Here is a 57,671-nt window from a genome sequence, read left to right on the forward strand (position 1 = left end):
ATGCCATCTGCTGATTCTATTTGGCAAGATCTTCAACGATCCTTTAAAGAAGAGCTGAATCCGGCCAGTTATAGCGCTTGGATCGAGACTGCCAATGTCTTGTCGTTTGAAAAAAATCAGCTGCTGATCGAAGTACCCAGCGATCTTCATAAATCTTATTGGGAAAAAAATCTAGCTGCCAAAATTGTTGAAATGGGATTTATGAAAACTGGTGAAGAATTGATTCCTAGTTTTGTGACTGTCGAAGAAGCAGAAGCTTTAAAAACAGCCCCATCTACTATTAAAACAACTGCAGAAGAAAACGAGCAGCCGCCGAAATCGATTTTAAATGAAAAATACACATTTGATACCTTTGTCATCGGGAAAGGCAATCAAATGGCCCATGCTGCTGCTTTAGTTGTTGCTGAAGATCCTGGGTCTATTTATAATCCGCTGTTCTTCTATGGTGGCGTTGGTTTAGGGAAAACCCACTTGATGCATGCGATCGGTCATCAAATGTTGCTGAAACGTCCCAATGCCAAAATCAAGTATGTTAGTAGTGAAAATTTCACCAATGATTTCATTACTTCTATTCAAAAGAACAAAATGGAAGATTTTCGAAACGAATACCGCAATGTTGATCTTTTGTTGGTGGATGATATTCAATTCTTAGTCAATAAAGAAGGAACCCAAGAAGAATTCTTTAATACCTTCGAGGAGCTGTATCGCAATAATAAACAGATCGTCTTGACAAGTGATCGTTTGCCAAATGAGATCCCAACTTTGCCGGAACGTTTGGTTTCTCGTTTTGCTTGGGGCTTGTCCGTTGACATCACCCCGCCGGATCTAGAGACGCGGACCGCGATTTTACGGAAAAAAGCCGAAGCCGAACGCTTGGAGATCCCCGACGATACCTTAAGTTATATTGCTGGACAGATCGATTCGAATATCCGGGAACTTGAAGGAGCACTCGTCCGGGTACAAGCTTTTGCTACGATGCAAAACTCAGACATTACAACCAGCTTGGCAGCTGAAGCCATCAAAGCCTTGAAATCAAGCCATGGCTCGACCCAAGTTTCGATTTTGCAGATCCAAGAAGAAGTCGCAAAATACTATCATATTCATGTCAATGATCTAAAAGGGAAAAAACGGGTCAAAGGCATCGTCGTGCCACGGCAGATCGCGATGTATCTCTCTCGAGAATTGACCGATAGTTCTTTACCAAAAATCGGCGGCGAATTTGGCGGCAAAGACCATACCACGGTCATTCATGCCCATGAAAAAATTCAGCATTTAGTCGAAACAGATCCTACGATCAAAAATGAGATCGCTGAAATCAAACAAATCCTCTTCAGCTGATCTGTGGATAATAAATAAAAAACCAAAAAAGTTGTCCACAAGTTATTCACAGGCGTTTTCGTTAGTCTAATCACTCTTTTCTCGAGTTATCCACATTACTAACAAGCCTATTACTACTATTACTTTTATTTAATAACTATAAATTAAAGGAGTATCGCTATGAAGCTAACTTTAAACCGAACAGAGTTCATGCAAGAATTACAAACTGTCCAACGGGCAATTTCAACCAAAACCACCATCCCGATCTTAACTGGGGTAAAATTGTCCCTTTCAGAAAAAGGATTGACCATGACTGGGAGCAATGCCGATATTTCCATTGAAACTTTTTTAAGTGTGGAAAACGAAAAAGCGCAAATGCAAATCGAAAAAACAGGAGCGATCGTTTTACAAGCACGTTTCTTTAGTGAAATCGTTCGTCGTTTGCCTGAAAGTACCTTAACGTTAGAAGTTTTAGACAATAATCAAGTAGCGATCACTTCTGGAAAAGCCAACTTTACCGTCAACGGCTTAGATGCCGATAGTTATCCACATTTACCAGTTGTCGAAAGTCAAGATTCGATCGAGATTCCAGCGCACGTATTGAATAAGGTCGTTAGTGAAACAGTCTTTGCGGTTTCGCAACACGAAAGCCGTCCGATCTTGACTGGGGTCCACTTTGTCTTAGAAAATCAAAAATTATTAGCTGTTGCGACGGACTCACACCGTCTGAGCCAACGGGTGATTCCCTTGGAAAGCGGGGAAACAGCCTTCAATATCGTGATTCCCGGCAAAAGCTTAACGGAACTTTCTCGTTCCTTAACGGATGAGGAAGAAGCGATCCAAATCAGCATTATGGATAACCAAGTGTTGTTCCAAACGAAAACTATGAAATTCTATTCTCGTTTATTGGAAGGAACTTACCCAGATACCAATCGTCTGATCCCTTCAAGCTTCAATACTGAAATTGAATTTTCTGTGCCAGAATTGTTACAAGCTATCGAACGGGCGTCATTGCTTTCTCATGAAGGCCGTAACAACATCGTTCGTTTGGCGATCTCCGAGGAAGCCGTTGTCTTATATGGAAACTCACCAGAAATCGGGAAAGTGGAAGAAGACCTTTCTTTTGAAAAAGTGACCGGCGACCCATTAGAGATCTCTTTTAATCCTGACTATATGAAAGCTGCACTACGAGCATTTGGTGACACTAGCATCGTGATCCGCTTTATCTCAGCGATCCGGCCCTTTACGTTGGAGCCAACAGAGAGCAAAGGCAGCTTTATTCAGCTGATCACACCGGTACGCACCAACTAGTTTTTCATGTCTTTTGAAAAAAGTTGAAACAATCATCTGAAAATGAATAAATGAGTTAAAAGGGCTTAAAATCGTTTTTAAGCCCTTTTTTCTATTTTGGCTTCTTTTTTGTCTAAAAGCAGTAAGTCTTCTGAGAATGAAAAATATGCCGATGAATTTGTTTTCTTGGCAAAAAAAGAGTATAATAGAGCTAAACGCTCTTTGATAGAATTGAGGGGAATTATGAAAATGCAAATACCGTTAGAAACGGAATATATGACACTTGGACAAATGCTCAAAGAAGTCAGTGTGATCAGCAGCGGCGGCCAAGCGAAATGGTACCTTGCAGAGCACACCGTTTTTGTCGACGGCGAGCCGGAAAATCGACGAGGGCGCAAATTGTATGCGGGAATGCGTATTGAGCTACCTGATGAAGGTACTTTTTTTATGGTGAAGAAGGAAGACGCTGATGCGGCTGAATGAGTTGCATTTAAGCAATTATCGGAACTATGATTCGCTGACACTGACTTTTGAGAAAGGTCTGGTCATTTTTTTAGGCGAAAACGCGCAAGGAAAAACCAATATTTTAGAAAGCATCTATGTATTGGCGATGACCAAAAGCCACCGCACCTCCAGCGAGCAAGAACTTATCCGCTGGGACACAGAAGGTGCGCGGATCTCTGGCAGTGTCAGTCGGGGACGCTCAACGATCCCGTTAGAACTGTTTTTGTCAAAAAAAGGACGAAAAACGAAAGTAAACCACATTGAGCAAAAAAAGCTCAGTAGTTACATAGGGCAGTTGAATGTCATTTTATTTGCTCCAGAAGACCTCTCCCTTGTAAAAGGAAGTCCCCAAGTCCGCCGCAAATTTCTCGATATGGAAATTGGGCAGATCGATCCAATCTATCTCTATGATCTCGTTCAATACCAATCCGTTTTGAAACAGCGCAATCAATACTTAAAACAGCTGAATGAAAAAAAACAGACCGATGAGATCTATTTAGATGTTTTGACGGAACAGCTGGTGGCTTTCGGCAGTAAAATCATTTTAGCCAGACAACGGTTTGTTCAGCGCTTGGCGTATTGGGCAAATCAGCTGCACCAAAAGATCAGCCAAGGAAAAGAAACCTTGCAGATCGACTACTTATCGAATGTGCCTGGTGAGGCGAGTACGCTGGAGGAGATCCAACAGCAATTTGTCAAAGCCTTGGCACAAGTCAAAGACCGTGAACGATTTCGGCAAGTCACGCTGGCAGGTCCCCATCGAGACGATCTGGATTTTTTGATCAATGAGAAAAATGTTCAGACCTTTGGCTCGCAAGGACAGCAGCGAACGACGGCCTTAAGTGTTAAATTGGCAGAAATTGATTTGATGAAAGAAGAAACGGGAGAATATCCCGTCCTTTTATTAGATGACGTCATGAGTGAGCTGGATGATTCCCGACAACTGCATTTATTGGAAACCATTGAAGGAAAAGTTCAGACCTTTCTGACAACGACGACATTAGAACATGTGAAAGACAAAATGTCTGTGGAAGCAGAGATTTTTTATGTAGAGCAAGGACATATTAAAGGAGAATAGACTGAATGACAGAAGAAGAAAAAAGCTTAGTTGAACGTGCGAAAGCCTATGATGCCAGTCAGATCCAAGTGCTGGAAGGGCTAGAAGCCGTCCGCAAACGACCTGGGATGTACATTGGTTCTACCAGTTCAGAAGGTTTGCACCACTTAGTATGGGAAATCGTCGATAACTCGATCGATGAAGCACTAGCAGGCTTTGCCTCAAGTATTCAAGTGATCATTGAACCAGATAATAGTATTACGGTCGTCGATGACGGTCGGGGGATCCCCGTTGATATCCAAGCCAAGACAGGTCGTCCAGCGGTAGAAACCGTCTTTACGATCCTGCATGCCGGCGGGAAATTCGGCGGCGGCGGCTACAAAGTATCTGGTGGACTGCACGGGGTAGGTTCCTCCGTCGTTAATGCGCTATCCACGACTTTAGATGTAAAAGTCTACAAGGAAGGTAAAGTGTATTATCAAGAATACCATCGTGGGGCAGTCGTTGATGACTTAAAAGTGATCGATGAAACCGACCGCCACGGAACGACCGTCCACTTTGTTCCAGATCCAGAGATCTTTACGGAAACAACTGTATTCAATTTTGACAAATTAGCGACGCGGGTTCGGGAATTAGCCTTCTTGAACCGAGGTTTAAAAATCTCGATCGAAGACAAACGGGAAGAAAAACCCGTCTTGAAAGAATATCATTACGACGGCGGGATCAAGAGCTATGTGGAGCATTTGAATGCGAGTAAAACAGTGATTTTCCCAGATCCGATCTATTTAGAAGGAGAGCAACAAGGAATCACGGTTGAAGTTTCCATGCAATATACCGATAGCTACCACAGCAATCTGCTAAGTTTTGCCAATAATATCCATACCTATGAAGGCGGAACCCATGAATTCGGGTTTAAGACTGCCTTGACCCGGGTGATCAATGATTACGCCCGCAAGTCAAAATTGATGAAAGAAAACGACGAAAACCTAACCGGAGAAGATGTTCGGGAAGGGTTGACGGCGGTTATCTCCATCAAGCATCCAGATCCTCAGTTTGAGGGACAAACGAAAACCAAATTAGGAAACTCCGAAGTGCGGACAGTCACCGATCGTCTCTTTTCGGAACATTTCACGAAATTCTTGATGGAAAACCCGAATGTGGGTCGTCAAGTCGTGGAAAAAGGACTTTTGGCATCAAAAGCCCGTCAAGCAGCCAAACGTGCCCGGGAAATGACTCGCCGAAAAGGTGCGTTAGAAATCAGTAACTTACCTGGGAAATTAGCCGACTGTTCCAGTAATGATCCAGAAAAATGCGAATTGTTTATCGTCGAAGGAGATTCTGCCGGCGGTTCAGCAAAACAAGGCCGCAGTCGCGAATTCCAAGCGATCTTACCGATCCGCGGGAAGATTTTAAATGTCGAAAAAGCCAGCATGGACAAAATCTTAGCAAACGAAGAGATCCGTTCATTGTTTACAGCCATGGGAACTGGGTTTGGTGCTGATTTTGATGTAGCAAAAGCCCGTTACCACAAGCTAGTTATCATGACCGATGCCGATGTCGATGGTGCCCATATCCGGACCCTACTTTTGACGCTGTTCTATCGTTATATGCGTCCAATCGTTGAAGCTGGTTATGTCTATATCGCACAACCGCCATTGTACGGTGTCAAACAAGGGAAAAATATCCACTATATCCAACCCGGCAAGAATGCCGAACAAGATTTGAAAAATACGATTGAATCACTACCTGCGACACCAAAACCAACGGTTCAACGCTACAAAGGTCTAGGGGAAATGGATGACCACCAGTTATGGGAAACCACGATGGATCCTGAAAACCGGATGATGCTGCGGGTCAGCGTAGATGATGCCATAGAAGCCGATCAAATTTTTGAAATGCTGATGGGGGATCGCGTCGAACCAAGACGGGCCTTTATCGAAGAAAACGCGCACTACGTGAAAAATCTTGACATCTAGCCAATCGTAGAGGAGGAAACAGCTTGAGTGAAGAAGCAAAACAAAATATTCATGACGTCAATCTGACCAGTGAAATGCGCGAGTCCTTTATCGATTATGCAATGAGTGTAATTGTTGCTAGGGCTTTACCAGATGTGCGGGATGGCTTAAAGCCGGTTCACCGCCGAATTTTATATGGAATGAATGAATTAGGGGTCACACCAGACAAGCCCCATAAAAAATCAGCCCGGATCGTCGGCGATGTCATGGGGAAATACCATCCCCATGGTGACAGTGCGATCTATGAATCAATGGTGCGGATGGCACAGCCCTTTAGCTATCGCTACATGCTAGTCGATGGCCACGGAAACTTTGGTTCAGTCGATGGTGACGGTGCCGCTGCGATGCGGTATACCGAAGCCCGCATGAGTAAACTGGCGATGGAGATGCTGCGGGACATCAACAAAGATACCGTTGACTTCCAAAGCAATTATGATGATACAGAACGAGAACCAGCGGTATTACCAGCACGCTTCCCGAACCTTTTGGTCAACGGGACGACGGGGATCGCTGTTGGGATGGCGACCAATATCCCGCCTCATAACTTGAATGAAGTTATTGCAGCCATCGATCTATTGATGGAAAATCCAGAAGTCACAACGAGTGAATTGATGGAAGTCCTACCAGGACCAGATTTCCCAACTGGTGGGATCGTGATGGGGAAATCCGGTATTCGCCGTGCTTATGAAACAGGGAAAGGTTCGATCACTGTTCGCGGGAAAGTCGAAGTGACTGAAATGCCCAACGGCAAAGAACGGATCTTAGTGACTGAATTGCCATATATGGTCAATAAAGCCAAATTGATCGAACGGATCTCTGAGTTGCACCGTGACAAACGGATCGAAGGAATCACCGATCTGCGAGATGAATCATCTCGTGAAGGCATGCGGATCGTGATCGACGTTCGTCGCGACGTCAGTGCATCGGTGATCTTAAACAATCTCTACAAAATGACTGCACTGCAATCTTCTTTTGGCTTTAATATGTTAGCCATTGAAAAAGGCGTGCCGAAGATTTTGAGCTTGAAACGAATTTTAGAAAACTATATCGAGCACCAACAAGAAGTGGTGACTCGACGAACACAGTTTGATAAAAACAAAGCAGAAGCTCGTGCCCACATCTTGGAAGGGTTACGGATCGCATTGGATCATATCGATGAGATCATTGCTTTGATCCGGGCATCAAATTCTGATGATGAAGCAAAAAATAGCATGATGGAGCGCTTCAAATTGTCCGATCGCCAAGCGCAAGCGATTTTAGATATGCGTTTGCGTCGCTTGACCGGTTTGGAACGCGACAAGATCGAAAACGAGTACCAAGGCTTGTTAGAATTTATCGCTGATTTGACAGACATTCTAGCAAATCCACAACGGGTCCTAGAGATCATCCAAACGGAGTTGCAGGAATTAGGGCAACGCTTTGGCGATGATCGCCGGACTGAGTTATTGGTTGGGGAAGTCTTAAGTCTTGAAGATGAAGATTTGATCGAAGAAGAAGAAATCGTCATTACCTTGACGAACAATGGGTACATCAAACGAGTAGCTAAATCTGAATTCCGTGCTCAACGCCGCGGCGGACGTGGCGTTCAAGGAATGGGGATCCACGATGAAGACTTCGTGAAGACGTTGGTTTCTTGTTCGACTCATGACACATTACTGTTCTTCACCAATAAAGGGAAAGTTTACAAAGCCAAAGGCTATGAAATTCCTGAGTATGGTCGGGCAGCCAAAGGGATCCCTGTGATCAATCTGCTCGGGATCGATTCTAGCGAACGGATCGAAGCGATCATTTCGGCTTCTGGTGGGCCTCAAGAAGGACGCTACTTGTTCTTCACGACGCGTCTAGGTGTGGTTAAACGGACCTCAGTGACGGCCTTTTCAAATATCCGTGCCAATGGTTTGATTGCGATCGGTCTTCGGGAAAATGATGAGTTGGTCAACGTGATCGAAACCCATGGCGAAGATGTCGTGATCATTGGAACCCACGATGGCTACTCTGTGACCTTCAAAGAAGCCCTTGTGCGGGATATGGGCCGGACAGCTGCTGGTGTGCGAGGCATTCGTCTCAGAGACGGAGACTATGTCGTAGGTGCCGCGGTGATCACAGAAGACAGTGAAGTCTTGGTCATCACTGAGAACGGTTATGGCAAACGCACCAAAGGCTCTGAATACCCAATCAAAGGTCGTGGCGGAAAAGGGATCAAAACAGCCAACATTACGGCGAAAAACGGTCCATTAGCCGGCTTGACGACGGTCAGCGGTGAGGAAGACATCATGGTGATCACCGATAAAGGCGTCTTGATTCGTTTCAATGTAGCGACTGTTTCCCAAACTGGTCGGGCAACCTTAGGGGTTCGTTTGATGAAAATGGAAAACAATGCCAAAGTAGTGACGATGGCAACGGTTGAACCGGAAGTCGAAGAAGAACTAGCGACTGCCGAAGAAACAGCGGTACAAGACGTGCCAGTTGTGGAAGACACCACGGAAGACACCACGGATACACAAGAATAAGCAATACGTTTTCTAGGAAGACAGCAACCTGCGAACCTGCAGCTTGCTGTCTTTTTACTCTTTTTCAAAAAATCGGTAGCAGCTGACGTATTTATCAGTGTAAGCGATTGTTTGCGGTGATGGATAGATTGCAGGGACGCAAAAAACAGCTTGCAGTAGGGACGAAAAAAGTGTATAATAATTATTTGTGAGTAGTCTAATTAGACCACTCTCTCTGCTCCTAGAAAACTAGGGGCCAAAGTCCACAGGGAGGTGAAAAATCAATGGAAAACACGAAATATGAGATCTTATATATCATTCGTCCAAACATTGATGAAGAAGCAAAAGCCGCATTGATCGCTCGTTTTGACTCAATCTTAACTGATAACGGCGCTGAAGTTATCGAATCAAAAGATTGGCAAAAACGCCGTCTAGCGTATGAAATGGATGGATTCCGTGAGGGTATCTATCACATCGTTAAAGTTTCTTCTTCAACAACTGCAAGTGCAATCAACGAGTTTGACCGTCTTGCGAAAATCAATGATGACATTATCCGTCACATGATTGTCAAAGAAGAAGCATAATATTGTTTCACATGAAACAAAAGCGATGAGGAGATGATGAACTTTGATTAATAATGTTGTACTAGTAGGAAGACTAACCAAAGATCCTGATTTACGTTACACTTCTAATGGCACTGGTGTCGCAACCTTTACCTTGGCGGTAAACCGCAATTTTACCAACCAAAGTGGAGAGCGCGAAGCTGATTTCATCAACTGTGTTATTTGGAGAAAACCAGCGGAAACATTAGCAAACTATGCACGCAAAGGAACTTTATTAGGGGTTACTGGACGTATTCAAACCCGTTCATACGACAACCAACAAGGCCAACGTGTTTATGTAACAGAAGTCGTTGCTGACAACTTCCAATTATTAGAGTCGCGGAATGCTTCCGAGCAAAGACGCACAACTGATAGCGGATCTGGCAGTAACAATACGTATAACTCAAACAGTTCTTCTGGATTTGGTAACAATAACTCAAATCAAACTCAATCCTCTCAACCATCAGGAATGCCTAATTTTGATCGAGACAACTCCGATCCATTCGGAAACTCATCAATCGACATTTCAGACGATGATTTACCATTCTAAGAAATTGATAGGAGGGAAATAGGATGGCACAACAAAGAAGAGGCGGACGCAAACGTCGTAAAGTAGACTACATTGCTGCAAACCATATTGAACATATCGATTATAAAGATATTGAATTACTAAAACGTTTCATTTCAGAACGCGGTAAAATCTTACCACGTCGTGTAACTGGTACTGGTGCGAAAAACCAACGCAAACTTACCATTGCAATCAAACGTGCGCGTATCATGGGATTACTTCCATTCGTAGGCGAAGAATAAATCGAATGATTTTCATTGACAAGTTTCTTTTGAAGCTTGTCAATTTTTTTATCCATCGAAGAGAAACTTGTTATTTTATATGTAGATAGAATAACGAATGACAAAATTTTTTTCCTGGTTGTTTCACCAAAAAAGTTTCACGTGGAACTTTTTTGCATCAATCGCCTATTTGATTGTTTTATGGTAAAATAAGGAACAAAGCTTCAAAAAAATGGGATGATACATTGAGGGGTAAAAAAGATGGCAGCAATTGGGTTGATTTCAATTGATAATTACGATGATTTGATTGAGAAAAAAGACGACAAACAAGTTTCTTATTTGAACTCGCTGATCACGACATTGATTTCTGATTGGGCAAGTGAGAATCATGTTTTTTACAAACGAATCAATTCCGAGCGGTTTCTTTTCGTCGCGAAGTATTCAGATATTGAGCGGATGAAGGAAGAAAAATTCCAATTTTTAACTAGAGTACGGCAAGTTGCGGAAAAAAATGATCTGGCATTAACGATCAGTATGGGAATCTCCTATGGGGAAGAGTCTTTTGAAGAGATCGGGGAAGTGGCACAAAACAATCTCGACATTGCGTTAGTTCGCGGCGGCGATCAAGTCGTTTTAAAAGAAGCCAAAGAAGAAGCGAAACCGCAATTCTTTGGTGGCAATACAGACGGCACACCAAAGAGAACGCGTGTTCGTTCTCGTGCCATGAGTACGGCGTTGAGAAAGATTTTTGCTGAAAACCAGCGGATCTTTATCATGGGTCATCGTTACCCGGACATGGATGCTTTAGGTTCGGCTTTTGGGGTGGCTTACATGGCGATGATGAGCGACAAAGAATGCTACATCATTTTAAATCCGAAAGAGATCACCGCCGACATTCAGCGGGCATTGGAAGAATTGAAAAAATACCCCGAGCTGGAACGATTTGTGATCACTGGGGAAGAAGCAGTTAATTTATCAAATGAAGAAAGTGTCTTAGTGATGGTAGATTACCATAAGCCATCGATGTCGATCTCGCAAGCGGTCTATGATGAATTTGACAAAATCGCAGTGATCGATCACCATCGTCGCGGGGATGAGTTTCCCGATAAGCCTTTATTGACGTATATTGAATCTTCCGCATCTTCGGCATCAGAACTAGTAGCAGAATTGATCCAGTATCGTGCTTCTCGCAGATCGCAAGTCCCGAAATTTATTACGACTTCTTTATTAGCAGGCATCTACGTGGATACGAAGAACTTCACGGTGCGAACCACTGGTCGGACCTTTGATATTGCTGGCTATTTGAAAAATCAAGGCGCAGATACCTCATTGGTTCAATACATGTTGAGTACGGATCTCGATTCCTATTTGATGATCAGTGAACTGGTTTCTCGCAGCCAGCATTTCCGAGAAGATATCGTGATTGCTGCAGCGGATGAAGATCGGGTCTACGATAGTGTCACCGTTGCGAAAGCGGCCGATACTCTGCTATCGATCAATGGGATCCATGCGGCGTTTGTCATTACGAAACAGCCTGGAGATTTGATCGGTATCAGTGCTAGAAGCACCGGTAAAGTCAATGTACAAACCTTGATGGAGGCATTAGGCGGCGGCGGACATTTTACCAACGCAGCCACGCAAATAAAAAACAGCAGCATTAGTGATGTAGAAAACCAGCTGCGAGCGGAATTAACGAAAAATGAACAATAACAAGGAGTGACCAAGATGAAAGTTATTTTCTTACAAGATGTCAAAGGTAAAGGCAAAAAAGGTGATATCAAGGAAGTCCCTAATGGCTACGCACAAAACTTCCTGATCAAAAACAACTTAGCCAAACCTGCCAACAATGAAAGCATGGCAGAACTAAAAGGCAAACAAAAAGCCAAAGAAAAACAAGATGCCGAGGTCTTAGCAGAAGCGAAAGAGCTAAAAGCGCTTCTTGAAAAAGAAGAAACCGTTGTGAAGATCAATGCCAAAGCAGGGGAAGATGGCCGCTTGTTTGGTTCGATCCCATCAAAACAAATTGCCGATGCCTTGAACAAGCAATACAAAATCAAGATCGACAAACGCAAAATCGAATTGGATCAGCCGATTCGTGCATTAGGCTTCACGCAAGTACCTGTAAAATTGCACCCACAAGTAACAGCAACGATCAATGTTCATACCATTCAAGAATAAGCATTACTCCCAACAGTCATATGTTGGGTTTTTTTCGGCAAACGTCCAAGCAATCTTGTACTTTGGATGGGAATCTTGTAGAATGAATGGACGAAGGAGCGAATGGCATGAATGAAGTTTGGCAAAATCAAGTTCCCCCACAAGATATTGAAGCGGAACAAGCGGTCCTAGGGGCAGTCTTTTTAGATGCCGATGCGATCATCGATGCAATGGAAGTAATCGCCCCAGAAGATTTTTATCGCCGCAGCCATCAAATAATTTTTCAAGCAATGATCCAGTTGAACGACCGTAGTGAATCGATCGACTTGATCACGTTGAAAGCAGAAATTGAAAAAAGCAATAGTCTTGAAGATGTTGGCGGTCTGACGTATCTGACTGAATTGAGTCAAGCTTCACCATCAGCAGCAAGTATTGCTTATTATGCGAAGATCGTTGACGACAAAGCTACGTTACGCAATCTGATCCAAACAGCGAGCCGTATCGTAACCAAAGGCTTTGAACAAGATGAAGATGTGCAGTCGATCATTGATCAAGCAGAAAAAAGTATTTTAGAAGTATCCGAAAAGCGCAATAGCAATGGCTTCCAATCGATAGCGGAAGTCTTGAATCGGACGATCGAAACGATCGATCAGCTGGCGCAAAACAACGAAGAAATCACCGGATTACCTACGGGTTATGCAGCTTTAGACAAAATGACGGCGGGACTGCAAAAAGAAGAGCTGATTATTCTGGCTGCCCGTCCCGCGGTAGGGAAAACCGCATTTGCCTTGAATATCGCACAAAATGTCGGAACGAAAACCGATCGTTCCGTGGCGATCTTTAGTCTGGAAATGGGGGCTGAATCATTGGTCAACCGGATGCTTTGTGCGGAAGGCTCGATTGAGGCCAGTCACTTGCGGACGGGGCAGCTCTCAGAAGAAGAGTGGCGGAATTTGATCGTTGCTATGGGCAGTCTTTCTAACGCCAATATCTATATCGATGATACCCCCGGGATCAAGATCTCTGAGATCCGGGCACGTTGTCGGAAACTCGCGCAAGAAAAAGGCAATCTCGGCTTGATTTTGATCGACTATTTGCAGTTGATTGAAGGAACGGGTCGCGAAAACCGCCAACAAGAAGTCTCTGAGATCTCTCGCCAATTAAAGAAACTGGCGAAGGAATTGAAAGTGCCGGTGATTGCACTGTCTCAGCTTTCTCGGGGTGTGGAACAACGACAAGACAAGCGTCCTGTTTTAAGTGATATCCGAGAATCAGGGTCGATCGAGCAGGATGCCGATATCGTTGCTTTCTTGTACCGAGATGACTACTACCGCAGCGAAGGCGACGATGACGATGAACCAGAAGAACAACAAAACAACAATGTGATCGAAGTCATTATCGAGAAAAACCGGAGTGGTGCCCGAGGGACCGTCGAACTTCTATTCATCAAAGAATACAATAAGTTCTCCTCGGTCTCGCCGCGAGAAGAGTTCGGGTAAGACACCAATTATTTGAAAAACAATGGCTCCTGCTGCCGTCTGCATTGCGCTGATGGCAGTAGGGCTTTTTTTATGTGCCGACTTTATTCGTTTTTACGTGTATAAATAATTATTCCAAAGAAAATAGTTCGTTTTTTACCCCTGAAAAATGAGAATTTAAAACGATTATTCGATTTTAGATTGAAAGAGCTTGCGAATCTTGTTACAATACTTAAGGAATGCACTAATTAAAGAAAGAGGTCATTATATGTCATCTGTAGTAGTAGTAGGTACACAATGGGGCGATGAAGGTAAAGGAAAGATTACGGACTTTTTGAGTGAAAACGCGGAAGTCATTGCACGTTATCAAGGTGGAGACAATGCCGGCCATACGATTAAATTTGACGGTGTGACCTATAAACTGCATTTGATTCCTTCAGGGATCTTTTATGCAGATAAAATCAGTGTCATTGGAAACGGGGTCGTTGTGAACCCGAAATCATTAGTTAAAGAATTAGCATACTTGAAAGAAAACAATATAATAACAGAAAACTTAAAGATTTCTGATCGTGCACATGTTATTTTACCTTATCATATCCATTTGGATCAGCTGCAAGAAGATGCCAAAGGTGACAACAAGATCGGTACGACGATCAAAGGGATCGGACCAGCCTATATGGATAAAGCTGCCAGAGTCGGCATTCGGATCGCTGATCTTTTAGACAAGGAAATTTTTGAAGAACGTCTGCGTATCAACTTAGAAGAAAAAAATCGTCAATTCGTGAAAATGTTCGATGCAGAACCAATTGCCTTTGAAGACATTTTTGAAGAGTATTACGAATATGGCCAACAAATCAAAAAATATGTGACGGATACTTCGGTGATCCTTAACGATGCCTTAGATGAAGGCAAACGAGTTTTATTTGAAGGGGCACAAGGCGTGATGCTGGATATCGACCAAGGAACCTATCCTTTCGTAACATCATCCAACCCTGTTGCTGGGGGAGTCACTATTGGTAGTGGTGTGGGTCCTTCAAAAATCAACAAAGTCGTTGGTGTCTGCAAAGCTTACACCTCTCGGGTAGGCGATGGTCCTTTCCCAACGGAACTGTTTGATGAAACAGGTGAACAAATTCGTAAGATCGGTCGTGAATACGGAACAACGACAGGACGTCCTCGCCGTGTGGGCTGGTTTGATACCGTCGTGATGCGCCATTCAAAACGGGTCTCAGGGATTACGAACCTATCCCTTAACTCGATCGATGTCTTGAGCGGTTTAGAAACCGTGAAAATCTGTACCGCTTATGAACTAGACGGCGAATTGATCTATCATTACCCAGCAAGCTTGAAAGAGTTGAACCGCTGCAAACCGGTCTACGAAGAACTTCCTGGCTGGTCTGAAGACATTACTGGCTGTAAAACATTGGCAGATCTGCCAGAAAATGCACGCAATTACGTTCACCGCATCTCTGAATTAGTCGGTGTCCGCATTTCGACCTTCTCGGTAGGACCAGACCGCAGCCAAACCAACATCTTAGAAAGTGTTTGGGCGCAAATCTAACCTGACGCAAAAGCATCAGAACAAGACAAAGAACTCCTACGTCAAAAGCAGTCAACGATAAGTTTGGCTGCTTTTGATGAGAATTTCTTCTGTCTTGTTCTTTTTTTGCTATAATAGGGGGTAACGAGAGGGGTGAAACCATGTTTCAAATCATGACAGATTCCTGCTGTGATTTACCAGCAGCAAGATTAGCGGAGCTAGATGTCGCCTATATTCCAATGCTGATTGAATTAGACGGCAAAGAATATATCGATGATATGGGCAAAGAATTTGATACGGAATGGTTTTTAGGAAAACTAAAAGAGCATGCGCAACCGACGACTTCTCAAATCAATGTCGGACGTTATATGGAATATTTTCGGCCATATGTCGAAGCGGGCACACCGGTCCTTTATTTAGGTTTTTCTTCAGGAATGAGCGGCTCATTCCAAAGTGCCGTCCAAGCCGTAGCCTTACTAAAAGAAGAATACAAAGAAGTCGCGATCACCTTGATCGATACGCGCTCTGCGAGTTTAGGGGAAGGCTTCTTAGTGGCTGAAGCAGCCCAACAAAAAGCCCAAGGACGTTCGTTGCTGGAAGTCAGCCAATGGGTAGAAGAAAACAAACTACGTTTAGATTCATGGGTCACCGTTGATGATTTAAAACAGTTGGAACGCGGCGGCAGAATCTCTAAAACGGCGGCAGCAATCGGCGGATTGCTGAACGTGAAACCAATCATTACCGTCGATACCGCGGGAAAATTACGCAGCGTTGATCGAGTACGGGGACGCAACAAAGCAATCCAAAAAATCGTGGATCAAACCATTGCCAATCTTCACGAATCAAAAACCAATACGGTTTATTTTGCCAATGCCGGCGATGCCGAAGCAGCGGAGAAAGTCATCAAACGTTTGACCGAAAAAGTTCCTGACATTATTATTCATCATTATCCATTAGGTCCAACGATCTCCAGTCATACCGGCTATGGCTGCTTGGCGCTGTTTTCATTCGGCAAAGCCCGGTTAGAACAAGCGTAACCTGCCCAACATGCCCGAAGTATTAGACAAAATAAAAATAACGCTCCAGTTGCAGCCTTGGTGGCGGGCAAATGGAGCGTTATTTTTTTAAAAAGCAGCTTATTGATTCAATTCTGCTACGCGTTTTTGGACATCTTTGTTTTCTAAGAATTCATCGTAGGTCGTTTCGGCACGATCCACCACGCCTTTGCTAGAGACCGCAATGATTCGGTTCGCAAGGGTTTGAATAAATTGGTGGTCATGAGAAGCAAACAACAATGAGCCGGTGAAGGCCATCAAACCATCGTTTAATGCGGTGATTGATTCTAAGTCCAAGTGATTGGTTGGATCATCCAACACCAATACGTTGGCTTTTGAAAGCATCATTTTCGACAACATACAGCGAACTTTTTCGCCCCCGGAAAGAACGTTGACGGGTTTTAATACTTCATCACCAGAGAATAACATGCGACCTAGGAAGCTGCGCAAGAAGGTATTGTCGTCTTCTTCCTTGCTTGCGTATTGACGCAGCCAATCAACGATCAGGGTATCCGTATCGAATTCGCTGGTCGTATCTTTTGGCAAGTAGGCATGCTGCGTGGTGACGCCCCAACGAACACTACCTGTATCAGGAGTGATTTCCCCCATGATGACTTTGAATAGCGTCGTGGTGGTGATATCGCTATTGGCAACAAAAGCGACTTTGTCGTCTTTATTCAAGGTGAAAGAGATATTGTCTAAAATCTTTTTGCCGTCGATCGTCACACTGACATTGTCGACTTGCAGCAAGTCATTCCCGATTTCACGTTCTGGTTTAAAACCGACAAACGGGTAGCGGCGAGACGAAGGTTGAATATCATCAAGAGTGATTTTATCCAACATTTTTTTCCGAGATGTTGCTTGTTTGGATTTTGATGCATTGGCACTAAAGCGTGCGATAAAGTCTTGCAGTTCTTTGATCTGCTCTTCTTTTTTGGCATTTGATTGGGATTGTAATTTCGCAGCTAATTGGCTTGATTCCAACCAGAAATCATAGTTGCCGACAAACAATTTGATTTTGCCGAAGTCTAAATCGGCCATATGGGTACAAACTTTATTTAAGAAGTGGCGGTCATGGGAAACAACGATAACGGTGTTGTCAAAGTTGATCAGAAACTCTTCTAACCAGTTGATAGATTGGATATCCAATCCGTTGGTAGGCTCATCTAGGAGCAAGACGTCTGGCTTACCGAAAAGGGCTTGTGCCAGTAAGACTTTCACCCGTTGACCAGCAGTTAGATCTTTCATCAAGACATGATGCAATTCATCGGGAATGTTCAAGCCTTGCAAAAGAACGGCTGCTTCTGGCTCTGCTTCCCAACCATCAAGTTCCGCAAATTCGCCTTCTAGTTCGGCGGCACGAATCCCATCTTCATCAGAAAAGTCTTCCTTCATGTAGATCGCGTCTTTTTCTTTCATCACTTCGTAGAGACGTTTATGGCCCATGATAACCGTTTCGATCACTGGAAACTCTTCGTAATCATAGTGGTTCTGTTTCAAGACAGCCATCCGTTCATCAGGACCTAAAGAAACATTCCCGGTCGAAGGTTGGATCTCACCAGATAAAATTTTTAAAAAAGTTGATTTACCAGCACCATTTGCACCAATCAAACCATAACAATTACCAGGCGTAAACTTAATATTAACATCATCAAACAGTTTGCGGTCTGAAAAATGCAAACTTACATCACTTACTGTAATCAATTCTTTTCCTCACTTTATATAAATTGACATGGAGTCTCCTAGCATTATAGCGATGAATGTTGAAACTTTCAAGTAAAGCCGAGGATTTCGTCAGGAAAGGTATAGGCCTGGTGAAAGAAAAATTATGGTTGCTGTTGCCTTCCTAGTAGAACCTGACGGCTTCCTATGCTAGAGTATTGGTAGAATAGTTAGACAAAGGAGCAGACGAATGGTGGATTGGTTGGTTGGATTGTCGCCATGGCAGCAAGCGCTGGTGGGGACGATCTTTACGTATGGTATGACGGCGTTTGGGGCAGCGCTAGTCTTTTTCTTCAAAGAAATCAATAAAAATGTCCTGAATACGATGCTGGGGTTTGCCTCTGGCGTGATGATCGCTGCTAGTTTCTGGTCGTTATTAGATCCTGCGATCGCACGAGCCGAAGAAAATGGCGACATTCCGTGGCTCGTGGTCAGCATCGGGTTTGGTTTGGGCGGTTTGTTTCTATATGCAGCAGATAAGACGCTCCCGCATATGCATTTTGGTCCAAATCATGAAACAGAAGGTTTGCCCAGTCATTTGAAGCGAACGATCTTGCTGGTTTTTTCCATCACGCTGCATAATATCCCAGAAGGCTTGGCGGTAGGGGTAGCGTTTGGGGCGGCGGCTAGTGCCGATGATCCGCGAGCAGCAATCTTAGCGGCGCTTTCGGTAGCGATCGGGATCGGGATTCAGAATTTTCCAGAAGGCGCAGCCGTTTCGATCCCCTTGCGTCAAGAAGGGTTAAGCCGAACCAAAGCCTTTATGTATGGGCAAGCGTCCGGGATCGTAGAACCGATCGCCGGTGTGATCGGGGCTTTGTTGGTAACGAGTATGTCCGCTGTCTTGCCGTATGCGTTGGCTTTTGCAGCGGGTGCTATGATCTATGTAGTGGTGGAAGAATTGATTCCAGAAGCGCAGCAAACCTTGACGAGTCGCCGCCATTTTGCGGTCTTTGGCGTCATGTTAGGCTTTATCTTAATGATGGTTCTAGATGTCGCATTAGGCTGATGGACAGAAAAAACCACCTGACTGTTGGAAAGTCAGGTGGTTTTGGTTTTCCTGCAATTAACGATAATATTTTCTTGGCTTTTGGCGAATCGAGGTTAACCAGCGAACGATCAAAACGGCCAGCAACAAAGGAATCCCGAAACGGAAGATCAATCCGATCAACCCACCAACAATGCCTAATACGACGGATAAAACAAGAGATGCTGCGATTAAAACTGCCACGACAGTAACGATTCTTCCTAATAAACTTTCTGTATTCATAGTGACTCCTCCTAGACTTTTTTTCTTATCCTTAGCATAGCAAGAAAGAAAAAGAAACACATCCAACTTAAGGCGGAATAATTGCTCCGCCGTGCGCCATAGGTTTGTGATAAACTAAACATGAATCATTCATGAAAGGAGTCAAAAAGAATGAACGTAGAAATCCTCACGAGCCAAGTCATCACGGAAGGAGGGTGCAATGCCTGTTTGCCTTATGAACTCAATACCTTCACGCTGCAGCTGCCAGATGGTCGTTGTTTTTCACTAGAAAACTTGGATGCTGCTTCCTTGGTGATGCCCATTGCCCAGATCAATCAGTGGCAGACTCGCTTATTATTAGAAGAAGACGAAGGACTGATCTATCAAAAAGGAACGCAAGAAGTAATTTTCGTAGAGGGCAGCCGTCAGGATACGTTTTCCAGCAAAGGACAGACGATTGCTTGTCCGAAAAAGAGTTGCGAAGCTGACGTTTTTGCCACAACCAATCGAGTGCTGACAGAATTGTTCGGCATCGAACCGCTTTCCTTCGTTCTGCGGGCTGCACAAGCATAAGAGGACACAAAAAGCCGCTTGCGCATGTAGCGACCTCCTGGAGTTAGCTTTTTAGTCTAACTATTGGGGGCATTACAGCAAGTGGCTGTTTTTGCGTATCGTTACTTACGGATCTGGCCTTCGCCATAAACAATGTATTTGGTAGAAGTCAGTGCTTCTAACCCCATTGGCCCACGAGCATGGAGTTTTTGCGTCGAGATGCCGATCTCGGCACCAAAGCCAAACATAAAGCCATCGGTGAAACGGGTCGAGGCATTGACGTAAACCGCCGCCGCATCAACTTCTTTCAAGAAGCGTTGGGAAGCGAAATAATCATCAGTGATGATCGCTTCAGAGTGCTTCGTATTGTAGTGATTGATGTGGGCAATGGCTTCTTCTAGCGAAGCCACCACTTTGATCGCTAAGATATAGTCTAAAAACTCGGTTGCCCAGTCCTCTTCAGTGGCAAGCTGCGCGTTGTTCAAAAACGCCAACGCTTTTTCATCTCCTCGCAATTCGACTTGATCGGCAAATTGCTGTTCTACCATAGGCAAAAATTCTGCCGCCACTGCTTCATGGACGAGGATTGTTTCGATGGCATTGCAGACAGAAGGGCGTTGCGTCTTTGCATTCGTGACGATCGCCAGAGCCATCGGCAGCTGGGCTGCTTGGTCGATGTAGATATGGTTGTTGCCGGTGCCGGTTTCGATCACTGGTACTGTGGCGGTCTCTTTGACACGTCGAATCAAGCCGGCGCCCCCACGGGGGATCAAAACATCCAAGTAATCCGTCAGCCGCATTAGTTCAGCCGCTGTTTCGTGGCTCGTGTCTTCGATAAACTGGATCGCATGGCGGGAGTGTCCATTGGCAGCTAATGCCTCTTGTAAAATAGTCACGAGGACTTGATTGGAGTGGAAGGCTTCTTTTCCGCCACGCAAAATCACGGCATTTCCTGATTTGAAACACAGACTAGCCGCGTCAGTAGTGACATTAGGGCGGGCTTCGTAGATGATGCCGATGACCCCTAAAGGCACCCGCTGTTGACCAATCAAAAGATCGTCAGCATTGCGCCACATTTTATCCACGGCACCGATTGGATCGGGCAATTGGGCGACTTCTCGGATGCCGTTAGCCATCTCGGTGATCCGTTGTTCTGTCAGCAACAGACGATCTAGCATCGTTTGGCTGGTTCCTTTGGCTTTTGCGGCGGTTAGATCTTGTTGATTAGCAGCTAAAATCTTCTCGGTAGCTTTTTCTAAAGCATCGGCCATCGCTGCCAGTAGGTGGTTTTTTTCACTGGCACTCAGTAAGCTTAATGCCTGGGCGCTTGCTTGTGCTTGTTGACCGATCGTTTGTAAATTGCTCATTGCTCATCCTCCGTTCGTTGATAAAAGTGGGTGCCGACAGGTTCCCCTGCGAGCAAGTCAAAAATAATTTTCGGCTGCTTGCCGTTAGCCAGCAGCATGTGACTGTTCAAGTCTAAGATACGTTGAGCGGCTTTTAATTTGCTGGTCATACCGCCGGTTCCATAAGGACTGCCTTTTCCCGTAGCTTGTTCTAAAAGTTCCGGGGTGATTTCATTGATCTCGGAATACAAAACAGCCTCAGGATCATTCAGCGGATTGGCGGAATAAAAGCCGTCGATATCAGAAAGCATGATCAAAAGCTCGGCTTTCGTCAACTGAGCGACGATCGCTGACAGCTGGTCATTGTCGCCGAATTTGGTGAGATGATCCAATTCATCCACTGCCACCGTGTCGTTTTCATTAATGATCGGGATGATCCCCATCGCAAGTAACTGTTCTAAGGTGTTGCTAACGTTTTGACGGCTTTGGGGAAATTCGATGATGTCTCTGGTCAGCAGGATCTGTGCAGTCTGCTGGCTATAGCTTTGAAAACGCTGGTTGTAGATCGTCATCAGTTCCGATTGGCCAACGGCGGCCACAGCTTGCTGCTGCGGGATCTCCACGGGTCGTTCTTTCAAATTCAACTTGTTCATGCCAACACCGATCGCACCAGAGGAAACTAAGATGATTTCTTTGCCTTGGTTTTGTAAAGCTGCTAAGACAAAGGCTAATTCATCGATGCCAGCTAGATTGATGGCACCATTGGGATAAATCAACGAGCTGGTGCCGATTTTTACAACGATTCGGTTTTTGTTTGAAAGATCTGCGCGCATATGCCACCGCCTATTTTTTGATATTTTTTCTATTGTACTCGCAAATGGGCGTTTCGTCATGCTCTTTTTTCTTTTTGAGCTATTTTTAAACGAAGAAATTGTAAAGACTTTTCGATAATTGTGTTTTCCATGAAGAAAATAGTTCTTCCTATGCTAAAATAGCTATATGTTTTATTATTGGAGGAACCCATGAAATTACGAGGATTTGAAATTATTACATCATATAAAGAAAAAAGCATCACCTTGCCTCAACGTGCCACCCATCATGCGGCTGGTTACGACTTTGAAGCAGCGGAAGAAATCGTGGTGCCAAGCATTTGGAAAGCGGGCGTGATCGACGGGGTCAAAGCGCTTTTTGCGAAAGAGACCGCAAAACAGTTGAAGCCAACCTTGGTTCCCACGGGGATCAAAGCCTATATGGGGGAAGACGAGTATTTGCAGCTGACAAATCGTTCCAGCAATCCTTTGAAACGTTTCTTAGTCTTGACGAATGGTGTCGGCGTCATCGACAGCGATTACTATGACAATCCAGATAATGAAGGGCATATCATGTTTCAGTTTACCAATTTCGGCCCCACAGATGTCGTCATTAAAAAAGGCGAGCGGATCGGTCAAGGAATTTTCTTGCCGTTCTTAAAAGCTGATCAAGATACAACCACTGCCAGCCGAACCGGCGGCTTTGGCTCCTCGAATCAGTAAATCCTGCCTGGGGGTCTGTTTGATAGAAGTAGTGGAGGAGATCAATGGCAAAAAAAGCAAAAAGTCAATTTGTCTGTCAAAACTGCGGGTATAGTTCCCCTAAGTATTTAGGAAAATGCCCCAATTGCGGCAGCTGGAATTCAATGGTAGAAGAAGTGATCCAAGAAACCGCTGATCGTCGTGTACGAACAACATTGACCGGTCAAAAGATGCAGCCGACGAAAATCGCCGATGTCGTACCGAAAAAAGAACCGCGGGTCCAAACGAAACTCGCTGAATTGAATCGCGTCTTAGGCGGCGGCGTGGTCCCAGGTTCCTTGATTTTGATCGGTGGGGATCCCGGGATCGGAAAATCGACGCTGCTCTTGCAAGTTTCCCAGCAATTAGCAGCGATCGGCGGGACGGTCTTGTATGTGTCAGGAGAAGAAAGTGCCGAACAAATCAAAATGCGGGCGCAGCGCTTAGGCGCCATCGACACGGAATTTTATCTCTATGGGGAAACGGACATGTCAGAGATCAGTAAAGCGATCGAAAACATCCGTCCAGATTATGTGATCATCGATTCGATCCAAACCATGACCCAACCGGATATCACCAGCGTGGCAGGCAGTGTCAGCCAAGTGCGAGAAACGACCGCAGAATTGCTGAAAATCGCTAAAACCAATGGCATCGCTATCTTTATCGTTGGCCACGTGACGAAGGAAGGCTCGATCGCAGGACCGCGGATGCTGGAGCATATGGTAGATACCGTCTTGTATTTCGAAGGCGAAAAGCACCACAGCTTTCGGATTTTGCGGGCCGTCAAAAACCGCTTTGGGTCCACCAATGAGATCGGGATTTTTGAAATGGAAGAAGGCGGGTTGAAAGAAGTCGCCAATCCGTCACAAGTCTTTTTGGAAGAACGCTTAGAAGGCGCAACCGGATCGGCGATCGTAGTGGCAATGGAAGGCAGTCGGCCAATCTTGGTGGAGATCCAAGCACTGGTCACGCCAACGATGTTCGGCAATGCCAAACGCACGACGACGGGGCTAGACTTCAACCGCGTCTCGCTGATCATGGCGGTTTTAGAAAAACGGGCAGGCTTGCTGCTGCAAAATCAAGATGCCTACTTAAAAGCAGCCGGCGGGGTCAAATTAAATGAACCCGCGATCGATCTAGCGATCGCTGTTAGTATCGCATCTAGCTATAAAGAAAAAGGCACCAGCCCGACGGAGTGTTTTATCGGTGAAATCGGCTTGACGGGTGAGATTCGCCGAGTCAATGCGATCGAGCAACGGGTCAAAGAGGTGCAAAAACTGGGCTTTACAAAAGTTTATTTGCCGAAAAATAATCTGACTGGTTGGCAGCCGCCAAAAGGCATCGAAGTCGAAGGCGTGTCTACCTTAGCCGAAACCTTACGGAAAGTCTTCCGTTAAAGTGGAGTCAACGCAAGAGCAAGGGGCAATCTCCCTTCCTCTTGCCCTGACGCTGCTGGTTCATTCATTTGAACTAAACAACCGATCGACAACCGCTGACTGGCGGAAAGAGCCTGTTTGGCAGCACGGATTTTTGAACAAAAGAAACCTACTGGAGTATGGAGGAACATGTATGCAGAAACGAGTCATTACCGCACTAATGGTACTTGCCGGAGCAAGTCTGGGGATCTCACTGATGCCTATCGCATGGCAAGCCATTGGGCAAACCCAAAATGAATGGCTGAATAATAACATCACTAATAGTTTGCTTGGAGCCCTTATTTTCTTTTTATTATCTTTACTATTAGCGAAATATATTGCAGCCGGTATTCGCAAAATTGAAGAAAAACTAAGTGAATTGAGCTTAACCTATCTCTTGTTTGGCGCAATTGGTTCGATCATCGGTCTGATGATCGGTGTGATCGTGTCGATTCCTTTTTACAATTGGGATATTCCTTTTATCAACGGGATCGCCCCAATCTTAGTGATGGTCCTGTTAGGGTATCTCGGTTTTCAGATCGGGACGACACGGATCGATGAATGGAAAAAAGTCTTTGCCCCGAAAAACAAAAAGGCAGAGCCGCAAGAGCAAGATGAACAGCAGATGCTAGAAAGAAAAATCGCGGACCATTTCCACAAATACAAAATTTTGGATACCAGCGTGATCATTGATGGTCGGATCTATGACATTGCCAAAACCGGCTTTTTAGAAGGCGTCTTGCTGATTCCGAATTTTGTCTTGTACGAATTGCAATACATCGCAGATTCTGGCGATAGTTTGAAACGGGTTCGGGGCCGCCGCGGCTTGGATATTTTGAATGCTTTGCAAAAAGAAGAAGGCATCGCAGTTGAGATGTATGAAGGCGATTTTGAAGACATTTCCGAAGTTGATAGCAAGCTGATCAAGTTAGCGAAGATGCTGGATGGTGTCGTCGTGACCAATGATTACAATTTAAACAAAGTTTCTGAATTTCAAAATGTGCCTGTCTTGAATATCAATGCGTTGGCCAATGCGGTCAAACCAGTGGTGATTCCAGGAGAAAGCATGCACGTCTTAGTGGTGAAAGCTGGCACGGAGCGCCAGCAAGGGGTCGCTTATCTAGATGACGGGACGATGGTCGTGGTGGAAGATGGCCAGCATTACATGAATGAACACATCGAAGTGATCGTCACCAGCGCCTTGCAAACGGCAGCTGGGCGGATGATTTTTGCCAAACCAGCCCATTCTGGTCGCGGCATCGACAACAAAGAAGGATCGAAATCAGAGAAATAATCCTAGGCAGCTGGCGTAAAATATGCCAGCTGCCTTTACTAATTGGGTTATTGATTGTACAATTCAACTTGAGGGTTCTGTTTTTTACGCGGGTCTTTCCCACTAAACTGAACAATAAGCCCCAAGCAGCTTGGCTGGCTTGGAAATCAGATGAAGGAAGAGGAAAACAATGACAAAAGTACGTGTACGTTACGCGCCAAGTCCAACAGGACATTTACACATCGGGAATGCTCGGACGGCTTTATTCAATTATTTGTTTGCTCGTCATAATGACGGTGAATTTATTATCCGAATCGAAGACACCGATCAAAAAAGAAACATTGAAGATGGTGAAAAAAGCCAGCTTGAAAACTTGCAATGGTTAGGAATGGATTGGGACGAATCACCTGAAAATCCAGGAGAATACGGTCCGTATCGTCAATCAGAACGCGGCGATATCTACCAACCACTGATCGATCAATTGCTTGCAAGCAATCGTGCGTATAAGTGTTATTGTACGGAAGAAGAATTGGAAGCCGAACGTGAAGGCCAAAGAACTCGTGGCGAAATGCCTCATTATGCAGGGAAATGTGCCAACTTAACACCGGAAGAGCAAGCCGAAAAAGAAGCACAAGGCTTGAAACCAGTGATTCGTTTCCGTGTCTCTCGCAATACTGAATACAAATTCCACGACATGGTCAAAGGCGAGATCGTTTTTGAATCAGATAATGTCGGTGGCGATTTTGTCATCCAAAAACGTGATGGCATGCCGACCTACAACTTTGCAGTAGCAGTGGATGACCATCATATGAAAATCACCCATGTGCTGCGTGGAGATGACCACATCGCCAACACACCAAAACAGTTGATGATCTATGAAGCATTTGGCTGGCAAGCACCAGAATTCGGGCATATGACGTTGATCATCAATAGCGAAACCGGGAAAAAATTAAGCAAACGGGACGAATCGATTCTGCAATTCATCGAGCAATACCGTGAATTGGGCTATTTGCCAGATGCTATGTTCAACTTTATTGCACTTTTAGGCTGGTCACCAGTAGGGGAAGAAGAAATCTTCTCTCAAGAAGAATTGATCAAAATCTTTGATCCTGAACGGTTGAGCAAATCACCAGCTGCCTTCGATGCCAAGAAATTGGAATGGGTCAATAACCAATACATGAAACAAATGGATTTGGATGAATTGACGGCAATGTGCGTTCCTTACTTGGTAAAAGCTGGCCGCATCGAAGAAACATTGACCGAAGAAAAAGCTGCTTGGTTGAAAAAAATCGTGTCCTTGTATCAACCACAAATGAGTTTTGCGGCACAAATCGTCGATCTTTCGGAATTGTTCTTCGAAGAACACCCTGAATTAGATGATGCAGCCAAAGAAGTCTTGGCAGGAGAAACTGTACCGACGGTTTTGACAGCCTTTAAAGAAAAATTACAGGCGATGCCAGTCGTTGAGGCTGCGGCAGTCAAAGCAGCCATCAAAGAGATCCAAAAAGAAACAGGCATCAAAGGCAAGAATTTATTCATGCCGATCCGCGTGGCGGTCTCAGGCCAAACCCACGGACCAGAACTACCAGATACCGTTGAATTATTAGGGAAAGAAAAAGCCCTTGATCATTTGAATAACGTGTTATAAACACAGCGAATAGACGAAGTACTAGCCGATTTTTTTCAGAGAGGCCACGGAAGGTGAGAGTGGTCAAAAAAGGCTAGGAAATGCACCTAGGAGTGGCTTTGGCGCAAGTCAAAGACGAAGCAGCGGACGTTACCCGCTTGAAGGCAGTACCGAACTGCGAACAAAAGTGGGACCACGCAAAAAAGCGTCTTTTGAATAAGGAAACTTATTTGAAAGACGCTTTTTTCGTATCAAGAAGTTTGGATAAAGCAGGTGAGAAGATGACTTGGTTCAAAAAAGCAATTGCGGCAACAAAAAAACATGATCCATCGGTACGATCAACGTTGGAGATCATCATCACATACCCAGGATTTCATGCCTTGTTTTGGCATCGTTGGTCGCATTTTTTGTTTCAGCATCGCTGGTATTTTTTGGCAAAACTGACAGCCCAGTTTTGGCGTTTCTTGACTGGGATCGAGATTCATCCTGGTGCGCAGATCGGCCAAGGGGTCTTTATCGATCATGGGATGGGGGTCGTGATTGGGGAAACGGCGATCATTGAAGATGATGTCGTCTTGTTTCACGGAGTCACCCTGGGGGGAACCGGCAAAGAGCGAGGCAAGCGTCATCCCACGGTCAAAACCGGTGCGTTTCTCTCAGCCCATGCGCAGATCTTAGGTCCTGTCACAATCGGTGAATATGCAAAGATCGGCGCCAATGCAGTGGTTTTGAAGGATATCCCCGCAGAAGCAACTGCTGTTGGAATCCCAGCAAAGATCGTTCGAATCAAAGGAAAGAAGGTTACCCACGATGATTAAAATCTATAATACGCTGACACGGGAAAAAGAAGTGTTTCAGCCATTGGAAGAAAAGAAAGTAAAAATGTATGTTTGCGGACCCACCGTCTATAACTATATCCATATCGGGAATGGCCGTAGTACTGTGTCGTTTGATACCGTACGCCGTTATTTTGAATACCGCGGCTATACAGTGGACTATTTGATGAATTTTACCGATGTCGATGATAAAATCATTCGTGCGGCAAAAGAATTAGGCACGACGGCCCCAGAAGTGGCAGAGCGTTTTATCAACGCCTTCAATGAAGATACCGCAGCGCTGAACGTCAAACCTGCTACGATGAATCCTCGTGTGATGGATCATATCGAAGACATCATTGCCTTTATTGCTGCTCTTGTAGAAAAAGGCTATGCCTATCCAGTCAATGGCGATGTTTATTACCGTACCCGTAAATTTGCTCACTATGGGCAATTAAGCGACCAATCCATCGATGAGCTGGAAGTCGGCGCAAGCCAGCGGACCGGTGAAGAACAAAAAATCAAGGAAGATCCGTTGGATTTTGCTTTGTGGAAAGCGGCAAAAGGCGATGAGATCGCTTGGGAATCTCCTTGGGGAGCCGGCCGTCCCGGCTGGCATATCGAATGCTCGGTGATGGCGACCAAACACCTAGGCGAGACCATCGATATTCATGGAGGCGGACAAGACTTGACCTTCCCGCATCATGAAAATGAGATCGCCCAAAGCGAGGCAAAAACCGGCAAGACCTTCGCCAACTATTGGATGCATAACGGCTATGTGACAATCGGTGAAGACGAAGAAAAAATGAGTAAGTCACTAGGCAACTTCGTCACGGTGCATGAGATGGTCAAAAAAGTTGATCCACAGGTGCTGCGTTTCTTTTTGGCAACGACTCAGTACCGCCGACCAATCAAATACAGCGAGACTACCTTGCATGAAGCACAAACCAATCTGCAAAAATTGCGGACGACCTATGAAAATGCCAAATTCCGCTTGAATAGCAGTCACAATCAAGCCAGCGATGAGGAAGTCAATGCACCGGTTCTGGAAGAATTTGAAGAACGTTTCATCAAAGAAATGGACGATGATTTCAACGCGGCTAATGGGATCACAGTGGTCTATGAATTGGCGAAGTGGCTGAACTTAGCTAGCGAAGACCCAGAAACAGACTTGGCTTTATTAGCCGCTGGATTAGCCAAATTCAGCGAATGGCTGACGATTTTCGGGATTTATTTTGTATCAGAAGAATTGCTGGATGAAGAAATCGAACAGCTGATCAATGAACGGATTGCCGCCCGCAAAGCCAAAGATTTTGCCCGCAGCGACCAAATCCGTGATGAGTTGAAAGAACAAGGGATCATCTTAGAAGATACCCCGCAAGGAACCCGATGGAGACGAGAAGCATGAGAGATTATAAACAATTGAATGGTTTGGCATTGGCCTATGTGGGGGATGCGGTCTATGAAGTCTATATTCGCGATTATTTAGTCGCCCAAGGCCAAACTCGACCGAACCAACTGCACCATATGGCGACCCACTATGTGTCAGCCAAAGCCCAAGCGGCGTTGATCCAAAAGATGTTGGATGAAGAGATCCTGACCGAAGAAGAACATGATTTTTACCGCCGCGGCCGTAATAGTAAAAGCCATACGGGTGCCAAAAATGCCGATGTCACGACGTATCGTATCGCTACTGGCTTTGAATCGCTGATCGGGTATTTGCACCTCACGCAGCAAAAAGAACGCTTAGACGAGCTAATAGACTGGTGTATAAAGAAAGTAGGAGAAGAAGATGCGAGAAAAACCGCAAAGAAAGCGTCCAAATAAAAAAACAGCTGGCCGATCAGAAGCCAGACAAGAAAATAGACCGGATCGCCGCAAAGAAGCCGCTGGAGAAGCCATCGAAGATAATTTTGTCTTTGGCTATCATGCGGTTGCTGAAGCCTTGAAAGAAGGGCGAGGCAACAAGCTGTTTCTTTCCGAAGAAGCACGGGGAGAAAAAATCGATCGTTTGAAAGAAATGGCGCGGGAACAGGCAGTTCCGGTCAAATGGGTGCCAAAACAAAAGCTGGATACGATGAGTGACCAAGGGGTCCATCAAGGCATGATCTTGGCGATCACCCCTTACCAGTATTTGACCTTGGATGAATTGTTGGCCCAAACGAAAGAACAGCCGCTGTATCTGATTTTGGATAATCTAGAAGATCCCCATAATTTCGGCTCCATCATGCGAACCGCTGATGCCAGCGGCGTAGACGGGATCATCATTCCGAAACACCGTGCGGTGGGGATCACGCCGATCGTGGTGAAAACATCGACTGGTGCAGTGGAACATATTCCTGTGGCCCGCGTGACTAATTTGACCCAAGCAGTCCAGCAGCTGAAAAAAGCTGGTTTTTGGATCTTTGGTACTGATATGAGCGGCAGTGATTACCGCACATGGAATGCTCAAGGGGCGGTCGGTTTGATCATCGGTAACGAAGGTCGCGGCATGGGAGAAGGCTTGAAAAAAGAAGTGGATCAAATGCTGACGATCCCAATGACCGGTCACGTGCAGAGCTTGAATGCCAGTGTGGCGGCGGGCTTGTTAATGTATCAGGCCTTTACTAGCCGAAATGGGGCGTCCCAATGAAAACCCCTTTGCTGATCGTGGATGGCTACAATATGATTGGCGCTTGGCCGGAGCTGGTTCTTTTGAAAAATCAGGACCGTTTAGAAGATGCCCGAGAAGCCTTACTGAACCGGCTGTCAAATTATGCAAAATATGAAGGGTTGAAAATCATCGTTGTTTTTGATGCCCAACTGGTGCCTGGTGTGACACAAAGTTACACCAAATATCAGCTGGAAGTTATTTTTACCGAAGAAGGAGAGACCGCCGACAGCTACATCGAACGAATCGCTGGTGAATTAAACAATCGATTGACGCAAGTCACCGTCGCTACCAGCGATTTAGCCGAACAGTGGGTGATCTTCTCTCAAGGTGCCTTGCGGACTTCGGCACGGGAATTGTACAAAAGCGTGGAAAAAACGGAAAAAGACATCCACGAGCATCAAACCGACTTGCGGTTTGAAAATTTCCGGCGCAATTCCCCCTGGTCACCGGAACAATTAGCCGAACTTGAAAAGAAATTGCGGGACCTTAGTTAGGGACAAAGTTGGTCTGGTAAATTAGAAGATGACCGAGCCATTTATGATACGCTCCTTTTGTAGCAAATGAAGCAAAACAAAAGGAGTGATCTCGATGCGCACAAAGGAAAGACAAGTATCGCACCGTTCAGATAGATTTGAAGAGTTGTTCAGAAAATATCGACCGATCGTTGAGATTTTGCATAAAAAATATTATCTGCGGGATTATGACTTAGATGATTGGCTGCAAGAAGGTCGGATCGTTTTTAATAAGTGTCTAAAGACTTACGATCAGGACAAGGGAACGACGCTGGGTATCTTGTTTAAGCGTTCGTTTGAAAACCGTATCTGCAGCTTATTGCGGGCGCAGCATGCCCAAAAACGCAAAGCTCAAGTCGATGCCTGCTCGCTGGAAGAAAAGCTTTCACAAGAAGGCAATCGGTTTTTGACCGATCATAATCGCTGTGCGGAAACTGCAGAGACCTATTTGTTCGTTAATGAATCGTTAGCAGAGTATCCGAAAAATTTATCGTCTTTAGAACGAATGGTTATAATGAATTATTTAAAAGGATTAGAACTTGATCAGATTGCCGCACAAGAAAAGCTGCCTTACGAAAAAATAAAAAGCGCTTTCAGCCGCGGACGGACAAAGTTGATAGCGCTTATCAAGGGTGTTTAACAAAAATCTTATTGAAAGTAGAATTATTTTATGGTAAACTTGAAATTTTCTGCTTTTCGTGGTATGATGATGCTCGAGGTGAATGCGATGCCAACAACTTTAGCTACGATCAAGAAAGATTTAGAAGGCCGTATCGGTAGTGAGATTATGCTAGTTGCTCAGACTGGACGTAAGCGTCAAACTGAACGTCGCGGCGTTTTGACAGAAACTTATCCTTCAGTTTTTGTTGTAGATTTGGATCCAAATGAGAATTCATTCGAGCGGGTTTCTTATAGTTATTCAGATATTTTAACCAGAACTGTTGAGATTGAATTTTTATCAGAAGCTGTTTGAAACAAGAAGAGTTGACACTTTGTTGACTCTTTTTTGGTTCAATAAGATAAGGAGTGATGGGATGGCGTTTTTTCTAAAAGAGTTAGGGGAAATGACTGGGGTGGAGTTTTATCAACTTGCCCGTTTGCGTACAGCGGTTTTTGTGGTGGAACAAGCGTGTGCGTATCAAGAGATCGATGCGATCGATGAACAGGCCAAACATTTATGGGCCCTCGATGAGGACGGGCAGATCGTTTCCTACGCCCGTATTTTCCAGCAGGAACAAACGGTGCATTTTGGTCGGGTCATTGTGGCACCAGCATACCGGGGGCAAAACGAAGGTCATCGTCTGATCAAAGAAGTTTTGCAACGCATTGAGCAGTGTTATCCGGCTTTGCCTATTGAGATCGAAGCGCAAGCCCACTTAGAAAAATTCTACGGCCAGTACGGCTTTAAAACCATTACACCGCCTTTTTATGAAGACGGGATCCTGCATGTCGGGATGAAAAAAGAAGCAAGCACAGCGACTCACTAGAAAGGTTCGCGTGCTTGCTTCTTTTAGCGCTAAGATTGATGAATCTGATGAATCCGAATGGTTTCTTTTGTCCTTATTGACAAAGAGCCGTCTTTTTATCTGATCGTATCGTCCAACGATGTTGGGCGTGGATCAACGGTGTTGGCAGTAGGTGTTTGTGCTTTTAAAAGATCACGAATCTCTTCTAAATAATCCTCTGCAGTGACTTCTGGTACTTCTTCTTCTTCAGGTTGTTGCTTCAGATTGCGTAATTTGTTGACTGCTTTGACAATCAAGAACAAAACAAATGCGGTAATCAAGAACGTAATAATGGCAGTGATTACGCGGCCGAAATCAAAGACCACATTTTTGGCGGGTTCAAAGACCAAGCCAGAAAAGGCATCGGCGTTACCGAAGAGTGATAAGATCCATGAAACCAATGGTGTCAGCAATCCTTCAACTAAACTCGTGACGATTGCGGTGAAGGCACTCCCGATTACGACCCCGATCGCCAAGTCAATGACGTTTCCTCGTAAAATAAATTCTTTAAATTCTTTAATCATCCTGTATCCTCCCTTCTAAATCTTACTGATAGTATAGCGAAAAATGCAAGATTTATAAAAAAAAACGCTCGCTGCAGTAGGTTTAATCAATGAGCCAAGGAGAAAGTTTGTCAGCTATGCTATAATTGAAGAGATAATTTTGCTTCTAGAAGGGGTGTCACATGTCTATTGAATTAAAAAAAGGTGTTCGGTTAACGGTGCTTCCGACCAAAAAGTATAAAACGATCCGTTTTTTCGTTCGGTTCACTGCACCATTGCAGGCTGAAATGACCGCCAAACGGACTTTATTAACCAGTTTATTAGAAACGACTAGTTTGGCTTATCCGACACAGACCGCATTTAGCAGTCAACTGGCGGAGCTTTACGGTGCCAGCTTTGGTATGAATGTCAACAAACGGGGCAATCTGCATCAAATCAATGCAGCGATGTCCTTTGTCAACGGGAAGTATGTGTCAGATGAAGCCGTCTTGCCGCAAGCAGCCGCTTTTTTAGCAGAAGTTTTTTTCCATCCGAATGTTCACGAGGAGCAATTTGAAGAAAAGAACTTCACCATCGAAAAGCACAACTTGATCGCCTATATGAACAGCGTGGCCGAAGACAAGCAAGCATTGGCTTCTTTAGGGCTGCAAGAGTTGTATTTCGAAAACGATCAGAATCAGAAGTATCCAAGCTTTGGTCGTCCCCAAGACTTAGAAGCTGTGACCGCAAAAGAGCTTTACCAAACCTATCGCTCAATGATGGACAATGACCAAATCGATCTTTTCGTGATCGGCGATGTGGTTGAAGCAGAAGTCGCGGAGATTTTCCAGAACATGGCCTTTACCGATCGGCCAGACCAAGCAATGCCGGTCTTTTATCAGCAAGCGGCGGAAAACATCATTCGCGAGAAAATCTTGCGGGAACCAATCATTCAAGCCAAATTGAACTTAGGCTATCATACTGGCGTGTATTATGACCAAGCTGAGCGGATCGCCTTTATGGTCTTCAACGGGTTGTTTGGCGGTTTCCCCCATTCCAAATTGTTTATGAATGTCCGTGAGAAAGAAAGTTTGGCTTATTATGCGTCCAGCAGTATTGATACGTTTCGCGGGTACTTGTCGGTCCAAACAGGGATCGACGGCAAAAACCGGGACAAGGTCTTCAAATTGATCGAACAACAGCTGCAAAGCTTGCAGCGTGGCGAAGTCACAGCGGAAGAACTGGCACAAACAAAAGCGATGTTGAAAAACCAGTACTTGCTTTCGTTGGATAACCCACAAGCACTGATCGAAACAGCCTATCTGAATCAGTGGGTACCGAATACGAAAATGACGGAAGATGAATTTATGCAGAAATTGGCTCAAGTGACCGTGGCAGATGTCCAAGCATTGGCCAAAAACGTGTCCTTGCAAGCTGTATTCTTCCTGGATAAGGAGACGACCCATGAATAAAAAAGTCTATCAGCAAATCAATGAGACCCTTTATGAAGAAGTATTGCCAAACGGCTTGAAAGTTTATTTGCTGCCAAAAGCCGATTTCCATAAAACTTACGGACTTTTCAGTACGAACTATGGCTCTGTCGACAACCATTTCGGGTTTTCGCTCGAAGCATTGCATCAAGTTCCAGATGGCATTGCCCATTTTCTTGAGCACAAACTGTTTGAAAAAGAAGACGGCGATGTCTTTCAAACCTTTGGTCAGCAGGGGGCTTCTGCCAATGCCTTTACCAGTTTCACGAAAACCAGCTACCTTTTTTCGGCAACCGATCAAATCAAGCTGAATCTTGAAACGTTGATCGATTTCGTTCAAGCCCCGTATTTTACAGAAGAAACCGTCGAAAAAGAAAAAGGGATCATTGGTCAAGAAATCCAAATGTATGATGACGATCCGAACTGGCAGCAGTTTTTCGGTATTATCAAAAATCTGTATCCAAAGCACCCCTTGCATATCGATATCGCTGGTACGGTGGAAAGTATTGCGCAGATCACCGCAGAAGACTTGTATCTTTGCTACAATACCTTCTATCACCCAAGCAATATGACGCTTTTTGTGGTAGGCAATATCGATCCGGAAGAAACGATGGCGTGGATTCGGACCAATCAAGCGGCCAAGACCTTTCCAGAAACGCAGACGATCATTCGCCAGTTTCCTGAAGAAACCTTTGCCGATATTCAAGCAGAATCAAGTCTTACCATGCCAGTAACACGTGCCAAAGGCGTGTTAGGGATCAAAGGGGACTTGAACAAACTGCCGGAATCAGGAAGAGAGCTCTTACGCTTCAAAAATGCGTTGAATCTTTTCTGCCAATTGGTTTTAGGCAATACGTCCGCCAATTATTTGCGTCTGTATGATCAAGGCATCATCGATGACACGTTTGGGTTTGAAGTGAACTTGGATCGCGGCTTTTACTTTGCCGATTTCTCGGGGGATTCTGAAGATCCCAAAGAAATGTTGGCGGAGATCGAAGCGATCTTAATGAATTTCCAGCACGACCCAGAAATTAATGAAGAAAACTTGACGTTATTGAAGAAGAAAATGCTAGGGAAATATTTCCAATCCCTGAACTCATTGGAGTTTATCGCAAACCAGTTTACCCAAAGCTTATTCGGAGAAACGACGCTCTTTGATCTACCGGAGGTGATCCAATCCATCACTTTAGAAGATGTTCAGCAAGCGGCTCGTTCCTTTATCGATCCTAAAGCGTTTAGCCGTTTTTACATGTATCCAACGGAAAAAGCCTAAACGAAGATGCATTTTGTTAACTAACTGTCATCTAAGTAACACTGAATGATTCAAGGAGGAAAGCCCAACAGATCAAGGGCTGGCCAACTCTTTGGTCATTCAGTGTTTTCTTTTTTGCGTCAAAGGACGGTTTTTCCTTGCATTTTGATGCCAATTTGGCGAAAAGTATTAAAATTTGTTTGCGAGTTGTCGTTAGGCTATCCTCAGACTTTTTCTTTTATGGTATTCTTTAATTATTGGAGCAAAATCTTTTTTTGTTTTCTTGCAAAAAATCACGGAAAAAATGTTATATTTAGTAGACGGCGTGTCCAAGTGGAAATCGGCGCGACGTAACTTTTTTATTGACCGATACAGGGAACCCCTGTTTTAAAATGATAGAGCTGCTTTGCTGACCTTACGACAAGCAGCGCAGCGATTTTAGGGCTTTTTTTAAAGATGAATAAAAGACTGGAGTAGATGATCGAGTGGCCAACGAAACAACGATTGGAGCAAAATTACGGCAAGCCCGTTTAGATAAAAACATTTCATTGATTGAATTACAACAAATGACAAAGATCCAAAAACGCTATTTAGAAGCAATTGAAGCGGAGCGTTTTGATCAATTGCCAGGCACTTTTTATGTTCGCGCGTTTATTCGCCAATATGCAGCAGCAGTTGGAGAAGACGGCGACAAATTGGTGGCCGTTTTTGATGGCAAAGAGACGTTAGATGCCCCCTTACCAAAAAGACCGCAGCCTGAAACCGTCAGCGGCTCGCGAAAAGCACAGCACGTAGAAGAAAAAAGCGGCTCCTTTGTTGTCCGCTATTTGCCGATGATTTTATTAGGTCTGGTTGCCATTACGATCGTGAGTATCGTAGGCTACATGGCTTGGCAAGATCGGAACACGACGCCGATGATCCAAGGGAGTTCTTCTCTCGTGGTAGAAAATTCGGCGTCTACAGCTTCCACCACGACAAGTACGGAAGAAACCAGTACTTCGAGTGAAGCGACGGAGTCCTCAAGTACGACGGAATCCAGCGAAGCGAAAATGACGATGACTGCCAGTGATTCGACGCAATCGTCGATCACGATCACGATGAAAGATGCGGAAAACCCTATTGAATTAGCATTTACTGGGCTAGATGCTTCTTGTTGGGTCGGTGTACAAGTCGACAACGCTTATGTGTACCAATACACTCTACAAGCGGGGGAAACGCAATCGATGACGCTGCCAGAAGGCGCCACGAATGCGACTTTGACCCTGGGAGCAAGCCAAAATATCTCCATCAAGGCCAATGGACAGGAAGTGGACTTTTCTGATCCACAATTTGAATTGTTACAAAAGACGGTCCGTCTCGTGATTGAATACCAAGACGATGCGGTATAAATCTGACAAATGCGCCTTATTGAGGTATCATTAGCTAAAAAGTTATCTGTTGCACCCGACTGATGAAAAGCAGAAGTAGTGGCATGATTTGCCGTTATTTCGTACAATAGTCGGCAGAGAGGAGTCTATTTCGTGAATTTACCCAATCAATTAACTGTATTACGGATCATTATGATCCCCATCTTTATTTTGGTCTTGGTTTTGCCGATCGATCTTGGCACGCTGACCGTTGGTACGACACAATTAGAAAACACGCACCTTATTGCAGCGATCCTTTTTGCGGCAGCCAGCATTACAGACTGGCTAGATGGCAAGATCGCTCGTTCCAGAGGCCTTGTTACCAACTTCGGGAAGTTTGCTGACCCGTTAGCAGATAAAATGCTCGTCATGACGGCTTTTATCATGCTGGTTGAATTAGACAAAGCCCCAGGCTGGGTAGTTTCGATCATCGTTTGTCGCGAGTTGGCAGTGACAGGTTTACGCTTGTTGTTAGTGGAACAAAGCGGGGAAGTCATGGCTGCTGCGTGGCCGGGGAAAATCAAAACCGCGACACAAATGGTTGCGATCATTTTCTTGTTCTTGAACAACATTCCCTTTTCAATGATCGGTTTACCTGTCGATCAAATCATGTTGTATCTATGCTTGATCTTCACGATCTATTCCGGGGTCGATTATTTCATAAAAAATACGAATGTTTTTAAAGATTCTATGTAAAATTTCTAAATCTAGATAAAGAAGCGATAAAAACAAGGATACAAGTCACGAAAGTTCAGAAGTTTTCTGGACTTTTTTTGTCAATATGAAAGACTTTTACGTATCTGATAAATGAAGGAGTAAAAGAATGAAAGCAGAAATTATTGCAGTCGGGACCGAATTACTTTTAGGACAGGTGGTGAATACGAACGCGACCTTCTTGTCAGAAGAACTGGCAAGTCTAGGGATCGATGTTTTTTATCATAGTGTTGTCGGCGACAACCCCAATCGCTTAGAGGAATTGCTGACGATCGCCGACAAACGCAGCGACTTGATCGTGCTGTGCGGCGGCTTAGGGCCCACAGACGATGACTTGACGAAACAAGTCACTGCCCGCCATGTGGGACAGGAATTAGTGCGAGATGAACCAGGTTATCACCAATTGAAAGCCTTCTTTGAAAACAGTCAACGGAGGATGACGGAAAACAATTTGCGGCAGACCCTCGTTTTTAAGGACGGTGTGTCTTTGCCAAATCCCAATGGACTAGCGATCGGGATCTTTTATCAGACAGCTGCTACCAGTTATTTGCTGCTGCCAGGACCACCAAGTGAACTGCAGGCGATGTTTCTTACCCACGCAAAACCACTTCTCTTAGAGCAGTTTCCCCAAGAAGAAGTCTTGCTTTCTCGCGTTTTGCGCTATTACGGGATCGGGGAATCGGCGTTGGTCACAGAATTGGCCGATTTGATCGAGAATCAAGTCAATCCCACCATCGCCCCTTATGCCAAACCCAATGAGGTCACGTTGCGTCTGACGGTCAAAACCGCAGACGAGGCGCAAGGGATCAAACAATTGGATGCATTAGAAGAAACCGTCCAAGCACGGGTCGGTGCGTATTTCTATGGATATGGGGAACAAAATTCGCTGGCAGAAACAGTCGTCGAGCTACTGATCGAGAAAAAGAAAACCGTCACCGCAGCGGAAAGTTTGACCGCTGGTTTGTTCCAAGCGACCCTAGGAGGGATTCCTGGCGTCTCTGAGGTGTTTCCCGGTGGGTTCGTGACATATTCTGCTGGAACAAAAAGCAAGCTCTTAGGCATCGATCCAGCGCTTTTAGAAAGCTATGGGACTGTTAGTCAGGAATGTGCGGAAGCAATGGCTGTCTATGCCCGCAAACAAGCAGAGACCGATTATGCGGTGGCGTTTACTGGTGTTGCTGGTCCAGACGAACTAGAAGGCCAGCCCAAAGGCATTGTTTGGATCGCCTTAGCTTCTGACAAAGGCGTCTCGAGCCAGCTGTATCACTTCAACCGCGACCGCGCCTATATTCGGCATAGTGCTGTCATGGCAGGCTTAAATCAAATACGTAAGGAATTATTAAATTAATGCGAATGTTTGTTCGTTTTTTCTTGCAATTTCCCTTCAGAAGGACTATTATTATCTTATGAACGACACACGAAAGTGATGAATATAAGGAGGATTATCCGTTTGGCAGATGATCGTAAAGCAGCCTTAGATGCTGCACTAAAGAAGATTGAAAAGAACTATGGTAAAGGTGCCATCATGAAGCTTGGCGAAAAAGTTGATCAACAAATTTCAACGATTCCAAGTGGTTCATTGGCCTTGGATGTTGCATTAGGTGTAGGTGGTTACCCACGAGGACGGATCGTAGAAGTTTACGGCCCAGAAAGTTCTGGTAAAACGACAGTTGCTTTACATGCCATTGCGGAAGTCCAAAAAAATGGCGGAACAGCAGCATTTATCGATGCCGAACATGCGTTAGATCCTCAGTATGCGCAAAAATTAGGTGTAAATATCGATGATCTTTTGTTATCACAACCAGATACAGGGGAACAAGGATTAGAGATCGCTGACGCCTTAGTTTCAAGTGGTGCGGTTGATATCGTAGTTATTGACTCGGTAGCAGCTTTAGTCCCACGGGCGGAGATCGATGGTGAAATGGGTGATACCCACGTTGGTTTGCAAGCTCGTTTGATGTCACAAGCATTACGGAAACTTTCTGGTTCCATCAACAAAACGAAAACGATCGCGATCTTTATCAACCAAATTCGCGAAAAAGTTGGGATCATGTTTGGGAATCCAGAAACGACACCTGGTGGACGTGCGTTGAAATTCTATTCAACCATCCGTTTGGAAGTACGTCGTGCTGAGCAATTGAAATCCGGTACAGATATCATCGGGAACCGCACGAAGATCAAAGTAGTCAAAAACAAAGTAGCGCCACCATTTAAAGTAGCAGAAGTCGACATGATGTATGGTCAAGGGATTTCCCAAGAAGGCGAACTGCTGGATATGGCCGTGGAACAAGATATCGTCGATAAAAGCGGTGCGTGGTATGCCTATAAAGGGGATCGTATCGGTCAAGGTCGTGAAAACGCCAAAAACTACATGCGTGAACACCAAGAAATGATGCTAGAAGTTTCTGCTCGCGTCCGCGATGCTTACGGGATTGGAACAGGAGAGACCGTAACTCTTGAGGAAGCGCAAGAAGAATTACCATTAGACGAATAAGTCTTGAAAAAGCCAAACAACCTCGTTGTTTGGCTTTTTTGTGGCTTTTTGCTAGATTCGTCCATTGTTGAAAAAACATCCGTAAAAAGGAAGGGTTGCGAAAGTTTACTTTATTATTTAAAGTTGACACTCTTGTGTTCAAACATTAGAATAAACGTATGTGGATTTCCACATAAGAAGTAGCGAATTGATAATTTTGTTATCCTTTGTTAATCAAAATTACAAAATATTTAAAAAGATAGTATGGAGGTGGATTCATTGGAACTACTTTACATTCTCCTCGCTATCATCGGTTTAATTGTCGGTCTTGGATTAGGAGTTTATGTGACGAAATCTCGTCATGAGAAAGAAATCAACGGCGCCCAAAATTCTGCAGCTGGAATTATCGAAAGCGCTAAGAAAGAAGCAGAAACTCTTAAAAAAGAAGCATTGTTAGAAGCTAAGGAAGAAAATCAGAAGTATCGGTCAGAGATTGAAAGTGAGTTGAAAGAAAGCAAACTTGATTTAAAATCACAAGAAAATCGTTTACTCCAAAGAGAACAAGTACTTGATCGTAAGGACGATTCTTTGGAAAAACGAGAACGCTCACTTGAAGATAAAGAAGGCAGACTTAGTGAGAAACAACAATTAATTGACGAGCGAGAAAAAGAAGTAGAAAACTTAATCGATGGACAACAGAAAGAATTAGAGCGCATCGCCGCGCTGTCTAGAGATGAAGCAAAAGAGTTGATCATGAAATCAACGGAAGAGGAATTGAACCATGAATTAACGATCATGGTCAAAGAATCTGAACAGCGTGCGAAGGAAGAAGCAGATCGAAAAGCAAAAAATCTCTTGTCCCTAGCAATCCAACGTTGTGCCGCAGACCAAGTGTCTGAAACCACGGTATCGGTCGTATCATTACCAAATGATGAGATGAAAGGTCGAATCATCGGAAGAGAAGGTCGGAACATTCGCACCCTTGAAACCTTGACAGGGATCGATTTGATCATCGATGACACGCCAGAAGCAGTCGTCTTATCAGGATTTGATCCGATTCGCCGTGAAATTGCTCGTATGACCCTTGAAAAACTGATTCAAGACGGCCGGATCCATCCAGCTCGAATTGAAGAAATGGTCGAAAAATCTCGGAAAGAAATGGATGAACATATTCGTGAATATGGGGAACAAGCAGCCTTTGAAGTCGGTGCTCACACCCTTCATCCAGACTTGATCAAGATTTTAGGTCGTTTGCGTTTCCGTACCAGCTACGGACAAAACGTCTTGAACCACTCGATCGAAGTCGCAAAACTAACCGGTGTTCTTGCCGCAGAATTAGGCGAAGATATCCAGTTAGCCAAACGTGCCGGACTCTTGCATGATATCGGGAAAGCCCTTGACCATGAAATCGAAGGCTCTCACGTTGAGATCGGGGCTGAGTTAGCTGCCAAATACAAAGAAAATGGTGTGGTGATCAATGCGATCGCTTCTCACCATGGAGATGTTGAAGCAACATCGGTTATCTCTGTTTTAGTTGCAGCCGCAGATGCCTTGTCAGCAGCCCGTCCAGGTGCCCGCAGCGAATCATTGGAAAATTATATTCGCCGCTTGCAAAACCTAGAAAATATCGCCAACGGCTTCAAAGGTGTCGATTCCAGTTTTGCAGTCCAAGCCGGACGTGAAGTCCGTGTAATGGTCAAACCAGAAGAGATTTCTGATTTGGATGCTGTACGATTGGTTCGCGACATCCGCAAGAAGATCGAAGATGATTTGGATTACCCAGGTCATATCAAAGTAACCGTTATTCGCGAGACCCGCGCAACGGATTACGCCAAATAGCAAGCAAAAGCAGTATCCTCTCAGAGGATACTGCTTTTTTTGTGTGGCTGACTGTTAATAAGGACGACTGAGTTGTTCAAGATCAACTCTATTTTATCAGTCCCATAAATGATCGCGCCTTTTTTGTTCCTTGGTAGCCAAACGCCGGGAAAGCAAAAGGATGAATCGTTAGCGACAGAGGCGAAAAGAGGGAGGATCGATCCAGCATCATTGAGTGGGGGGCTATTGAAAGACAAAACAGACCCAGACTTCTCGGTGAAGTCTAGGTCTGTTTTGTCTTTTTCACGTCTATACGTTCATCAAATCTTGCGCCGACGGGCGAAGTCCACAAAGCGGAATTTATCCAGTCGGTGGATCGATTCGGTGTATTCAAAACAGCGCGTGTCTTCTAGGTACACGAGGCTGCGAACCGTAACGACATGCTGATCTTCAGGACGCAGATCCATTAGATCCCGCAATTCTTTGTTGACGGGGTCAACAGTGATTTCTTTTTGTGCATAAGCGATCTCAAGGCCAAGATCATTTTCAAAGTAATCAAAAATCGACACTTTCGCTCGGTTTTCTGGCAACTCTTCGATGATAGAAGCATCAAGGTAGTCTTTGTCCAAAATCACCACTTCTCCATCGATTCTCCGCTGACGGATCAGTTTCCATGCCTCAGAAGCGACAGGCCAACCAGTGGTCTCGTGCAGCTTTGGCGAAACGGCGATCTTACGGATCTCGACAACCTTTGTTTCACTAGGAATGCGTTGGGTATCTTGCAGCTCACGAAAACTCGTCAAGCCGGAAATCGGGAAATCAAAGCGATTCAAGTCTAAAACGATCGAACCTTTCCCTTGTTTCTTTTGGATATAACCAGCATCCCGCAATAAATTCAATGCCTTACGGACAGTCTCGCGGGAGACACCATAAGTTTTGATCAATTGGTTTTCGCTAGGCAGCAAAGAATGCGGAGGGTATTCGTTTGCTAGAATTTTTTGTTCTAAATCTAAAAATATCTCTTTGAACTTGTTCATCGGATTGCCCCCTCTTTGGCTATTATAGCGAGGCCAATTTGGAAATGCAATCGACTATTTCGCCAAAAGTTCGTCAATGTTTAGATCCGTCAATTTTTCAACGATCACATCTGCACCGTGTAGTTCTTCTCCTGAATAAACGCCTACCGCATACATACCAGCAGCTTTGATGCCGTCGATCCCTGCTTGAGCATCTTCAAAGCCAACTGCTTCTGCCGGTTCAATGCCTAGTGCCAGCGCTGCTTGGATAAAGATTTCTGGATCTGGTTTGCCTTTTTTCAAGGTTGCTGGGTCAACGATCGTATCAAAGTCTTGCATGACACCTAGTTTGTCCAAAATAAACGGCGCATTCTTGGACGCCGAAGCGATGGCACAAGGAATATTTTTTGCTTTGGCTTCATCAAGGAACGTCTTTACCCCCGGCAATAGATCATCAGGAGTCAAGCTTTGTAATAATTGTACATAGTGGGTATTTTTCTTCGTTGCTAAGGCTTCTTTTTCGACTTCTGTATAGGCATCATTTTTATTGCCTAGGGTTAAGATTCGCTCTAAAGAGTCCATGCGGCTAATGCCTTTTAACTGCTCGTTGAATTTCAAATCGATCTCGATCCCGATCTCCGCAGCTAATTCTTTCCATGCAATGTAGTGGTATTTAGCTGTATCTGTGATAACGCCGTCTAAATCAAAAACAAAACCTTTTTTCATGTGTAACACTCCTTTTAGTAAGTAATCGTTGCTTCTTTGTTTGCTTCTAACGAAACTTGCTGCCCATTCACTAAGATCGTGACTGGCTGATCAGCAGTGATCGTCAATGTTTCATGTGTAACATTCATTGCAAAGTGGGTGCCGCGAACTTCTAGCTGGAAGGCTAAGCTGTCCCAGGCTTTTGGCAAGTTCGGTGTGATCTTGAGCTGCTCTTCTCGAATATCGATCCCAGCAAAAGTGGTTAACGGAATAAACAACGTAGCGGCCATGACACCGGCGTGAATGCCTTCTGCCGTGGTTCCGCCTTGGATATCACGGTAATCAGAAGAGAGCGCTTCTTGGTATAACGACCAAGCCAATTCCTGATCATCCACCATTGCCGCTAACTGAGCGTGAACGATCCGCGACAAAGTCGAGCCGTGGGAGGTGCGAGCCAAATAATAATGGAGATTTTTTTCAATATAGTCTGTTGGCAGTTGGTAAGAAAGATCTGCCAAAATCTGATTGACTTGCTCTTTTGAGAAATTGTAGAAAATCATCAGACTATCGGCTTGTTTCGCGACTTTGTAGTTGTCAGCACTCTTACCTTCAGCGTTCAAGATGCGGTCCATCCGATAGATGTTGCCATATTTTTCTTTGTAATGGGCCCAATCCAGATCTTCCAACTGGAAGTACCCTTCAAACTGTGCGATGATACCTTCTTGATCGATCTCTAAGCCTAATTTGGTACGAATATCTGCCATAGCAGCAATATCCGCTGGGGTTAAAGCCGTTTTCTCCAATACTGCTTGGAAGCTCTCTGCTGATAGTTGTTGTTGGAGGTTCTCGATCTCTTCAAACAACCATACTACCATCATATTGGTATAGGCGTTGTTTTTCAAGCCACCTTGTTCACTATTTGGGTAGCTTTCATGAAATTCATCTGGTCCCATGACTTTATCGATAAAGTAACGTTGAGTAGCATCATCCCAGGTGGCAGCACTTTGCCAGAAATGGGCGACTTCTAACATCAATTCTAACCCATATTGTTCCATGAAGACCCGATCTTGCGTGTTGTGCCAGTATTGCCAAATGTTATAAGCGATCGCTAAGGAGACGTGGCGCTGCAAGCGACTGTGGTCTTCTTTCCATTCGCCGCTGATAGGGTTCAAATGCAGTTCTTGGGATTGCTCACTGCCATCCAATCCGGATTGCCATGGGAACATGGCGCCTTGGTAGCCGGCTTTTTGGGCGTCTTTTTTGGCAGCAGCTAAGCGGCGGTAGCGATACAGCAAAATTTCTTTGGCGGTGTCAGGAAAATGTAGAATGTAAAACGGTAAGATAAACAGTTCATCCCAGAAAATATGACCGCGATAGGCTTCACCATGTAGGCCACGGGCAGTGATACTGGCATCTAAGGACTCCTGATAAGCATTCGGTGCTGCGGAGACCAGCAGATGATACGTATGCAGATTCAGCATTTTTTGTGACATCAAGTCACCAGTGACTTCGATGGCCGCTTTCGCCCATAATTCAGCCCAGGCTTGTTTTGAGGTGGTATACATCGTCGCAAAATCAGGTAATGCTAAGGAAGAAAATGTAAATGCCGGTTGCGGCTCTTCTTGGCGATAAGCGGCAACAGTGACTGATTTTTCGACCCGATAAGTTTGTCCTTCCGTCACCTCAAGGGTTACTTGCTGACGGACGAGCTGGTCGTTTGTTTCAGCGTGCAGCTCAGCCAATGGCAGGTCCTGTGAAAACAGTTCAGAGGATTGGACAACGGTAATCTGTGATTGGTTAGTGGTGACCACTAAATGCGCTTTGTTTTGTTCAGCTGCTGCCTCTTTCACGGTCAAATGCTGGTTGGTTAAGCTACGGTAACGAGCGACGTTATAGTTATAAACCGATCCGTCGGCTTCACTGACGAAGGTAACGGTACCGGAAAAGTTCAGTGGGGTAAACTGATAGACCAAGCTGTATTGGTGAACGTCTTGCATATTGGCGATTTTCTTCGTTTCGATTCGCAGACGCTTTTGTTTTTTGGTTTCAATTTCTGCCACTGATTGGAACAAGCCGGTCTTCAGATCCAATGTCCGTTTAAAGGAAAGGAGCTGATTGTTGGCGATGTCGATCACTTCATCATCGATCTTCACGTACATCTTTTGCAGATTCGGTGCATTGACGAAGTCTTCATTACTGATGGTATGACCCGAAACATCCGATTCCACCGTATTGTAAAGACTTGCTAAATACAGCCCTGGATAGTTCGCTTCACAAATGGTCATCTCAGGCGTTGTACCTCGCAGCCCTAGATAGCCGTTGCCGACGGTTAAAAGTGACTCCACCGAGTATTCATCTTTACCAGGGGTGTAGCCATAGTATTCGAGGCTCCAAGGAATTTCAGCACTTTTTTCTTCATACTGTTCTTTCGTGGTGCAAACAAAGGGACGATTCAATTTTTCTGTCAACCATTGGTCCAGTGAAAAAGTCCCTTCTTCATTCGTAAACACCAGCGATTCAGAGACGATCCCGCCACCTTCCATTTGCTGCAGCTGCGCGGTCAGTGCGGCAACTCGTTCACTGTCTGTCCCAGAAAACGGATAGGTCGTACCGGTTTGATCCGTTAATAGCCATTCTTCCTTAGACAATATAATCGTATTCACAGTAGTTGTCCTCCTTTAAACTTGTCTATACATGCAAGATGATTATAACGTAAGTTGTAAGCTATTTCAATTTATCTCACCTGTTTTTTTATTCTTTTTTGTCAAATAAACAGTAAATAAAGTTATTGGCAATATTATTTTATATTAATCAAATATTTTAAAAAACGTTTATTTATCAAGGTTTTAATGCGGTTCCTTTTTTAATTACTTGTATTGTTTGTAGAAAAAGTGAAAAAATTGGTTTGAAACGCTTGCAATATCAAAACTATCAAGTTATGATTAGTGCGTAATTAAAACATATATATACAAGTGGATATGAAAGGGGTTTATTAATTATGGGAAAGTATCGTGATGATGCTGAGAAGCTGCTGGAATATGTTGGCGGCAAAGAAAATATCGCCGCAGTAACACATTGCGCGACACGGATGCGTTTTGTTTTGAACGATCAGTCAAAAGCAAACGAAAAGGCAATTGAAGAAATTCCAAGTGTCAAAGGAATGTTTACCAATGCGGGACAATTCCAAGTCATTATTGGCAATGATGTCTCAACGTTTTACAATGATTTTACCGATGTATCAGGAATAGAAGGTGTTTCTAAAGAACAAAGTAAAGCGATTGCAAAAAACAATCAAAATATCGTGCAACGAGCGATCGCTACGTTAGCTGAGATCTTTACCCCGTTATTACCAGCGATTATTGTCGGTGGTTTGATGCTAGGGCTGAGAAATTTCTTAGAAGGTGTACCGCTAGAAGCTCTAGGTGGACAAACCATTACGCAAGCTTCTACTTTTTGGAACGGTGTCAATGGCTTTTTATGGCTGCCCTGTGAAGCGATCTTTCACTTTCTACCAGTAGGGATTACTTGGAGTATTACACGTAAGATGGGAACCACGCAAATATTAGGGATTGTTTTAGGGATTACATTGGTTTCACCGCAATTATTAAATGCTTATTCAGTAAGTTCAACTTCTGCTGCAGAAATTGCTCAAAATTATACGTGGGACTTCGGGTTCTTCACTATTGATAAAATTGGGTATCAAGCACAAGTAATCCCAGCAATGCTGGCAGGTTTCTTATTGGTTTATCTTGAAAGATTCTTCCGGAAATGGATTCCAGAAGCGGTTTCAATGATCTTCGTTCCATTGTTCTCATTGCTGCCAACTATTTTAGCAGCTCACATGGTATTAGGTCCAATCGGTTGGCAAATCGGATCAGGCATTTCTTGGGTCGTAAATGCTGGCTTGACCTCACCATTAAACTGGTTATTTGGTTTCATTTTCGGTGGCCTGTATGCGCCTTTGGTTATTACCGGATTGCATCATACAACGCTGGCGATCGACTCTCAATTAGTAGCGGATTTTGGGACAACCAACCTTTGGCCAATGATCATGCTGTCAAATATTGCGCAAGGTACGGCAGTATTGGCGATTTGGTTCCTTCACCGTGGCAATAAAAAAGAAGAACAAGTCTCTGTTCCAGCAACGATTTCTGCTTACATGGGGGTTACTGAACCAGCGATGTTCGGGATCAATTTGAAATATGTTTACCCATTTGTCGCAGCAATGGTAGGTTCTGCCTTTGGTGGTATGCTGATCACTGCAACGAATACCCGTGCATTAGGTATTGGTGTAGGGGGACTACCTGGCTTCTTATCATTTAAAATTGAAAACTATCCAATGGTCTTCATCTCAATGGCGGTGACGATTGCGATCACGTTTGTTTGCACCATCATCTTTAGAAAAGTTACCTTCTTAAATAAATTAGAACCGCAATTGGCTGCTGATACAGCTGCAGCAGCGGCTGTTGCACCAACGACTGCTGCACCGACAACTGCAGCCCCAGAAGCAGCACAAGTTTCAGAAGAAACCCTTTATGCTCCAGCTGATGGGAATGTAGTTGCCATCACTGAAGTTTCTGATCCTGTCTTTTCTCAAAAAATGATGGGTGACGGCTTTGCTGTTCAGCCAACGAATGGAACGATTTATGCTCCTGTTGCAGGTACGATCTCTAGCATTTTTGAAACAAAGCATGCAATCGGGATTTTAACCCCTGGTGGCGCGGAAGTTCTTGTTCATATGGGCTTAGATACTGTGGAATTAAAAGGTGCGCCATTTGAGGTCCTTGTTTCTGAAGGTGATACGGTCACACCAGAAACGAAGCTTGCAGTGATGGATCTAGATGCCGTTACCGCAGCTGGCAAACAGACCGATGTTTTGACGGTCATCACGAATGCCGAAAAAGTGCGTCAGCTTTCATTGACGACTACAGGCACAGTGACAGCCAAAACAGCGGTTGGTTCCGCTGAATTAAACTAAAAAAATAATCCGTTTCCGAGAGCGCCCTTGACTAAGAAGGGGGATCGGAAGCGGATTTTTTATGGCCGCCCTCAAGAGAGAGCGGCTTTTTTTCGTTGTTTTTCAATGGGCAAATCTACAGTTAGCTGACAGCTTTTTTGTCGGTGTTTTTGCGGAAGTAGTTGATCGTTAATAGGAAAGTCAGTAAGACCAGGGCCCACAAAAAGAATAAGGCGATTTGAGAGCCGATGACCGTCCCTTGGGTGTAATCAGTCGCCGCATTTTGTGCCAAATTGATAATGGTCGCCACCACAGCCGTCGCCACTGCGCCAGAAAACTGCTGCAGCGTATTAAAGATCGCATTACCGTCCGCGTACAACGCAGGAGTCAGCTTGTTTAAGCCGGTGGTCATCATATTGCTGTAGGCTAAGCCGATCCCGATCATGTAAAAGACATGTCCAGCAACTAGGCTCCAAATGAAAGGCGAACGCAAAACGAGGGCTAAGGCAAGCCAACCGATGGCAATCAATGTCAAACCAGATAGGATCGGTTTTTTCGGTCCAACTTTATCCAGCAACCGACCAGAGATCGGCGCAAGGACCGCACCGATGGCCGCCCCAGGAAGCATAACTAATCCTGCAGTAAAAGCATCTTTTCCCAAGACGAGTTGGACAAAGTTCGGCAAGACAAAGGAAATGCCCAGTAAAAGGAATTGACAAACAAGAAAGCCAAACAGAAACAAACTAAAGCTGCGGTTTTTCAAAACAGCCAAACGAATCAATGGGTTCGAGCCTTTTGAGCGTTGATAAAACAAGCCAGCACCAATGAAACCGAAAAGCAGCGGCAGTAGACTCGCTAAGGTGCCTACTTGATTCAAGAACAATAAGAAGCCGCTGAACATCAAGACGATTCCTAATACACTCAGTAAATCCAGGGAAGTGTCTTTTGCCCCAGCCGTTTTAGGGATCGAGTAAAGGCCGAGTACTAGGGAGATCAGCAAGACTGGGATCAAGAAAAGAAAGATCGCATTCCAAGACCAATGGGCGGTCAATAAGCCCCCATATGTCGGTCCGATCGCTGGAGCGATGGAAGTGGTCAAATTCCCTAAGCCGATTGCCGCTCCCCGTTTTTCAAAGGGGGAGTAAGTCAAAATGATGTGGAACATCAAAGGCAGTGCGATCCCTGTGCTGGCACCTTGGAAAAAGCGGCCAATCAGCAAAATGGCAAACGTCGGCGATAAAAAGTCGATCACCAAGCCAACAAGGAAGAAGGCGTTGGCAGCTAGAAACAAGGTTCTCAATGAGAATCGTTTCAAAAGGTAGGTCGATATTGGGACAATGATGGAGATGACCAGTAAGTAGATGGTCGTCACCCATTGCACATCGGATGTTGAAAGCGTAAATTGATCGATCAATGTCGGAAACGTTACATTCATAGCTGTTTCAATCAGCACGCCTGCAAATGACATCAATCCGGTTGCGAGGATCGCCCCCACGAGTTTTTTGTTGTTTTCCATATTCTCACCTCTAAAAATTCGCAAAAAAAGAGACCGTTTCTATTCTCATAGAAACCGCCTCTCTCTCGACAAGCGAACCCGCTTGTTATCTGTACGATTTAATCTATCGCTATTCTACTGACTTCATAAGAAAGTGTCAAGAGAAGTGGATAAAAAAATAGCAAAAAACTTTTTTGAAAGTTTTCAAACTTTTACTTACACGAAAAATTTTCTTCTGCTAGAATAGTCGAGTACGAAAAAGAGAAAGGAAGTTGTTACATGCCCATCAACAAAAAAGAAAGTTTGATCTATACGACACTTATGTGTATTTTCATGGTGTATTTTATGAGTGTTTATAACCTCATGTTTCAAGTCGGTGTTTCTGCATTGGCATTCCAATTGGCGTGGAATGAATTGCCATTAGCCCTTTGTGTCGCCTTTATTTTGGATTGGTTCATTGTTTCTGGTCCGGCAAAAGGTTTGGCGTTTCGATTTTTGGACCATCAATCAGCTACTTGGAAAAAAATCGGTTTGATTTCTTCATTGATGATCGCCGGCATGGTGATCTGTATGTCACTTTTTGGTGCGTTGATGCACCCAAACCCTGATCACTCGGTGTTCGTCAATTGGCTAAGCAACATTGAGAAAAATGTGATCGTCGCATTGCCCTTGCAATTGTTTATTGCAGGCCCAATCGTTCGCCGGGTGTTTCGCGCCTTGTTTCCTATTGGCACTGTGCAAGAACAGCCAGCACTAGGGGAATAATCGATCATTAGAAAAAACGTACTGCAGACAGGCTCTGCCAAGGTTAGCTAAAATAACTGGCTTGGCGATAACTGGACTTGCGGCACGTTTTTTTGCTTTTATAGACAGCAAAAAAACCCATAGGATGGTATGGGTTTTTCTGGTTACCCTATGAAATAGGATACAGGATGTACCTATATAGTAATATGGTGAGATCAAAAAGGAAAGTTCAATTTTTTCATCAAAACATGAAATTGTTGAAAATCGATTGTTTTTCTGACGAAAAAATCAACTTATAATTATTTTCCGTCTGTTATTCCGTATAGAAACCAACGAGTTGATACCAGCGGCGATGCTCAATATGGTACGCATCAGGTGAGTACCCTGACATTGAAAAACCGATAAAGGTGATGACCAGTCCGATAATAATAAACAACAGACTGAGAAAAACGAAAAAGCGCTTATTGATTTTGATCATAGGACTGCCTTCTTTCGATAGTTTTGAACAAATGATTTCGGCCAAACGACAAGGGAGTGGGTAAGGCGTGAAAAAGGTCGGCTCATACTAAAAGTGGCGATCAGGCAAAGCAGCCCTAAACCAAATAAGAAAATCCCCACACCTAACTGACTTAAAAAGAGATAGAAACCATCCGCCATCAGCATGGGACTTAAGACAACGCTGGCGATCCCACCAATAAACGTAGTGACACCAATCATGCCAGTGGTGAAAGGCACACACCAGATGATTATTAAAAAGCTTAGGATCAGCAATGCGGCACATAACAATAAGCTGCCCCACAATGGGAAGCCTAGCACTAAGATCAAAAGCAAAAAGGGATGAAAGCGGCGAGGAATCTCTACTACGACCTCTTCCGTTTCGGTGACTGCTTGGATCAGTTCTTTTGGGGAGCCAAGGCGTGCCACGGCTTCTTCTTCGGTGTATCCTTCTTCCATCAAATCTTCGATCATCTCGTCATAATAGTTGATCAGCTGATGAATCTCGCTAGGTCTGACTTTTTCAGATAATTCTGCAGCCAATGCCTTGATAAAATCAACTCTGTTCATCTAATGTTCCTCCTTTAATAAATCGCTGGATCAATGTCAATTGGGGCCAGTCGTTGGTTAAAAAATCATCGATCCGCTGTTTGCCAAGTCTGGTCAAGCGGTAGTATTTTCGCGTCCGTCCTTGATGGCTTTTATTATAAGTCTCAACCGCTCGGCTGGCCTCTAAGCGCTTCAAGATAGGATAGAGCGTTGATTCTGAGATTGGCAGTAAAGGAGATATGTTTTTGACTAATTCATAGCCATAAGAGTCACCATGCTGCAAATAGGCTAAAACACAAATTTCCAATAATCCTTTTTTTAATTGGGCATCCAAAGGCTCTCCTCCTGTTCATACTCATACTATACATTACATAGTATCATTCCACAAGCAGCACCAGTCAAAATCAGCCTTAAGTCTGAGCACCATAAGACAACAAGAGCTTCTTTGACAAAATGGTCAAAAATAAAAAATAAAATTAAGAAAATCGGCAGAAAGTATAGGTTAACGTGCTCTTTTTTGTTAAAGTAGAAGTATATAGATTACTTTCAGTAAGAAAATGGGCGTTGGTTGTGTTTCTAAAAGCTGCAAGTAGTCAAAATGAATGAGACGAACGTCAGCAAGAATTGGTGACGTCCAGAAAGGAAGGGGTATTATGAGAAAAGCAACGATTACGAAAAAATATTTGATCAATTGCTTAAAAAAATATCTGGTGGAGTATCTTTATCGACCACTCACTGTCCGCGACATTGCTAATTACGCACGAACATCGACTCAACCAATCTATTTGAATTTTTCAAACATGCAGAATTTCAAGCAGGCGATGGTCGAGGATGTGTTTCGCGATATTCATGAAGCAAAAAAAGAGTCAGTGGCGACACTAGATCCTTTATACAGTTTTTGGCATGACTATTACGTGTTCGCCAGTCGCAATCGGGCCCTCTTTTTTGCATTATTTTTAAATGATATTGGTTGTGGTCCTTACATAAAAGAGCGTTCTTTTGCATATTTTCAAGAAGCAATTGCTGAATCAGCTGTTTTTCAATGTGCGCAAGAAAACGATCTGAGGAAGTACCATGAAGAAGCCTTGATTTTTTTTAGTGGGTTGGTATTGCTGTTTATTCGTGAAGGAAATACTCAAGATAACGCTGATTTTTTGAAAGAGACACAAAATTATTGGCAGCGAGTCCTTCATGAACCAGTTGGTTTTTATCAAGATGATCTACCTAAAACCTTACTTGAATCAGGTCTAGCTGTAAGTGATCAATAGATAGCGTGAAAGAGAGGAAAAGATTTCTGAATATTGCGACAGCTATCGTTGCCATTATTGATTTCCTATTTTTCAAAAATCCCCATCGGAGCAGTGATCTTAAAGATTAGAAGCAATAGCTACTCTTTAAGAGCCGTTCAACGAGTGGGGGTTTTTCTTTTGGTAAAAATAGGCGGGAGTCGTTAAGCAAAATAAGAAAAGGTCTTGTCTGTATTGTTAAGGCTTATTTTTTAGGCCGAAGAAGAGGCGGCTTATTGTTGGCAATTTTCAAGAAATATGAGAAGGTAGAAATAGCAGAAAAGTAACTGGCTTTTATAGTTAGAAACGTTGAATGGAGGAATTTTGATGGGACAAAACACGCAGTATGGAGAAAAAAAGATTGCGATCGATCGCAGGATCGGTTTTTTAGAAGAACATACGTATCACGGGAATGATCTTGGTGTGACTTTTCAAGGACAGCAAACCACGTTCAAATGCTGGTCACCAGAGGCAGAGGCCGTTTCAGTATTGCTTTATCAAAGCGGTGTCGCTGGGACTGACGATCGCCTGCTGACGCTGCCAATGGTTCAAGAAGACAACTGTTGGCAAGTCACGACGGAAGAAAACGTCAAGGAGCTGTTTTATACCTTTGAGTTTCAACGAGATGGGCAGAAAATCGAAGCGGTGGATCTTTATGCCAAGGCAGTAGGGATCAACGGAAACCGCGGTGCGATCATTGATTTAAAGGAAACAGATCCTGAAGGTTGGCAGGAAAGTCACGGCGTCGGTCAGCAGTGGATCACAGATGCCTATATTTGGGAATTGCATGTCGAAGATTTCAGTGGTGCCGAAAACAGCGGTATTTCACCAGAAAATCGCGGAAAATATTTAGCCTTCACTGAAAAAAAGACCCATCTGGTGGGAGATGAAAGTCAACCAACTGGCATAGCCTATTTAAAAGAGCTGGGGATCAATTATGTTCATCTGCTGCCGATCTTCGATTTTGACAATGATGAAACTTCGTCTGCCTACAACTGGGGCTATGATCCGAAAAATTACAATGTACCTGAAGGACGATACGCTTCTGATCCTAGTGATCCCAAGGCGCGGATTCGTGAATGCAAGCAAATGATTCAATCGCTGCACGAAGAAGCCATCGGCGTTGTGATGGATGTGGTCTTTAATCACACTGCGATCACGGAAGAATCATGGTTTAATTTGACGGTGCCTGATTATTACTACCGTCAAGATGATGCAGGGAATTTTGCGGACGGTTCTGCTTGCGGCAATGAAGTGGCTTCTGAACGGAAAATGATGCGCAAATTTATCATTGATTCAGTTTTATATTGGGCGCAAGAATACAAAATCGACGGCTTTCGTTTTGATTTGATGGGCTTGATCGATGTGGAAACCATGAACCAGTTGCGGCAACGCCTAGATGATGCCGGCTTCAGCCATGTGATTTTATACGGCGAGCCATGGGATGCCGGCAGCAATCAAATCATTCAGCCGAATATCCCAGCCAATAAAAGCAATGTTTGGGCCCTGTCAGAAGGCGTTGCGGTTTTTAGTAATGATTTAAGAGACAGTATCAAAGGCGATGTCTTTGAAGAAACAGACGGCGCGTTTATTCAAGGAATGAATGGTCAACCGCAAGTCAAGCAAACCTTTTATGCGGCAAATTTGGCAACGGCGATTCAAGGAAATACGAAAGTTGCTGGGCAAGAAGGCGCCGAGCGCTGGGCAAAATCGCCCCGTCAAGTGATCGCCTATGCGTCAGTCCATGATAATTTGACTTTATGGGACAAACTGGTGGCAACCATGCAGGCTTCAGCGAAGGAAAGAAATTATGAGTTTGATCCTGAGCTTTTAGCCCGCAACAAACTAGCAGCAGCCATTTTGTTTACCAGCCAAGGAGCAGTGCTGACCCAAGCAGGGGAAGAATTTGGCCGTACCAAAGAAGGCGATGAAAATTCCTTCCGTTCGCCACTGGCAGTCAATCAGCTGGATTGGTCACGTGCCAAAACCTTCAAAGAGTTGCGCGAGCTGTATCGGGGCTTGTGGGCATTGCGACAGTCCTATGCACCATTGAGAGATGCCACGACCCAAACGGCTGAAAGCATGGTCTTTTATGAGACAAAGGATGAAAATCGCTTGGCGTATCAAGTACCCAATCGTGACAAACAGCATCCATGGCGTTCCTTGTTCGTTTTACTCAACAGCACGGAAGAAAGCTGGTCCTTTGACTTACAGACGACAGAAAATGCTTCTTGGCACATTGTTGCTGACCCCAAAGGAGCTGGGATCACTTCTCGTGGCGTAGCAGCGTCAGGGATAACCCTCGATCCATTGTCTTTCTGCATTTTGGCGGAACAAAGTAACTAATCAAAGTAGAAGCTAAAACAAACTAAAATTTTTAGTTTGTTTTAGCTTTTTTGGTAGTAAAAAAACAATTCTTTTGCTATACTTTTAACAGAATGAGAAGCAGAAAGCGGTGAGCAAATGAAAGTTGTGATCTCTGATATTGCCCGAAAAGCTGGCGTTTCCAGCGGAACAGTCTCTAATGCGATCAACAATCGTAAGGGGATCAGTGAACAAAAACGGCAAGCGATCTTGAAGATCGCTCGTGAGATGGGGTATTTTGATCAGCGAGAAATTAAAAAAACGGAAAGTCAAAAAATCAAATTTGTCATAATGAACAAACAAGGAAATGTCGTAGGGGATACGCCTTTCTTTTCTGAATTGATCCGAGGAATCGAAATGGAGTGCAGTGCGTTAGGCTATGAACTGGTCATTTCCCATATCACACTGGCACCAGAAGAAGACCCGATTGAAAAGATCCGCCCAGAATTAGTAGATGGTTTGCTATTGTTAGGAACGGAATTGGAAAAACAAGATTTAGCAGTCTTTCGCCATTTGGAAGTACCATTAGTGATTTTAGATACGGTATTTAATTCGCAGGACTTTGATTTTGTCGCCATCAATAATCGTGACAGTGCCTATGAGATCGTTGAAAAGATGATCGAAAAAGGCCACCGTGACATCGGTATCATCAATTCTACCTTTCAAATCAACAACTTTCGTGAACGCAAGCAAGGGTTCATCCAAGCGATCCAAGAGCATGATCTGATCCATTATGAAGAGACGGAAGCCTTAGTAGAACCCACCTTGGAAGGCTCCTATCAAGACATGAAGGTCTATTTGGAATCCTTGCGTGCCGATCAGCGACCGTTACCAAGCGCCTTTTTTGCGGTCAATGACAATATCGCCATCGGTGCCATGAAAGCCATTCGCGAAGTGTTTCCCGATCATCCGTTGACCATCGTTGGGTTCGATGATATTCCTTTGGCGGAATTTTGCAACCCACCACTGACCACCGTCAAAGTAGATAAAGTGTACCTTGGTCGCCAAGCCGTGCGACGCTTGATCGAGAAAATCACCAGTGAAGATGAAAACCATCTGAAAATGCTGGTCGCCACGACGATTGTCGAACGCGAAAGCATCAATTAAGAAGAAAAATAAGATGAAAAATAAGAAAAGGACAAAACGTTTAGCAAGCGTTTTGTCCTTTTTTAGTTATTTAACAAAAATATTTATCTAAAACTATTGCAAAAAATTTAGCTTGTGCTATATTTAAGGTGTAAAAAGTAAGGGATTACATTTTGAGGAAGTGAATAGATGACACAGATCGGTCTCTTTTGTGCCACTGGGCTCTCCAGTGCACTGCTCGTCAAAGCGCTCAAAGAACAACTAGCGGATGATCAGCATTACCAAGTCAATTCCGCGCCTTTTTCAGAAATATTTATGGTGGGGAATGACTATGATTTTTTGATTTTAGCTCCTCAAACCCGCTTCAATCAAGCGAAAGTCGCCGCAGCCTTTCCTGATAAAAAAATCGTTTTACTGACGGATGAGGAATTTCTGAGCAGAAATGTAGCACGAATCGTCGAAGAAATAAAAATTTAGCTAAATATACTAAAACGCAAAGGGTGGTTTTATGGATAAAGTAACCATCGGGTTCGCCCCGACTAGAAGAAATTTGTTTAGTGCAGAAGCAGCCATTGAGTACGCCAATCTGACACGACAAAAAATGGACGAACTCGCCATTGATTATGTAGATATTTTAGATATCAATGAAGACGGCTTGCTATACGATGATGAAGGGGTTGAAAAAATCGCCGAAAAATTCAAAGCAGCAAAGATCGACGGTCTTTTTCTAGCCAATGAAAACTTTGGTACGGAATATGCCTGTGCTCGTTTAGCCAAAAAACTAGATGTTCCCGTCTTACTATGGGGACCCAAAGACGAGACGCCAG

General features: G+C 44.3%; 54 protein-coding genes and 1 other annotated feature (1 of these 55 running past the window's edge). Of the genes, 42 read left to right on the forward strand and 12 right to left on the reverse strand.

Features of this window, described 5'->3' with window-relative positions:
* From dnaA to IGI78_RS00070, 14 genes are all read left to right on the forward strand, one after another.
* Positions 1-1,338 carry a chromosomal replication initiator protein DnaA gene (gene dnaA / locus IGI78_RS00005; RefSeq protein WP_077453250.1) on the forward strand — a complete coding sequence of 446 codons (1,338 nt, stop codon included), beginning with the start codon at positions 1-3 and terminating at the stop codon, positions 1,336-1,338.
* A 159-nt stretch (positions 1,339-1,497) separates the two neighbouring features.
* Positions 1,498-2,628, forward strand: a complete 1,131-nt coding sequence (gene dnaN, locus IGI78_RS00010; protein WP_005226354.1) for a DNA polymerase III subunit beta — start codon at positions 1,498-1,500, stop codon at positions 2,626-2,628.
* Positions 2,629-2,850: 222 nt separating this feature from the next.
* A complete protein-coding gene (yaaA, locus tag IGI78_RS00015; RefSeq protein ID WP_077453248.1) occupies positions 2,851-3,090 on the forward strand; it encodes a S4 domain-containing protein YaaA in 240 nt (79 codons plus the stop codon).
* Entirely contained in the window at positions 3,077-4,189 is a 1,113-nt protein-coding gene (recF, locus tag IGI78_RS00020) for a DNA replication/repair protein RecF (protein WP_005226357.1), read from the forward strand. Before yaaA ends, recF begins: the two co-directional genes overlap by 14 nt.
* 5 nt (positions 4,190-4,194) lie before the next feature.
* Positions 4,195-6,144 carry a DNA topoisomerase (ATP-hydrolyzing) subunit B gene (gene gyrB, locus IGI78_RS00025; protein WP_005226359.1) on the forward strand — a complete coding sequence of 650 codons (1,950 nt, stop codon included), beginning with the start codon at positions 4,195-4,197 and terminating at the stop codon, positions 6,142-6,144.
* Positions 6,145-6,167: 23 nt separating this feature from the next.
* Complete coding sequence (gene gyrA, locus IGI78_RS00030; RefSeq protein WP_195265659.1) at positions 6,168-8,693, forward strand: DNA gyrase subunit A; 2,526 nt, start codon at positions 6,168-6,170, stop codon at positions 8,691-8,693.
* A 263-nt stretch (positions 8,694-8,956) separates the two neighbouring features.
* Positions 8,957-9,256: a 30S ribosomal protein S6 gene (rpsF, locus tag IGI78_RS00035; protein ID WP_005226363.1), complete on the forward strand. Its 300-nt coding sequence runs from the start codon at positions 8,957-8,959 to the stop codon at positions 9,254-9,256.
* A gap of 43 nt (positions 9,257-9,299) precedes the next feature.
* Positions 9,300-9,824, forward strand: coding sequence for a single-stranded DNA-binding protein (gene ssb, locus IGI78_RS00040; protein WP_005226365.1), 525 nt, complete (start codon positions 9,300-9,302; stop codon positions 9,822-9,824).
* Positions 9,825-9,847: 23 nt separating this feature from the next.
* A complete protein-coding gene (gene rpsR, locus IGI78_RS00045) occupies positions 9,848-10,084 on the forward strand; it encodes a 30S ribosomal protein S18 (protein WP_005226367.1) in 237 nt (78 codons plus the stop codon).
* Positions 10,085-10,324: 240 nt separating this feature from the next.
* Complete coding sequence (locus tag IGI78_RS00050) at positions 10,325-11,773, forward strand: DHH family phosphoesterase (RefSeq protein WP_244350793.1); 1,449 nt, start codon at positions 10,325-10,327, stop codon at positions 11,771-11,773.
* Positions 11,774-11,788: 15 nt separating this feature from the next.
* The gene (rplI, locus tag IGI78_RS00055) at positions 11,789-12,241 is read left to right on the forward strand and encodes a 50S ribosomal protein L9 (RefSeq protein WP_005226371.1); all 453 of its coding nucleotides are present in this window, start codon (positions 11,789-11,791) and stop codon (positions 12,239-12,241) included.
* Between the two features lie 107 nt (positions 12,242-12,348).
* Positions 12,349-13,719, forward strand: a complete 1,371-nt coding sequence (dnaB, locus tag IGI78_RS00060) for a replicative DNA helicase (protein WP_005226374.1) — start codon at positions 12,349-12,351, stop codon at positions 13,717-13,719.
* A gap of 247 nt (positions 13,720-13,966) precedes the next feature.
* Complete coding sequence (locus IGI78_RS00065; protein WP_005232916.1) at positions 13,967-15,259, forward strand: adenylosuccinate synthase; 1,293 nt, start codon at positions 13,967-13,969, stop codon at positions 15,257-15,259.
* 140 nt (positions 15,260-15,399) lie between these two features.
* Positions 15,400-16,275, forward strand: a complete 876-nt coding sequence (locus tag IGI78_RS00070) for a DegV family protein (RefSeq protein WP_016611673.1) — start codon at positions 15,400-15,402, stop codon at positions 16,273-16,275.
* A gap of 99 nt (positions 16,276-16,374) precedes the next feature.
* On the opposite strand, the gene IGI78_RS00075 is transcribed toward IGI78_RS00070, so the two are convergent.
* On the reverse strand, positions 16,375-17,997 hold the full coding sequence (locus tag IGI78_RS00075) for an ABC-F family ATP-binding cassette domain-containing protein (RefSeq protein WP_430618179.1): 1,623 nt from the start codon (positions 17,995-17,997) through the stop codon (positions 16,375-16,377).
* 208 nt (positions 17,998-18,205) lie between these two features.
* Between IGI78_RS00075 and IGI78_RS00080 the strand changes: the two genes are divergently transcribed.
* Positions 18,206-19,024: a ZIP family metal transporter gene (locus IGI78_RS00080; protein ID WP_195265657.1), complete on the forward strand. Its 819-nt coding sequence runs from the start codon at positions 18,206-18,208 to the stop codon at positions 19,022-19,024.
* Between the two features lie 57 nt (positions 19,025-19,081).
* On the opposite strand, the gene IGI78_RS00085 is transcribed toward IGI78_RS00080, so the two are convergent.
* On the reverse strand, positions 19,082-19,285 hold the full coding sequence (locus IGI78_RS00085) for a hypothetical protein (RefSeq protein WP_008376766.1): 204 nt from the start codon (positions 19,283-19,285) through the stop codon (positions 19,082-19,084).
* A gap of 150 nt (positions 19,286-19,435) precedes the next feature.
* Here IGI78_RS00085 and IGI78_RS00090 point away from each other — a divergent pair, with 150 nt between their 5' ends.
* Positions 19,436-19,837 (forward strand): DUF4809 family protein, encoded by a 402-nt coding sequence (locus IGI78_RS00090; RefSeq protein WP_086293479.1) that lies wholly within the window; start codon positions 19,436-19,438, stop codon positions 19,835-19,837.
* 101 nt (positions 19,838-19,938) lie between these two features.
* On the opposite strand, the gene IGI78_RS00095 is transcribed toward IGI78_RS00090, so the two are convergent.
* Both IGI78_RS00095 and proB read right to left on the reverse strand, forming a co-directional pair.
* The gene (locus IGI78_RS00095; protein WP_195265656.1) at positions 19,939-21,183 is read right to left on the reverse strand and encodes a glutamate-5-semialdehyde dehydrogenase; all 1,245 of its coding nucleotides are present in this window, start codon (positions 21,181-21,183) and stop codon (positions 19,939-19,941) included.
* On the reverse strand, positions 21,180-21,995 hold the full coding sequence (proB, locus tag IGI78_RS00100; RefSeq protein WP_081117600.1) for a glutamate 5-kinase: 816 nt from the start codon (positions 21,993-21,995) through the stop codon (positions 21,180-21,182). The genes IGI78_RS00095 and proB overlap by 4 nt, the downstream gene beginning before the upstream one ends.
* A gap of 189 nt (positions 21,996-22,184) precedes the next feature.
* Between proB and IGI78_RS00105 the strand changes: the two genes are divergently transcribed.
* The 12 genes from IGI78_RS00105 to IGI78_RS00160 all read left to right on the forward strand — a co-directional run bounded on the left by IGI78_RS00105 (position 22,185) and on the right by IGI78_RS00160 (position 32,494).
* The gene (locus tag IGI78_RS00105; protein WP_195265654.1) at positions 22,185-22,694 is read left to right on the forward strand and encodes a dUTP diphosphatase; all 510 of its coding nucleotides are present in this window, start codon (positions 22,185-22,187) and stop codon (positions 22,692-22,694) included.
* A gap of 44 nt (positions 22,695-22,738) precedes the next feature.
* Entirely contained in the window at positions 22,739-24,109 is a 1,371-nt protein-coding gene (gene radA / locus IGI78_RS00110; RefSeq protein WP_005226394.1) for a DNA repair protein RadA, read from the forward strand.
* A gap of 172 nt (positions 24,110-24,281) precedes the next feature.
* Positions 24,282-25,421 (forward strand): PIN/TRAM domain-containing protein, encoded by a 1,140-nt coding sequence (locus IGI78_RS00115; protein ID WP_005226396.1) that lies wholly within the window; start codon positions 24,282-24,284, stop codon positions 25,419-25,421.
* Between the two features lie 169 nt (positions 25,422-25,590).
* Complete coding sequence (gene gltX, locus IGI78_RS00120) at positions 25,591-27,048, forward strand: glutamate--tRNA ligase (RefSeq protein WP_195265652.1); 1,458 nt, start codon at positions 25,591-25,593, stop codon at positions 27,046-27,048.
* Positions 27,045-27,243, forward strand: a binding site (T-box leader). (Overlaps the previous gene by 4 nt.)
* 65 nt (positions 27,244-27,308) lie before the next feature.
* Positions 27,309-27,845: a serine O-acetyltransferase EpsC gene (epsC, locus tag IGI78_RS00125; protein WP_081117733.1), complete on the forward strand. Its 537-nt coding sequence runs from the start codon at positions 27,309-27,311 to the stop codon at positions 27,843-27,845.
* Entirely contained in the window at positions 27,838-29,250 is a 1,413-nt protein-coding gene (gene cysS, locus IGI78_RS00130) for a cysteine--tRNA ligase (protein WP_140966355.1), read from the forward strand. The genes epsC and cysS overlap by 8 nt, the downstream gene beginning before the upstream one ends.
* Complete coding sequence (locus IGI78_RS00135; RefSeq protein ID WP_015508687.1) at positions 29,247-29,669, forward strand: Mini-ribonuclease 3; 423 nt, start codon at positions 29,247-29,249, stop codon at positions 29,667-29,669. Before cysS ends, IGI78_RS00135 begins: the two co-directional genes overlap by 4 nt.
* Positions 29,635-30,474 carry a 23S rRNA (guanosine(2251)-2'-O)-methyltransferase RlmB gene (gene rlmB, locus IGI78_RS00140; RefSeq protein WP_010748485.1) on the forward strand — a complete coding sequence of 280 codons (840 nt, stop codon included), beginning with the start codon at positions 29,635-29,637 and terminating at the stop codon, positions 30,472-30,474. Before IGI78_RS00135 ends, rlmB begins: the two co-directional genes overlap by 35 nt.
* A complete protein-coding gene (locus tag IGI78_RS00145) occupies positions 30,471-30,989 on the forward strand; it encodes an NYN domain-containing protein (RefSeq protein WP_005226413.1) in 519 nt (172 codons plus the stop codon). Before rlmB ends, IGI78_RS00145 begins: the two co-directional genes overlap by 4 nt.
* Positions 30,990-31,083: 94 nt before the next feature.
* Positions 31,084-31,647 carry a sigma-70 family RNA polymerase sigma factor gene (locus IGI78_RS00150; protein WP_195265650.1) on the forward strand — a complete coding sequence of 188 codons (564 nt, stop codon included), beginning with the start codon at positions 31,084-31,086 and terminating at the stop codon, positions 31,645-31,647.
* 87 nt (positions 31,648-31,734) lie between these two features.
* Positions 31,735-31,980 (forward strand): Veg family protein, encoded by a 246-nt coding sequence (locus tag IGI78_RS00155; protein WP_005226417.1) that lies wholly within the window; start codon positions 31,735-31,737, stop codon positions 31,978-31,980.
* Positions 31,981-32,041: 61 nt separating this feature from the next.
* Positions 32,042-32,494, forward strand: a complete 453-nt coding sequence (locus IGI78_RS00160; protein WP_077453217.1) for a GNAT family N-acetyltransferase — start codon at positions 32,042-32,044, stop codon at positions 32,492-32,494.
* Positions 32,495-32,589: 95 nt separating this feature from the next.
* Here the strand turns inward: IGI78_RS00160 and mscL are convergent, their stop codons facing one another.
* Positions 32,590-33,036, reverse strand: a complete 447-nt coding sequence (gene mscL, locus IGI78_RS00165) for a large conductance mechanosensitive channel protein MscL (RefSeq protein ID WP_077453215.1) — start codon at positions 33,034-33,036, stop codon at positions 32,590-32,592.
* A gap of 161 nt (positions 33,037-33,197) precedes the next feature.
* On the opposite strand from mscL, the gene yfmF reads away from it, so the two are divergent.
* The 7 genes from yfmF (at position 33,198) to rny (ending at position 42,168) form a co-directional block, all read left to right on the forward strand.
* Positions 33,198-34,466, forward strand: a complete 1,269-nt coding sequence (gene yfmF, locus IGI78_RS00170; RefSeq protein WP_195265647.1) for an EF-P 5-aminopentanol modification-associated protein YfmF — start codon at positions 33,198-33,200, stop codon at positions 34,464-34,466.
* Positions 34,459-35,757, forward strand: a complete 1,299-nt coding sequence (yfmH, locus tag IGI78_RS00175; RefSeq protein ID WP_430618180.1) for an EF-P 5-aminopentanol modification-associated protein YfmH — start codon at positions 34,459-34,461, stop codon at positions 35,755-35,757. The genes yfmF and yfmH overlap by 8 nt, the downstream gene beginning before the upstream one ends.
* 464 nt (positions 35,758-36,221) lie before the next feature.
* Positions 36,222-37,124, forward strand: coding sequence for a helix-turn-helix domain-containing protein (locus IGI78_RS00180; protein ID WP_430618182.1), 903 nt, complete (start codon positions 36,222-36,224; stop codon positions 37,122-37,124).
* Positions 37,125-37,256: 132 nt separating this feature from the next.
* Complete coding sequence (gene pgsA / locus IGI78_RS00185; RefSeq protein ID WP_008376742.1) at positions 37,257-37,838, forward strand: CDP-diacylglycerol--glycerol-3-phosphate 3-phosphatidyltransferase; 582 nt, start codon at positions 37,257-37,259, stop codon at positions 37,836-37,838.
* Positions 37,839-37,965: 127 nt separating this feature from the next.
* Positions 37,966-39,204, forward strand: a complete 1,239-nt coding sequence (locus IGI78_RS00190; RefSeq protein ID WP_195265641.1) for a competence/damage-inducible protein A — start codon at positions 37,966-37,968, stop codon at positions 39,202-39,204.
* A gap of 102 nt (positions 39,205-39,306) precedes the next feature.
* Positions 39,307-40,350: a recombinase RecA gene (recA, locus tag IGI78_RS00195; protein WP_077453209.1), complete on the forward strand. Its 1,044-nt coding sequence runs from the start codon at positions 39,307-39,309 to the stop codon at positions 40,348-40,350.
* A gap of 243 nt (positions 40,351-40,593) precedes the next feature.
* Complete coding sequence (gene rny, locus IGI78_RS00200) at positions 40,594-42,168, forward strand: ribonuclease Y (RefSeq protein ID WP_005232891.1); 1,575 nt, start codon at positions 40,594-40,596, stop codon at positions 42,166-42,168.
* Between the two features lie 299 nt (positions 42,169-42,467).
* Here the strand turns inward: rny and treR are convergent, their stop codons facing one another.
* The 3 genes from treR to IGI78_RS00215 are packed head-to-tail and all read right to left on the reverse strand — an operon-like array spanning position 42,468 to position 46,531.
* On the reverse strand, positions 42,468-43,184 hold the full coding sequence (treR, locus tag IGI78_RS00205) for a trehalose operon repressor (protein WP_005226457.1): 717 nt from the start codon (positions 43,182-43,184) through the stop codon (positions 42,468-42,470).
* A 54-nt stretch (positions 43,185-43,238) separates the two neighbouring features.
* The gene (gene pgmB / locus IGI78_RS00210; RefSeq protein WP_005232889.1) at positions 43,239-43,889 is read right to left on the reverse strand and encodes a beta-phosphoglucomutase; all 651 of its coding nucleotides are present in this window, start codon (positions 43,887-43,889) and stop codon (positions 43,239-43,241) included.
* Positions 43,890-43,903: 14 nt separating this feature from the next.
* On the reverse strand, positions 43,904-46,531 hold the full coding sequence (locus IGI78_RS00215) for a glycoside hydrolase family 65 protein (protein WP_195265640.1): 2,628 nt from the start codon (positions 46,529-46,531) through the stop codon (positions 43,904-43,906).
* Positions 46,532-46,866: 335 nt separating this feature from the next.
* On the opposite strand from IGI78_RS00215, the gene treP reads away from it, so the two are divergent.
* Positions 46,867-48,846 carry a PTS system trehalose-specific EIIBC component gene (gene treP / locus IGI78_RS00220; protein WP_077453205.1) on the forward strand — a complete coding sequence of 660 codons (1,980 nt, stop codon included), beginning with the start codon at positions 46,867-46,869 and terminating at the stop codon, positions 48,844-48,846.
* 121 nt (positions 48,847-48,967) lie between these two features.
* Here the strand turns inward: treP and IGI78_RS00225 are convergent, their stop codons facing one another.
* Positions 48,968-50,341, reverse strand: coding sequence for an MFS transporter (locus tag IGI78_RS00225; protein ID WP_077453203.1), 1,374 nt, complete (start codon positions 50,339-50,341; stop codon positions 48,968-48,970).
* Positions 50,342-50,599: 258 nt separating this feature from the next.
* Here IGI78_RS00225 and IGI78_RS00230 point away from each other — a divergent pair, with 258 nt between their 5' ends.
* A complete protein-coding gene (locus IGI78_RS00230; protein ID WP_195265638.1) occupies positions 50,600-51,085 on the forward strand; it encodes a DUF2798 domain-containing protein in 486 nt (161 codons plus the stop codon).
* Positions 51,086-51,377: 292 nt separating this feature from the next.
* Here the strand turns inward: IGI78_RS00230 and IGI78_RS00235 are convergent, their stop codons facing one another.
* From IGI78_RS00235 to IGI78_RS00245, 3 genes are read right to left on the reverse strand one after another with little or no spacing between them, the layout of a single operon-like run.
* Positions 51,378-51,542: a hypothetical protein gene (locus IGI78_RS00235; protein ID WP_167822213.1), complete on the reverse strand. Its 165-nt coding sequence runs from the start codon at positions 51,540-51,542 to the stop codon at positions 51,378-51,380.
* A complete protein-coding gene (locus IGI78_RS00240) occupies positions 51,539-52,129 on the reverse strand; it encodes a DUF1700 domain-containing protein (protein WP_195265636.1) in 591 nt (196 codons plus the stop codon). Before IGI78_RS00240 ends, IGI78_RS00235 begins: the two co-directional genes overlap by 4 nt.
* Complete coding sequence (locus tag IGI78_RS00245; protein WP_081117612.1) at positions 52,116-52,442, reverse strand: PadR family transcriptional regulator; 327 nt, start codon at positions 52,440-52,442, stop codon at positions 52,116-52,118. Before IGI78_RS00245 ends, IGI78_RS00240 begins: the two co-directional genes overlap by 14 nt.
* A 319-nt stretch (positions 52,443-52,761) precedes the next feature.
* On the opposite strand from IGI78_RS00245, the gene IGI78_RS00250 reads away from it, so the two are divergent.
* The 5 genes from IGI78_RS00250 to IGI78_RS00270 form a co-directional block, all read left to right on the forward strand.
* On the forward strand, positions 52,762-53,376 hold the full coding sequence (locus IGI78_RS00250; protein ID WP_170924053.1) for a TetR/AcrR family transcriptional regulator: 615 nt from the start codon (positions 52,762-52,764) through the stop codon (positions 53,374-53,376).
* A gap of 345 nt (positions 53,377-53,721) precedes the next feature.
* Positions 53,722-55,740, forward strand: a complete 2,019-nt coding sequence (gene pulA, locus IGI78_RS00255) for a type I pullulanase (protein ID WP_195265634.1) — start codon at positions 53,722-53,724, stop codon at positions 55,738-55,740.
* 117 nt (positions 55,741-55,857) lie between these two features.
* On the forward strand, positions 55,858-56,865 hold the full coding sequence (locus tag IGI78_RS00260; protein ID WP_195265632.1) for a LacI family DNA-binding transcriptional regulator: 1,008 nt from the start codon (positions 55,858-55,860) through the stop codon (positions 56,863-56,865).
* A 168-nt stretch (positions 56,866-57,033) separates the two neighbouring features.
* Complete coding sequence (locus IGI78_RS00265) at positions 57,034-57,321, forward strand: PTS cellbiose transporter subunit IIB (RefSeq protein ID WP_195265630.1); 288 nt, start codon at positions 57,034-57,036, stop codon at positions 57,319-57,321.
* Between the two features lie 31 nt (positions 57,322-57,352).
* Positions 57,353-57,671, forward strand: partial view of an L-fucose/L-arabinose isomerase family protein gene (locus IGI78_RS00270; protein WP_195265628.1) — the 5' end (the start) only. The gene runs 1,100 nt beyond the window's last position; 319 of the gene's 1,419 nt are visible here — the first part of the coding sequence; it begins with the start codon at positions 57,353-57,355; its stop codon lies beyond the right edge, outside the window.

Source organism: Enterococcus sp. DIV1767 (genome assembly GCF_050542585.1).
Classification (GTDB): Bacteria; Bacillota; Bacilli; order Lactobacillales; family Enterococcaceae; genus Enterococcus_D; species Enterococcus_D innesii.

What these genes read in the sequence shown, in the direction of transcription:
- dnaA (WP_077453250.1), top strand. Translation starts at nt 1, where the DNA reads ATGCCATCTGCTGATTCTATTTGGCAAGATCTTCAACGATCCTTTAAA.
- dnaN (WP_005226354.1), top strand. Translation starts at nt 1,498, where the DNA reads ATGAAGCTAACTTTAAACCGAACAGAGTTCATGCAAGAATTACAAACT.
- yaaA (WP_077453248.1), top strand. Translation starts at nt 2,851, where the DNA reads ATGAAAATGCAAATACCGTTAGAAACGGAATATATGACACTTGGACAA.
- recF (WP_005226357.1), top strand. Translation starts at nt 3,077, where the DNA reads ATGCGGCTGAATGAGTTGCATTTAAGCAATTATCGGAACTATGATTCG.
- gyrB (WP_005226359.1), top strand. Translation starts at nt 4,195, where the DNA reads ATGACAGAAGAAGAAAAAAGCTTAGTTGAACGTGCGAAAGCCTATGAT.
- rpsF (WP_005226363.1), top strand. Translation starts at nt 8,957, where the DNA reads ATGGAAAACACGAAATATGAGATCTTATATATCATTCGTCCAAACATT.
- rpsR (WP_005226367.1), top strand. Translation starts at nt 9,848, where the DNA reads ATGGCACAACAAAGAAGAGGCGGACGCAAACGTCGTAAAGTAGACTAC.
- IGI78_RS00050 (WP_244350793.1), top strand. Translation starts at nt 10,325, where the DNA reads ATGGCAGCAATTGGGTTGATTTCAATTGATAATTACGATGATTTGATT.
- rplI (WP_005226371.1), top strand. Translation starts at nt 11,789, where the DNA reads ATGAAAGTTATTTTCTTACAAGATGTCAAAGGTAAAGGCAAAAAAGGT.
- dnaB (WP_005226374.1), top strand. Translation starts at nt 12,349, where the DNA reads ATGAATGAAGTTTGGCAAAATCAAGTTCCCCCACAAGATATTGAAGCG.
- IGI78_RS00065 (WP_005232916.1), top strand. Translation starts at nt 13,967, where the DNA reads ATGTCATCTGTAGTAGTAGTAGGTACACAATGGGGCGATGAAGGTAAA.
- IGI78_RS00070 (WP_016611673.1), top strand. Translation starts at nt 15,400, where the DNA reads ATGTTTCAAATCATGACAGATTCCTGCTGTGATTTACCAGCAGCAAGA.
- IGI78_RS00080 (WP_195265657.1), top strand. Translation starts at nt 18,206, where the DNA reads ATGGTGGATTGGTTGGTTGGATTGTCGCCATGGCAGCAAGCGCTGGTG.
- IGI78_RS00085 (WP_008376766.1), bottom strand. Translation starts at nt 19,285, where the DNA reads ATGAATACAGAAAGTTTATTAGGAAGAATCGTTACTGTCGTGGCAGTT.
- IGI78_RS00090 (WP_086293479.1), top strand. Translation starts at nt 19,436, where the DNA reads ATGAACGTAGAAATCCTCACGAGCCAAGTCATCACGGAAGGAGGGTGC.
- IGI78_RS00095 (WP_195265656.1), bottom strand. Translation starts at nt 21,183, where the DNA reads ATGAGCAATTTACAAACGATCGGTCAACAAGCACAAGCAAGCGCCCAG.
- proB (WP_081117600.1), bottom strand. Translation starts at nt 21,995, where the DNA reads ATGCGCGCAGATCTTTCAAACAAAAACCGAATCGTTGTAAAAATCGGC.
- IGI78_RS00105 (WP_195265654.1), top strand. Translation starts at nt 22,185, where the DNA reads ATGAAATTACGAGGATTTGAAATTATTACATCATATAAAGAAAAAAGC.
- radA (WP_005226394.1), top strand. Translation starts at nt 22,739, where the DNA reads ATGGCAAAAAAAGCAAAAAGTCAATTTGTCTGTCAAAACTGCGGGTAT.
- IGI78_RS00115 (WP_005226396.1), top strand. Translation starts at nt 24,282, where the DNA reads ATGCAGAAACGAGTCATTACCGCACTAATGGTACTTGCCGGAGCAAGT.
- gltX (WP_195265652.1), top strand. Translation starts at nt 25,591, where the DNA reads ATGACAAAAGTACGTGTACGTTACGCGCCAAGTCCAACAGGACATTTA.
- epsC (WP_081117733.1), top strand. Translation starts at nt 27,309, where the DNA reads ATGACTTGGTTCAAAAAAGCAATTGCGGCAACAAAAAAACATGATCCA.
- cysS (WP_140966355.1), top strand. Translation starts at nt 27,838, where the DNA reads ATGATTAAAATCTATAATACGCTGACACGGGAAAAAGAAGTGTTTCAG.
- IGI78_RS00135 (WP_015508687.1), top strand. Translation starts at nt 29,247, where the DNA reads ATGAGAGATTATAAACAATTGAATGGTTTGGCATTGGCCTATGTGGGG.
- rlmB (WP_010748485.1), top strand. Translation starts at nt 29,635, where the DNA reads ATGCGAGAAAAACCGCAAAGAAAGCGTCCAAATAAAAAAACAGCTGGC.
- IGI78_RS00145 (WP_005226413.1), top strand. Translation starts at nt 30,471, where the DNA reads ATGAAAACCCCTTTGCTGATCGTGGATGGCTACAATATGATTGGCGCT.
- IGI78_RS00150 (WP_195265650.1), top strand. Translation starts at nt 31,084, where the DNA reads ATGCGCACAAAGGAAAGACAAGTATCGCACCGTTCAGATAGATTTGAA.
- IGI78_RS00155 (WP_005226417.1), top strand. Translation starts at nt 31,735, where the DNA reads ATGCCAACAACTTTAGCTACGATCAAGAAAGATTTAGAAGGCCGTATC.
- IGI78_RS00160 (WP_077453217.1), top strand. Translation starts at nt 32,042, where the DNA reads ATGGCGTTTTTTCTAAAAGAGTTAGGGGAAATGACTGGGGTGGAGTTT.
- mscL (WP_077453215.1), bottom strand. Translation starts at nt 33,036, where the DNA reads ATGATTAAAGAATTTAAAGAATTTATTTTACGAGGAAACGTCATTGAC.
- yfmF (WP_195265647.1), top strand. Translation starts at nt 33,198, where the DNA reads ATGTCTATTGAATTAAAAAAAGGTGTTCGGTTAACGGTGCTTCCGACC.
- yfmH (WP_430618180.1), top strand. Translation starts at nt 34,459, where the DNA reads ATGAATAAAAAAGTCTATCAGCAAATCAATGAGACCCTTTATGAAGAA.
- IGI78_RS00190 (WP_195265641.1), top strand. Translation starts at nt 37,966, where the DNA reads ATGAAAGCAGAAATTATTGCAGTCGGGACCGAATTACTTTTAGGACAG.
- rny (WP_005232891.1), top strand. Translation starts at nt 40,594, where the DNA reads ATGGAGGTGGATTCATTGGAACTACTTTACATTCTCCTCGCTATCATC.
- treR (WP_005226457.1), bottom strand. Translation starts at nt 43,184, where the DNA reads ATGAACAAGTTCAAAGAGATATTTTTAGATTTAGAACAAAAAATTCTA.
- pgmB (WP_005232889.1), bottom strand. Translation starts at nt 43,889, where the DNA reads ATGAAAAAAGGTTTTGTTTTTGATTTAGACGGCGTTATCACAGATACA.
- treP (WP_077453205.1), top strand. Translation starts at nt 46,867, where the DNA reads ATGGGAAAGTATCGTGATGATGCTGAGAAGCTGCTGGAATATGTTGGC.
- IGI78_RS00225 (WP_077453203.1), bottom strand. Translation starts at nt 50,341, where the DNA reads ATGGAAAACAACAAAAAACTCGTGGGGGCGATCCTCGCAACCGGATTG.
- IGI78_RS00230 (WP_195265638.1), top strand. Translation starts at nt 50,600, where the DNA reads ATGCCCATCAACAAAAAAGAAAGTTTGATCTATACGACACTTATGTGT.
- IGI78_RS00235 (WP_167822213.1), bottom strand. Translation starts at nt 51,542, where the DNA reads ATGATCAAAATCAATAAGCGCTTTTTCGTTTTTCTCAGTCTGTTGTTT.
- IGI78_RS00240 (WP_195265636.1), bottom strand. Translation starts at nt 52,129, where the DNA reads ATGAACAGAGTTGATTTTATCAAGGCATTGGCTGCAGAATTATCTGAA.
- IGI78_RS00250 (WP_170924053.1), top strand. Translation starts at nt 52,762, where the DNA reads ATGAGAAAAGCAACGATTACGAAAAAATATTTGATCAATTGCTTAAAA.
- pulA (WP_195265634.1), top strand. Translation starts at nt 53,722, where the DNA reads ATGGGACAAAACACGCAGTATGGAGAAAAAAAGATTGCGATCGATCGC.
- IGI78_RS00260 (WP_195265632.1), top strand. Translation starts at nt 55,858, where the DNA reads ATGAAAGTTGTGATCTCTGATATTGCCCGAAAAGCTGGCGTTTCCAGC.
- IGI78_RS00265 (WP_195265630.1), top strand. Translation starts at nt 57,034, where the DNA reads ATGACACAGATCGGTCTCTTTTGTGCCACTGGGCTCTCCAGTGCACTG.